Below are 57,671 nucleotides of genomic sequence, written 5' to 3'. Positions count from 1 at the left end.
GGCTTCCAGGCGTACTCGGGCGCTTCGATCGAGCGCGGTACCTGCAGGACCGGCGCGACGACACCTTTCGCCAGGGGCATCCTGGGCTTCCTGGACTTGTTGGTGGTTCCGACAGACATGACCATCAGCCTAACTGCCTACGCTCGTGGGAATAGCGGCCGCGACCTCAGGGTTGACGATTTCGACATCTAGTTGAGTGTTCAACTAGCAATGGCCGACCGAAAGGAAGTCCTGTGGAGTTGGGAATCACGACATTCGCCGAGGCGTACGCGGGCAACGGATCGGCCGCGCCGACCTACGGCGTCCGCTTGCGGCAGGTCGTCGAGGAAGCGGTCGTCGCCGAAGCTGCCGGGTTGGCGGTCTACGGGGTCGGCGAACATCACCGCGCCGACTTCGCTGCCTCCGCTCCGGCGGTCGTACTCGCGGCCGCGGCGGGAAAGACGTCGTCGATCGCGCTGACAAGTGCGGTGACGGTACTGAGCTCCGACGACCCCGTCCGCGTCTACCAGCAGTTCGCGACGCTCGACCTCATCTCGTCCGGTCGCGCCGAGATCATCGCGGGTCGCGGCTCCTTCACGGAATCGTTCCCACTGTTCGGCTACGACCTGGGCGACTACGACGATCTGTTCGTCGAGAAGCTGCAGTTGCTGCTCGAGCTGCGGTCGGGCAATCCCGTCACCTGGAACGGGCAGTTCCGCGCACCGCTGAAGGACCAGATGGTCTATCCGCGGACCGAACGCGAACTTCCCGTCTGGATCGGCGTCGGCGGCAACCCCGAATCCGTCATCCGCGCGGGGCTTCTCGGCTTGCCCTTGGCGATAGCGATCATCGGCGGTGAACCGGCACGTTTCGCACCGCTCGCCGACCTCTACCGGCGTGCGCTCGCCGAAGGTGGACACGAACCGAAGCCGATCGCCGTGCACGCACACGGTTACATCGCCGAGTCCGAAGAACGTGCGGTCGAAGACTTCTATCCGTCCTACGCGATGGCGATGACCAAGCTGGGCCGCGAACGCGGCTGGGGACCCATGACGCGCGCTCAGTTCGACGGTTTGCGATCGCCCCACGGTTCGCTGCTGGTCGGCACGCCGGAGCAGGTCGCGGACAAGATCTCGGCGATGCAAACCTCGCTCGGCATCGACCGATTCATGCTGCACGTGAGCGTCGGGACCATGCCCCACGATCAGGTGCTCGGCAGCATCGAACTGCTGGGCAACAAGGTCGCGCCGCTGGCCGGGTAGGGCGCTACGCGCCTCGTGAGTCTTTTCGGCGGGCGGAACCTCCGAAAAGACTCACGAGGCCGAAGGCCATTACTGCGACGCGGCGACCGCCGCCTTCCTGGCGGCGACCCAGCCTCCGAATGCGGAGATATCGCGCGCTGCCGTTGCGGCCTCGAAATCGCAGCCGAAGCCCGTTATCCACGAGCCGTCCTGGAGTTCGACGGATCCAAGCAGCATCGGGGTGGGGAGTTCGGCGAGGAAGTCGCCGAGCGCGCTCGCGGACAACACCCACTTCTCCCCCACGATCGACACCCCGCCCTGCGCTACCCGCAACAGTCCGGGTTTCGGTGGCACCGTGTCGAGTTCGGTGAGTCGGTAGTTCGCCGCGGTGGCGATCGGTCCAGCCCATCTCGCACCGCGGCTGGAGAGTTCGTGGTCGAGCGGTTGACCACGCAGGTGCGCGCCGAACACGGCGAGCTCGCGGACGGGTGCTGCGATCTGTTCGAGCCACGAGTGCGTCGACGACCCGGCCCCGAGGATCCGACCGGCTAGATCGGCAAGAACGCCATCGTGAAAGCTCTTCGACAGCAACGTGATACCGAACTGAGCAACACCACGCTCACCTTCGTCCACCTCGCCAACCGGAATCGCGATCGCCGACATGTCGAAGAGGTTGCAGAAGTTCGTGTAGCGACCCATTGCGGAATTGACGCCGATCGGATCGGCAGCGACCTCGTCGATGGTCGGGTGCATCGGCGCGGTCGGCACCATCAGCGCGTCGCAGCCCGCCAACTCGGCGAACGCAGCCGCGCGCAGTTCCTGCACTCGCGCGCGGTCCCGCAGCAGCTGCGACGCGGTCACGTCCCTGCCCGACGCGGCGATCGACGCGACGGTCACATCGACGCCGGCCGCAGCGTCGGCGCCGGACACGAACTCTCCGAACGCATTCCACCGCTCAGCGACCAGGGCGCCGTCGTAGAGCAACCGCGCAGCCTCGAGGAACGACGTCATGTCGATCGACACGATCTCGATGCCGGCAGCACGAGCACGGTCGGCGGCGTCGGCGAATGCGGCTTTCCAGTTGTCGGCGAGCGCAGACAAGTCCTTCGGCACAGCGACTTTCGCGCGTGGCGGCGCCGCGAGCGGTAGGTCGTTCGGCCAGGCTCGCGCGGAACGCTCACCCGCCATCGCTGCCATCGCTTGCTGTGCCGTCGCAAGATCTTTGGCGAGAATCGAAACGCAATCGTAGGACGCGCACGCCGGCACGACACCCTCGGTCGACACGATGCCGATCGTCGGCTTGATCCCGACGATGCCCTGAAGACCGGCCGGAACCCGACCCGACCCTGCTGTGTCCGTCCCGATCGCGATGTCGGCGAAACCGAGGGCTACCGCGACTGCCGAACCCGAACTCGAACCACCCGATATGTGTCCTGGCCGACGCGAATCATGCACCGCGCCATAGGGACTACGAGTTCCGACGAGTCCGGTCGCGAACTGATCGAGGTTCGTTTTGCCAAGAACGACAGCGCCCGACCGGACCAGATTGGCAACTGCCGGTGCGTCACAGGTCGGCGTGTACGCGAATCCAGGGCATCCGGCCGTCGTCGGCAATCCTGCGACATCGACGTTGTCCTTGACCGCCAACAGCAGACCCGCAAGCGGACCACCGGCAGCCAACGCTGCGGCGTAATCCGCCTCGACGGACTCCCTGTCCCGCAGGTGCACAAAGACTTCCGGCCGATCAGCGTCGGCGATCCGGCGGAATATGTCGGACACCCTGCTCATGCGATCTCTTCCCCTCGTGATTCTTCGGGCGTTGCCGCGAACTCTCCCGCGGCAGCCCATCGTTGCCGCTCTTCCGCTCGAGCAGTCTCCATCAGTGTGCGCTTGGTCGCGATGTCGGCAGCATTCTCCGACAGAAAGGCCTGGTGTTGCGCGAGCGAGAAGCTGCCGTCGACGACCTCGACCTGCCCTCGCCCCGCCGCCATGTCGGCACGCAGGTCCAACAGCTCGTCCGACGAGACCGGGTACCAGCTGATCCTGTCGAAGAATCTGAGCAACCACGGATGGTCCGGCTCGAACCCGGCGGACTCCAACGGATGGCGGTGATTCCAGATCTGTGTTGTGCGGCCGACGAATTGGTAGCCACCAGGGCCTTCCATGCCGTAGATGCATAGGTACGCGCCACCGATCCCGACAGCATTCTCCGGTGTCCAGGTACGGGCCGGGTTGTACTTCGTCGTAACCAACCGGTGTCGCGGATCCAACGGTGTCGCAACCGGAGCACCGAGGTACACGTCGCCGAGTCCGAGCACAAGGTATTCGGCGTCGTAGACGGTGCGATACACGTCGTCGACGCTGTCGAGCCCGTTCATCCGACGAATGAACTCGATGTTCCACGGGCACCACGGCGCGTCGGCGCGAACGCCGTGCATGTAGCGCAGTGTTGCCTCGCGAGTCGACGGATCGTCCCAGCACAGCGGCAGTCGAACGGTTCGACTCGGAACGACGAGTTCCGACGCCGACGGCAACTGCTGCTCGATCTCCTGCAGTGCGGCGAGCGCTGACGGCAACCCGCGAACGGACGGATCCAGCTTGACCTGCAGCGACCTGATGCCGGGCGTGAGATCGACGATGCCCGAAAGTTGTTGTTCCGCAACTGCGGTATGCAATGCGTGGACGCGGGCACGTAGCGCGAGATCGAGTCGCATCGTCCCGTATTCGACGAGGATGTTGTCGTCGCCACTGCGTCGGTAGGTGACGATCGTGGACTGATCAGACGTCACCGAACGACCGAGTATGCCGTGGTCGGCATCGCCGCCGCGCGAGAACACCGCCGGTGACGAGGCGCGACGTGAGCGTCCGAGCGCCTTGTGCGACGCCGCTTCCGACGCCCGAACAGGCACGAACCTGACCGTGTTTCCCGGGGCGAGTTGCCCGAGCTTCCAGCGGTCGGCGCTGGTCACCGTCACCGGGCACACGAAGCCACCCAGGCTCGGCCCGTCCGGTCCGAGCAGGATCGGGGTGTCGCCCGTGAAGTCGAGGGAGCCGACGGAATAGGCGTTGTCGTGAATATTCGACGGGTGCAATCCCGCCTCGCCGCCGTCCGGTCGCGCCCAGTCAGGACGCGGACCGACCAGCCGGACCCCTGTGCGATCGGAGTTGAAGTGGACCTCGTAGTCGAAGGTGTAGAGCGTGTGGATGTCGTTGTCGGTGAAGAACTCCGGCGCCGAATGCGGACCGACGGTGACGGCGATCTGCCAATGCCGAGCGAGCGCGGGTTGTTCTTCGACGAGGATGCGACGACGAATTCCGGTCGCTTCGTCGTCGACCTTCAGCACATCGCCGACCGTCAGGGCCCTGCCGTTGTGCCCACCGAATCGTCCGAGCGTGAACGTCGACGCGCTGCCGAGGTACGGCTGCGCCGAAATGCCACCTGCGACAGCAAGATAGGCCCGGACTCCGGGTCCCGTCACCATGCCGATGTCGAGTAACTCACCCGCACCTACCAGCACAGGTTGCCATGGCGAAACGGTTCGTCCCGCAACGGTGATCGGAACTTGTGCGCCGGTGACGCTCACCCAGGTGTCGGTATCGAAGCGCAACGCCGGACCCGCCATCGTGATTTCGAGGCCGGGCGCACCCTCCTCGTTACCGACGGCGACGTTGGCGAGCCGAAACGACAGGTCGTCCATCGGACCGGACGGCGGTACGCCGATCTGCCAGTAGCCGACCCGACCCGGCCAGTCCTGCACGGTCGTCATCATGCCGGCGCGAATCACCTCCATGATGGTCATGTCCTTGCGAACGTGTCGTCGCGAGTCACGATCATGCGCACCGTCGTCGGGTCGAATCCGTTGCAGGGGTTGTTGATTTGCGGGCAATTAGAAACCAGGACGAGGGTGTCGATCTCGGCACGTACAGCAAGCCTCTTACCCGGTGCGGACAGTCCGTCGACGATGCCGAGCGACCCGTCGGCGTCCACCGGCACGTTCATGAAGAAGTTGATGTTGCCGACGATGTCGGCTTTGCCGAGTCCCCACCGCGCACCCTCACGGACGAAGTTCTCTACACACGCGTGCTGATGTTTGGTGTGATGCCCGTACCGCAGGGTGTTCGATTCCTGCGAGCACGCACCGCCGACCGTGTCGTGATTGCCGACCTCGTCGGCAACGATCGTGAGCATCGGAGCGCCGTCGGAGTCGCGTAGTACGGTGTCCACCGACAGGTAGATGTTCTGTTGTGCAGCAACGGTTGTCGCCGCCGAATAGCGAACTGCATGGTCGTTCGCACCGTAGAACAGGGTATCGACGGCCTGGTTGCCGAACAGGTCGACGATGGTCAGCACCTCGCCTTTGCGCACGATCGCCGACCACGGACCACGGGCCGGTGCGATCTCGTCGAGCACTACGTCACCCGGCGCCAACGCGAGAGTGGTTGCGGGCGCGGTGGTGAGGTCGTTGGCTGGATTATCGATTGACGTACTCATCGGACTCCCCCGATCGTGGTGCCGGGATGTAGTGCGTTCCAGGCGTCTTCGGTGTTTGCGTGAGCGCGTTGGTACTCGGGGTCTCTGTCGTCGAGCGTCGATCCGATCTCGCGGAGGTCGCTCTCGGCCTCCCAGGCAAGAACTTCCAACGCCGTCGTTGCGAACTCCGTCGCCGGGTCGAGCGGGTGCGCGGTGTTGGCGATCGCGACTATCAGCGGAAGATGAAGCAGCAGTTCGACGGCCGCGCCTGCTCCGGCCGACCCGATCGACCGCAGCCCGCCGTCGGCGCCGACCCGAATTCCGTGGAAGAACGACAGATTCGGCGCTACGTCACGTGGGCGCAGTCCGTTCTTGAGTGCGGCGAGGGTCAGCAGTTCCCGACCGGCAGGAGCACCGGACTCGACCTCACCCGAGCCGTACTTCTCGATGTTGCCCGCCAAGGTCGTTGTGCCGCAGAGCGCGTCGTGGTGCTGTGAGGAATCGGCGACGATGGTGGCAAGTACTCTTCCTTGATCGCTGAGCAACGGATGCCCGCTGGTCAGGTAGGCCTGCCACGGAACCTTCACCGTGTCGGCAACATTGAGCCGCTCCCACGGTGCATCGGCCCGCCACAGGAGCAGGTGTGCGCAGGCTGCTCCGTCGAGGTCTCGCAGTCGCAACCGGGTACCGCGCGCGAGCACCTTCGTCGCGTAGCGCCCGCCGGGAATCGTCTCCGCCCAGGTCAGTCGTCCTGCATCGACGCCGGCAGGAGGGTCGGACCATGCCGTGGCCGGTACGACCGGCATTGCGTCGGTGCTGATTCCGGCTTGCGAGCGAGCGTGCTCCCGCGCGCCGGATGTTGTTGCGGTACTCATTCTCCAACTCCAGTCTTGACAGGGTTCGGATGTGCCTTCTTGTGCGGGAAGCAGGCGATACCGAGCAGCAGGGCGATCGCGATGCTGATCGGTCCTGCCCACACCATCAAGGGGTATTCGCCTGTCGGATCGAAGATTTCAGCGCGCGGCCAACCCAGGTTGACGATCATCACGACGCCGTAGACGACTGCGGCCGCATTCACGACGATGCCGAATTTACCGAGGGTGAACAGCGGTCGACCTTCGGCGTCGACGCTTCGGGCGGCGGTCGACTGTGACGGCCAGCCGCGGAGGCGTCGGTACAGCAGCGGCGCGGTCACAAGCAGGTAGGCGAGGTAGATCAGGATGATGCACACGCTGGCAAGAGTCGCGAAGATCGCCGAGTTGCCGACGTTGACGAGCAGCACGCCGATGCACAGCAGCCCGATCAGGATCGACGGCCAGATCGGAGTACCGGTGCGCGGATTTACTCGCGAGAGCACCGACGAGGCCGGCAGTCGACCGTCACGTGCCATGGAGAACATCAACCGAGACGCGGCTGTCTGAATTGCCAAGGTGCAGATGGTGATTGCGATGCACACATCGATCAGCAGGATGGTTCCCCAAGGCGAGGACAACACGGTGTCCAGCACGTACGGAAGTCCTTCGGCAGCGAGCCTGCCATCGGTGAGGCTCGGTGCGGCCATCAGCGCGCCGATGATCATCAGCCCACCACCGAGTGCGGACACTGACAGTGCGAGCCGAATCGTTCGGGGTGCGACCCGACGCGGATTGCGGGTCTCTTCCGCGAGTTCGCCCGCCGAGCCGAAGCCGACCATCACGTACGCAGCCATCAACCCGGACACGATCCAGGCCCACAGATAACCCGGCTGATCCGACGCGCCGGTATCGAGGACGACGTCGGGGCCACGTTGTGCATGCGTGAAAAAGACTGCGACAACGGCAATCACACCGACGATCTCGCACACGACACCGATGCTGTTGACCCGTGACATCCATTTGACGCCGATGCAGTTGATGGTCGTGGTGACAGCGAGCAGTATCGATCCGAGTACAACTGCGTTGGCTGCGCCGCTGCTCGAGGTGAGGTCGGGGTCGTCTCCGACGAGTTGGAATCCGGTCCAGATTGCGGGCATGACAACCTGCAGTGCGATCGCGGCTGCCGAGGCCGTCACGATCTGGGCGAGGATCATGAACCAGCCACCGAACCAGCCGACGACCTCGCCGCCCATTCGACGGGACCATTGATAGATCGCGCCCGAGATCGGGTACCGCGCAGCGAGTTCGGCGAAGCAGAGTGCAACGAGGAACTGGCCGGCGAAGACCAGCGGCCAGGTCCAGAAGAAGGCCGGTCCGGCGAATCCGAAACCGAGCCCGAACAATTGGAAGATGGTGGTGAGGATCGATACGAACGAGAAACCGGCGGCGAAGGATTCGAACTTTCCGAGCGAACGATGAAGCTGTTGCTGGTAGCCGAACTCTGCCAGATCGTCATTGTCCTCGACGGTTTTCAATGTCATCGTGACCTACTCGTGAAAGGGGTGCCGCTTGTTACCTGTCAGATGACAGTTAAGCCCGACGCGATGTCGTCCGCGTTACACACGAGTTTCTTTTTTGTTCGATTCTGTCCCCTTTGCCGTACCGCTTGCCGAGCCTCCTTCACCACACTGCACACCCAACGCCCAACCTGATGCCACAATTTCGGACATGACCGTGCCTGCCAACGTCGTCGAGTTGTGCAACCTCATCGAGGACACAACCGACGAGGCAGCACTGGTGCAGGCCGCGCGTGGCGCACGTCGCATCGTCGCCGAAGCGCAGCGCGACGGTATGCCCGCGACGAAACTCGCCGAATCGTGGTCGACGCTGGTCCGCAGCACCGTCGCCTCCGCAGCACGGTTCGGAATACCCCCGTCGAGCGCGGGCTGGTCCTGGTACGTCTCGGGGAGCACTGCACGCAACGAGGCACTGCCGGGTTCGGACGTCGAATCGATACTGGTGCTCGACGATCCCCGGGCCGACCTACGCGCTGCGATGGACAGCGCCGGTTACGTCCACTCGGTCCTCGACCGTTGCGGGCTGCGCGGCGACGACAAGGGTGCGGTCGCGTCGCGGGCCCGCTTCTGTCGAACGGCGGTGCAGTGGACCGAGGGAATCGATGCGTGGACCAACGATCCGCAACTCGACCGCGGCGTCGTGATGTCAGGGCTGCTGGCCGACGCACGATCGGTCACGGGCGACAGCGATGCCCTCCGACATTCTCTGGCCGAGGTGATCAAGACGCGCGAGCGGGCTCTCGCTGCGATGCTCAGCGATTCTCTGTTCGTTCGTGCAGCGTTGCCGTCACGGCTGCGGCTCTTCGCGACGCGAGACGACGTCGTCGATCTCAAGGCCGCCGCGATCGAGCCTGTTGTATCGATCGCCCGCTGGGCTGCGCTGAGCTCGGGATCGCCGACGCTCGCCACCCTCGATCGACTTCGTGACGCGGCGGGTACGAAGTTTCTCAGCACCGACGACGCGCAGGTGCTGCGGGAGTGCTACACGATCTCGACGCGGATGCGTTGGCATCATCGCGCGCGGCTGTGGCTCGATGCGGGGCCGAACGACAGCCGAGTCACCGATGAGGTGACGCTGTCGGACCTGCCCCCGCAGGACCGGGCGCTGCTGCGCGGCGTCGGTAGGGAGATCAGCGGAATCAGGCGAAAGCTCGCCTATCTGGCGTCGACGTCGACCTTCACCGGACGGTGACTACCAAAAATTCTTCGGACGATCTTCCGGACGCCGTCGCTCAGGCGATCGCCGCGGAAGCCCTCGAAGGCTGGCGACCGACCGACGAGAACATCGCCGACCTCGTCGCCGTCTTCGATGCGCGAATGTCGTTCGGCGAATACCTCGGCAGGTATCTGACGTCGATCCGCGAACCGCACACCCTCGTCAGGCGACGTATCGTCGCACGTCGCAGACCGTATTTGATCCCGGGGACAACGGTGCTGCGCAACAACTTCGGCATCGAAGAGGCGGCCGCGCTGCAACAGCTGGAATACCTGTGCACGGCAGCGCGGATCGTTCGTCTCGATGTCTCGAACCCGTTCTCGGTCCCGGATCCACACGAGCTACACCAGCAGATCTTCGGTGATGTGTACGCCTGGGCCGGGCAGAACCGGATCACCGACCTACGCCGCGGCGACTCCGCATTCGCAACTGTCGACACCCTCGATGCACGGATGCAGCTGATCGCTGCAACTGCCGCCGAGCTGGTTGCGACGTGCGACGCCGTGTCGGACAGCGAGTTCGCGTATCTGCTCGCACGCCTGTACGCCCTCTACAACCACACCCATCCGTTCCGCGAGGGCAACGGTCGCACAGGGACGCTGTATCTGCGACTGCTCGCCCGCCGGTGCGGCCGGAGACTCGATCTCACGGGTATCGGGAGAGCCGAATGGATTCAGGCCTCGCGTGACTCGATGCCTTTTCGTCGTGACGGCGATCCCCAACATCGCCCGTTCCTTGGGTTGTTCGGAAAAGCCATAGGCCCTTCGGGCTCGTGAGTCCTTTTGGTGGGCCCGCCCGCCGAAAGTGCTCACGAGCCCGAAGGGCCCGCGTGTGTATCGTGCGAATGTGAGCACTCGAATACATGCGTTCGGCGACGATGCCCTGAGCGACCACGACGCTACGGCGATCGCGGAACTGATTCGGACACGCAAGATCAGCCCGCTCGACGCGGTCGACGCGGCGATCGAACGCGCCGAACGGGTGGAACCGGCCCTGGACGCAATCGTGGTTCGCGACTTCGAGAACGCTCGAAAGGCCGCCGCCGCAACGCCGATCGGCGCCGGCTTCGCCGGCGTGCCGACCTTCGTCAAGGACAACATCGACATCGCCGGCTTGCCGACGAATCATGGCACCCGAGCATTCGTCGCCCGACCTGCCAAGGCCGACGGTGTCTTCGCGAAACAGTTTCTCGCGCAAGGTGTCGTCAATCTGGGGAAGAGCGCACTGCCCGAGTTCGGCTTCAACGCCAGCACGGAGTTCAGGGAGGGTGTGCCTACCCGAAATCCATGGAACCCAACGTTTTCCGCAGGAGCATCGTCGGGCGGTGCTGCCGCGTTGGTTGCCGCAGGCGTCGTTCCACTCGCTCACGGCAACGACGGCGGCGGATCCATCCGCATTCCGGCAGCGGTCTGCGGTCTGGTCGGGTTGAAGGCAACGCGTGGGCGGTTGCGCGAGGAGAAGTTGAGCCACGCCATGCCGATCAAACTCGTCATGGAGGGCGTGCTCACCCGCAGCGTCCGCGACACTGCCAACTTCTTCGCCAATGCCGAAGAGCACTATCGCAATTCGGCGCTACGCCCGATCGGCCGAGTGCTCGCCCCAGGTTCCCTGCGCCTTCGCATCGGGGTGCTGCCCGACACGGTTGTCGGCAACCCGGCGGACTCGGAAACCCGTGCCACAGTGACTGCGGCGGCAACACTGCTCGCCGAGTCGGGCCACCACGTCGAGGAACTGTCCGTGCCACCGGCCGGCGAACAGTTCGCCCAGGATTTCGCGGTCTACTGGGGATTGTTGTCTTTCTTCGTCGCGACGACGGGCCGGTTGTCCGTCGCTCGTGATTTCGATTCCGCGAAGCTGGACAATCTCACGATCGGATTGCGAGATCACTACCGCGCCAATCTGCTTCGCACCCCCGCCGTGCTGTACCGCCTGCGACGATCTGCCGCGGAATACAGCCGATTCTTCGACAACTACGACGTGGTGTTGTCGCCGGTGCTCGCCCACACCACACCCGAGATCGGCTACCTGTCGCCGTTGCAGTCGTTCGACGAACTGTTCGAGAAGCTACGCAACTACGTGTCGTTCACACCGTTGAACAACGCGAGCGGTGGACCCGCGATTTCCTTGCCTTTCGGCGAGTCGGGCCTCGGTTTGCCTATCGGAGTGCACCTTTCGGCCAATCACGGCGACGAGGCGACGCTGTTGGAACTGGCGTACGAGATCGAGCAGGCGACGCCGTGGCGCCGCATCGATGCCGTGCCCGAACGCGCCGACTTCCGGCTCAGCGAGTGAGCGTTGCGACGAACGCGATGCGATCACCGCGGTAGAGCGACCTGATGCATTCGATCGGAACACCGTTGGTGTCCAGCGTTTTTCGATGCATCAGCAGCATCGGCATAGCCGTGGTCGACTCGAGCAGCGCTGCCTCGCGCGGTGACGCGAGCACAGTCTCGATCCGCTCGGTCGCCTCGCCGAACTCGACTCCCGATGCGCGGATCGCGGCATAGAGCGAGGTTGTCGGATCGAACGTCTGCCGGAAGTCACCGAAGCGGGACTTCGGTAGGTACGTGCTTTCCAGCCCGATCCGCTCACCATCGGCGAGCAGAACCCGCTCGAGATGCATGACCGGCGACTCGAGAGGTAGCGCGAGATCGGTCGCGAGTGTGTCGTCGGCGACGAGGTCTTCCCAGGTGACGACGACGCGACTCGGCACTCTGCCGTAGAGCAGGGCTCCTTCGGTATAGGAGCGAAGCGACAGCGGCTGCGTCAGCTTGGGCCGCGATACGACGGTCCCCCTGCCGCGTCGCTCGATGCGTCCTTCGACCAGAAGTTCGTGCAACGCTTGCCGAACCGTCTCTCGCGATACTTCGAAACGCGCGGCCAGTTCGCGTTCGGGTGGCACAGTGTCGCCGACCTCGAGTTCGAGGAGGATGTGTTCGAGCCCCTGACGTACGACGTAGGACTTCGGCTCTCGATCGAGCGACGTCATGCCACCGTCGTCCTACGTTCGAGTAACCGTCCTGCGACCTCTAGCACCTCTGCTATCGACGCACCTTGCGCGCCAGGGACTTTGGCCGCATCATCGTAACGTCGCAGCCGTAGCGCGTCTGGCCACCAGGGATGCTCGACATAGGCGCGGTCGACCCCCGAACCGCCCTGCGCCTGCATCGACAGGACCGATACATCGGAAAGCATTGCCGCATAACCGGGTTCGGTCTCGGCCAAAAACTTCTTTGCGGCGACGTGCGCGCCTGCGAGCCAACCGACCCGGTCACCGAAGCGCGGCGTCAACCATTCGCGTGCCACGTGATCGTGCTTCGCGGTCGGCGATCCGTCGACGAGTGGGCTGTGTCCGATGTCGTGCAATGCGGCGGCGACAACCAGTTCGTCGTCGGCATCGTCGTCGAGGGCGTGCCGTGCACTTTGGAGTGCGTGCTGGAGTTCGTCGACGAGCTCCTCGTCCCACACACCTTCCAGTGACCGCAACAAACGACCCACCTCGTCCAGCACATCCATGGCCGTGATGGTACCCCCGGATTGGTCTATACCAATTGTTAACGTGTTGTTCGCACGGCGATCACCCATTGGTCTAGACCAATGGGCCATGCTTCTCTGCATGCGTTTGGTAATCATCGGCGGCGGAATCCTCGGAACCGCGCACGCCCTGGCAGCAATCCGTCGCGGACACGAAGTTGTCCACCTCGAACGAGAGACCGAAGCGCGCGGCGCGACCGTTCGCAACTTCGGACTCGTGTGGGTATCCGGCCGTGCGAGTCACGAACTCGACGCCGCGTTGCAATCGAGGGACCTGTGGGAAGAGATCGGCGGACGCATCGCAGGCGTCGGATTCCGACCGACAGGATCGATCACACTGCTCCGCACTCCCGACGAGGTAGCCGTCGCCGAGGAGATGCTCACCCGCGTCGATGCCGTCGATCGTGGTTTCGAACTGCTCGATCCCACAGAGGTCCGCGCCCTTAACCCGGCACTTCGCGGCAAATTCCTTGGTGGCCTGCATTGTTCGCGTGACGCAGCGGTCGAATCACGAGTCGCGCTACCTGCGATTCGCGCCTACCTTGCCGCGACGGGACGCTACGACTTCCACGCAGGTACCGAGGCACGCTCGGTCACCTCCAGCACCTCGGGCGCGTCCGTTCGCGACGACCTCGGCAACACCTACGACGCCGACCTCGTCGTCTTCTGCCCCGGCGCCAACCACACCGGGCTGACACGTGAACTCGCGGGCGAACTCCCCGTCCGAAGAGTACGACTGCAAATGATGCAGACGGCACCGCTCGGCGAACCGTTCCCGACCGCCATCGCCGACGGCGACAGCTTTCGGTACTATCCGGCGTTCGCAGGTACCGCGCTGGATGCGCTGGCAAGCAATCAAGCCCAGGACTTCACCGCCGCCGAGCACAAGATGCAACTCCTCTGTGTGCAGCGACTGCACGGCGGCCTCACCATCGGCGACACCCACGAATACGCCGAACCGTTCGCATTCGACGTCGACGAAAGCCCGTACGAGTACCTGACCGGCGTCGTCGAAGAACTGCTCGGCCGCAAGCTCCCCGAGGTAGTTCGTCGCTGGGCGGGGGTCTACAGCCAGTCGCTCGACCCCGGCGAACTCGTGCACCGCAAACAGGTCGACGACCACACCTGGGTCGTCACCGGCGTCGGCGGACGCGGAATGACGTTGAGCCCGTTCCTCGGCGAGCAGTCGGCCGATCTTTTCGATCTCTGATCCGACAACAACTTTCGAGCTAGGAGTTCCCTTGAGCAACAACCAGTCCGACAATCTGCCCACAACGTCGATACAACTCGCCGTCCTCGACATGGCCGGAACGACCGTCGCCGACGGCGGCCTCGTACTGCAGGCTTTCGACATCGCCGCGACGTCGGCAGGAATTGCGGAATCCGGCGCCGAGCGTGATGTCGCACGCAAGTACGTCGTCGACACCATGGGCCAGTCGAAGATCGCCGTGTTTCGCGCGTTGCTCGACGACGAACAACGTGCTCAGGCAGCCAATCTCGCGTTCGAGCAGGCCTACGACGCACTGATCGAGGCAGGCAACGCCGCAGCGCTGCCCGGTGCCGAACTGGCGATCGACAAGCTTCGCAGCGCAGGCATCAAGGTTGCGCTGACGACCGGCTTCAGCAGCTCGACACAATCGAAACTCCTTACCGCTCTTGGCTGGGACCACATCGCCGACCTGGCTATCGCGCCGCCGGACGCCGGCCGCGGTCGACCCTACCCCGACCTGATCCTGACCGCGATTCTGCGCCTCGGCATCGACGACGTCAAAAGCGTTGCGGTGCTTGGCGATACGACGAGCGACATCGCAAGCGGACTCGCTGCGGGGTCGGCCATCGTCGCGGGCACCCTGACCGGCGCGCACGACGAGGCGCAGTTCCGCGCAGCGGGTGCGACGCACGTCGTCGCGACAGTCGGCGACTTCGCCGACCTCCTGCTCTCCGACTGACCGCTTTCGGACTGACCGCTTCCGGACTGACTGCATCCCGACCGACCGCTTTCCGACCCACCGTCCACTTTCGACAAACACCCCCTGCACGTCGCATCGCAATCCACACCGACCCGACCCCCGAAAGGGCTCAGTTCCATGCGCATTCGTAGAAATTCGACACATCGGCGCCGCCTCGGCGCAGGCAAGATCGCGATGCTTGCCGTGGCCGCGACCGCTATCTCGTTCACCGCGGCCTGCGGTGGCACCGGGACAAGCAGTTCCGACGGCAAGACTCTCACCGTCTACAGTGCCGATGGCCTTGCGGGCTGGTACAAGACGCAGTTCGCCAAGTTCGAAGCCGACACCGGCATCGCCGTCAACCTCGTCGAAGCCGGATCGGGTGAAGTCGTTTCACGGCTCGAGAAGGAGCAGTCGAACGCGCAGGCAGACGTCGTCGTCACACTCCCCCCGTTCATCCAGCGCGCTGAACAGCAGGGCCTGTTGCAGCCGAGCGGTGTCGACACTACGGCCATCGCGGACGCCGACAAGGATCCCGACGGCAACTACGTCACGCTCGCCTCGAACTTCCTGTGCTTCATCGCAAATCCGGGTGCCAACCCGGCTCCGGTCACGTGGGACGACCTGCTGAGCGAACAGTTCAAGGGCAAATTGCAGTATTCGACGCCAGGGCAAGCCGGTGACGGCACCGCAGTACTTCTGCTGCTGCAAAACCTGCTTGGCAAGCAGGGTGCGCTCGACTACCTCGGCAAGCTGCAGGCCAACAACGTCGGTCCGTCGTCGTCTACGGGCAAGCTGCAGCCGAAGGTCAGCAACGGCGAACTCCTCGTCGCCAACGGGGACATCCAGATGAACCTGACGTCCATCAGGGACGACGGGTCGAAGTTCAACGTCTTCTTCCCCGCTTCCGCGGACGGTAAGCGCACCACGATCGCAGTCCCCTACGTCATGGGCCTCGCGAAAGGCGCACCGAACACCGAAAACGCAAAGAAGCTGATGGAGTTCATGTTGAGTTCCGACGTCCAGAAGACCTTGGGCACAGAGGCTCTCGCCGTGCCTGCCCGCTCGGACGCCGTAGCTGCCGATACCGCACCGGGTTCCCCGGCCGCGTTGCTGAACGACGTCGAGGTGTACCACCCCGACTGGAACACCGTCATCACCGAACTCGACGCCGACGTCGCCGCGTATCAGAAAGCAACCGGGAGCTGATCATGTCCGACCTCGGGACGACGGGTGCAACTGTCAACACGACAAAGTCGACCAACGTCGCTGGAGCTGTCGACTATTCGGCACCCGCGATCGTGTTCGACCGCGTATCGGTCGCGTACGGCCGCGGCAAGAATGTCACCAACGCTCTAGTCGACTTCAATCTGCGTGTCGCACAGGGCGAGACGGTTGCCCTGCTCGGTCCGAGCGGGTCGGGCAAGTCGACGGCGCTCAAAGCGCTCGCCGGCTTCGCCCGTCCCACGTCGGGAACGGTGAACCTCGGCGGTCGCGACGTCACCGATCTGCCGCCTGCCAAGCGTGGCATCGGTGTGGTCGTGCAGTCCTACGCACTGTTCCCGCACATGCGGGTCAGCGAGAACGTCGCATTCGGCCTCAAAGCCAACAAGGTGCCGAGGTCACAGATCGCAGGCCGCGTTGCCGACGCGCTCGCAATGGTCGGCATGTCGGCCTACGGCAAACGCCTACCGCGCGAGTTGTCGGGTGGCCAGCAACAGCGTGTGGCCATCGCGAGAGCGCTTGCCATTCGTCCCAAGGTGCTACTGCTCGACGAACCACTCGCCGCACTGGATGCCGCACTACGCCAGTCGATGCTCGCCGAGTTGCAGTTGCTGCGAAAAGCGCTGCCTGACACCGCAATGCTGTACGTCACCCACGATCAGTCCGAGGCGTTGGCACTCGCCGATCGGATCGTCGTCATGCGGGACGCACGTCTCGTGGACGTCGATACCGCTGCCAATCTGTGGCAGCGGCCGCCGACCAGTTTCACGGCGGCCTTCCTCGGCGGTGCGAATCTGATCCCGTGCACCGTTGGTCGCGTGATCGGTACGTCGGCACTGATCAGCGTCGCGGATTCGACACTCAATGCGGAGGCGCCGCAGCCGGAGGTCGGCAAAATCGATTGGGCGCCTGGGTCACCCGCTCTACTGTGTGTCCGCCCGCACGCCATCACGGTCGGGTCCGCGGGCGACAAGGGTGCACTGCGTGCGACTGTCACAGCGAGTGTCTGGCGGGGTTCCTCGACCCGGCTCAGCCTCGCCGTGCACGGCCTACCGGACCTGATCCTGCAGGCCGACGTGCCTGGACAGGCGCGGTACGACCTGGATGCCGTTGTCGGAGTCAAGCTTCCGGAGCCCGCAGGGGTGCTGGTGCAGGCACCGGGCGGTACTCCATGACCGCGGCACTGCTCGAACGGCCGAATCCCGCACCACCCGAGGTCCGCAAGGAGCCGATCAGGTGGGTCGGCGCACTGTGGGCGCTGCCGCCGCTGCTCATCGTGCTCGGCGTCGCGGTCTATCCGGTCGCGCGGGTGCTGGAACAGTCGACGACAGGCGAGGACACCAGCAGTTGGTCGGGCGTGCTCTCGTCGTCGCTGTTTCGAAACGCGCTGTGGCGCACCGTCGAGATCGCGGTGCTGTCGACGCTCGGGTGTTTGGTTCTCGGCACCTTCATCGCGCTCGTGCTGGCGTTCGTGCCTTTCCCCGGATCGCGTGTGGTCGGCAGACTGATCGACACCGTCCTCGCGTTGCCGTCGTTTCTCATCACACTGGCTTTCACCTTCCTCTACGGCACCGCAGGTGCGTTTAACGCGCTGTACAAGGATGTTTCGGGCTCCGACGAACCCCTGCTCAACTTTCTGAACACACCGGCGGGCGTCATCGCTGCCGAGATCACGTTCTTCACACCGTTCGTCGTACGTCCGCTGCTCGCCGCGTTCGCCCAGCTGCCGCGTGAACAACTCGACGTAGCAGCAAGTTTGGGAGCATCGCCGTGGCGAGTGCTGCGTCGCGTGGTCATGCCGGAAGCCTGGCCCGCGCTGATGGCAGGCGGATCACTGGTCCTGCTGCTGACCCTCAACGAGTTCGGCATCGTATTGTTCACCGGCGCAAAGGATGTCATCACCCTCCCCGTACTGATCTACACGCGCGGCATCGTCACCTTCGACCTACCCGGCGCAGCGGTGATCGCGACGGTTCAGGTCCTGCTGTCGCTGGTGCTCTACGGCACCTACCGACTGATCTTCGCTCGCGTCATGGCCAACAAGGGGAAGGGAGCTGTCGATGTTGTTGTGGAGCAAGCAAAGTAGGGCCGTTACCCTCACGGTCTTCGGACTCGTCGTTCTCGTCGTCTTCGTCGCGCCGATTGCCACCGTCGTCGCCGCGGCCCTTGCCGGATCGTGGACGGGGCCATTGCCCTCGGATCTCGGCTTCGGGCACCTCGGGGATGCCTTGTCTGGCGACAATGTCGCGAGCCTGTCGGTCAGTCTGCAGACCGCGATCATCGGCGGCGGGCTTGCGCTGGTCCTGGGAACCTGGGCGGCGCTGGCTGCCCGGGAGGCACCGATGTGGTTGCGCCGCAGCACAGATGCGGTGTTTCACCTGCCGATCGCGGTGCCGTCTGTCGCGATCGGCCTGGGACTGCTGATCGCGTTCAACTCGCGACCGCTGCTGCTCGGCGGTACCAAGTGGATCGTGATCCTCGCCCACTCGGTCCTTGTCCTCGCCTTCGCTTTCAGTGCGGTGTCGGCGGCGCTCGACAGGCTCGATCCGGCCTACCGACAGGCGGCCGAATCGCTCGGCGCCGGACCGCTGCGGGTGCTCGTCCAGGTCACGCTGCCGCTGCTGCTGCCTGCACTCGGAGCAGCCGCCGGCCTTGCGGTCGCGTTGTCGATGGGCGAACTCGGTGCCACCGTGATGGTGTATCCGGCGACATGGAAGACGTTGCCGGTCAGCATCTTCGGTCTGACCGATCGCGGCCAGGTGTTCTTGGCGGCCGCGAATACAACGCTGCTGCTGTTGGTCACCTTGGTCGCACTCCTGGTCCTAGGACGCATCCGCGGCCGCGCAGCGCTGCGCTAGGGCGCTGCGCGCCTCGTGAGTCCTTTTGGAGGTTCGGCCCTCCGAAAGGACGCACGAGCGGCGTAGCCGCCTACTGCCTCAGCAGGAACCGCTGGACCTTCCCGCTCGGCGTCTTGGGCAGCGCATCGACGAAGTGAACCGTCCGCGGATAGGCATGCGCCGCGTACTTCTGCTTGACGATCTGCTGCAGCTCACCTTCCAAGTCCTTGCTCCCGACGAACCCCTCACGCAGTACGACGAACGCTTCGAGGACCTCGCCACGCAGGTCGTCGGGCATCCCCACGACGGCAGCCTCCTGAACCGACTCGTGCAGCACGAGAACACTTTCCACATCGAACGGCCCGATGCGGTAGCCCGCCATGATGATCACGTCGTCGTCGCGGGAGGAGAAGTAGAAGTACCCGTCCTCGTCGATCATTCCGGCATCGCCGGTGAGGTAGAAACGACCGTCGTCGGTGTAGCGCTGCGCGGTCTTCTCCGGTGCATCCAGATAGCCGGTGAACCAGAGCAACGGACTGTGCGCAGTGTCGATGGCAACCCGACCCATCGTTCGAACCGCCGCAGGATCGTCGGAATCATCGGCGAGCACCGCTGCGGACCAACCCGGCAACGGCTTACCCATCGAACCTGCAGGAACGTCGCTGCGCAGATCGTCGTGCCAGGCATTCGAGACGAACATGCCGTGCTCGGTCTGGCCGTAGTGATCGCGAACCGCCACGCCGAGCGTCTGCGTGGACCACCCAACCACGTCCGGGGTCAGGGGCTCCCCCGCCGACGACGCTCTCCGCAACGAGACCCCTGCGGGCACCTCGCCCGCGGCGCGCAAACTGCGGTAGACCGTCGGTGCCGCCGCAAAGTTGGTGACGCCGAAGCGTTCCATCACCCGCCACGTCAGCTCGGCCGAGAAGCCTGCGTGCAAGAGCAAGGTCCGAGTGCCGGATGCGAGCGGTGCCAGCAGTCCGTAGTAGAGCCCATACGCCCAACCAGGGTCCGCGGCGTTCCAGAACACGTCGTCGGCGCGTACGTCGAGGCCGAATTCTTGATAGGCATGGAACGACGCCAACGCCCGAACCGGAATACCGACGCCTTTCGGTGTGCCGGTCGTCCCGCTGGTGAACAACTCGACCAGCAGTCCCCCACCCCCGACCGACGCCGCTGCAGCGCCCGGCTCGGCCGCCGAGTGCGTGGCGAGCAGATCGGCGAACCGTACCCCTGCGCCGTCGCCGACGACTATCACCTGCCACGCCGCGTCAGCTGGCATGTCGTCGCCGGGCGCAAGCTTGCCGACCTGATCTGCGTCGGCGACGACCACCTTCGCTGCGCTGGCACCGAGCCGAAACGCGATGGCCGGCGGCGCGAACGCGGTGAACAGCGGGACGTGTACCGCGCCGCGACGCCAGATCCCGACCAGTGCGATCACCAGTTCCGCGGACTTCCCCATCAGCGTCGCGACTCGATCACCGGCCTCGACGCCTGCCGCAGCCAACGCTGCGGCGAAGCGCGACGACTGTTCGCTCAGCTCGCCGTAGGTCACATCGGTCGAGGTCAGGTCACTCTCGATGATCGTGAACGCCACCGCATCGGCCGGATGGTCGTCGCACAGCAGTGCGGCTGCGCGGGCGTCGGGTGTGTCGTACCGGTCGAGTAGTTCGTGTACTCGGACCTCGAAGTCGGCGGTCATCGGTGCTGCTCCTCCTCTGCGACGGGATGTCGCGGCTGGTGTCAAATAGGATGTAGGTCACACCGAAGTCATCGCTACCCCCGAAAGGGGTGACCCCACCCTGTGACGCGAGTACCGGCTCTACTTCGTCCGCGCGACAGCGACGCGTTGCGTGCAGAACTGCGTCGCGCTGCCGGTGCGTCGACCACTCCGGTCTTCTTCGGTGGCGAGGTGCACGGCCAGGCGCTTGTGTTGTCCGAATTCGTCGGGACCTGGACGAGCGGTCTGCGCGGTCTGGTCATTCCGCCGCGGTCCGGGCTCGGTGGCCGCGTCGTCGATCAGAAGCGTCCCGTGTCGGTCGCGGACTACCAGCGTGCCTCGTCGATCACTCACGACTACGACGGTCCGGTCGGTGGCGAAGGGATCACCTCCGTGCTCGGTGTGCCCGTCGTCGTCGGTGGTGTCGCACGTGCGGTGCTGTACGCGGCGGATCGCGGCACCGGTCCGATCGGCGGGCGGACCGTGGATTGCCTAGTGCAATCGAGTCGACGGTTGGCGAACGAGATCGCGATCCGCGACGAGGTCGATCGCCGGACCCGCATGTGGTCGACGCTGCAGACCGGACAGGTCGATGCGGTGCTCACGGAGGAACTGCGAGACATCCACGCGGACCTGCGAAGCATCACTCGCGCCGCCGGCGATCCGGAGATGCAACGGCAATTACGCGCACTGACCGATCGACTCGCACGCACACTGTCCGGCGAATCCGCGCAGGACGAGACACCGGTCGCGTTGTCGCCGCGGGAACTCGACGTCCTGTCTCACATTGCGCTCGGGTGCACGAACCACGAGGTAGCGCAGCGCCTTTCGGTCGGCCCGGAGTCCGTGAAGAGTTATCTGCGCAGCGCGATGCGAAAACTCGATGCCCATTCCAGACACGAAGCCGTTGTAAAGGCGCGCAAATCGGGCCTCTTGGCCTGACGCCCTCGTGAGTCCTTTCGGAGGGCCGGACCACCAAAAGGACTCACGAGCGGCGGAGCCGCCTAACGCCGACTTGCCTTGTTGTAGCCGAGTGCGGCTGGGATCGCGAACAACGCGATCGCCCCACCCGACCAGAGCAGTGTCCCGATCAACGGACCCTGGACCGGACCCCCCAACGACAGTCCCTTCATCGCTTCGATCGCCAGCGTCAACGGCTGATGCTCGACGACGGGTTGAATCCAGCCGGGGAACGCGAAGAGCGGCACGAAGCCGGTGGAAAAGAACATCATCAGCGAACTGATCAACGAGATCGCCTCGACCAGTGTGGCTTTTGCCGTGAACACCGCAACCGCGGTGACCATCGTCGAGAACGCCAATCCGAACAGCATCGGAACCAACAGGAATGCCAGCGAGGCGAGTAGACCCTGATCGAACCGGAAACCGAGCGCGTAACCGGCGATCAGCAGCACAACAGTTGTCGCAAGAATTCGCACACCCTCGGTCGCGATCCGCGCGATCAAGCCCGATGCGCGATGGACCGGTAGCACCCAGAATCGCGCGAGCAAACCCGCTTCCCGCTCCCGGCCCAGCGAGATCGCCCCTGCCATCGATCCCGACATGACGCCGACCAGAGTCGTCATCGGGACCGACCCGTAGAGGGCGTTGTAATCCGCATACGCCGAAATCTGCCGTCCGAGCACCGTATTGAGCATCACCAGCAACAGCGCTGGAAACACGACGGCCTGCATCAACGTCAGCGGATCTCGCATCGACCGGACCAGCAGCCGCCGCGTCTGAATCAGACTGTGCGGAACCAGTACCGCGAGTGAGCTTTCCGACCGCCGACGGACCTGCTCCGGGAAGCTGTCGTCGGCGAGAGCCTTCGCCGCTGGATCGGCGACGGATCGTGATGCAGCCATCATGGCCTCCTCGACGTGATGATGATCGACAATGGCGCGAACACGACGATCAGACCGATAACCCACGCCAAAGGCGGTCCCATTGTCGACCAATTCACTACGCCCGCACCGCCTGTCGAGTCACCAGCCAGCGCACGCAGCGCGTACGCGAACTGTGACACCGGCTGATTGCGAACGAATCCCTGAATCCAGCCCGGGAACTGACTTGCGGGAGCGAACCCTGCCGACAGCATGCCGAGGATGAGCTGAGGCAGCGTCAACGACTGTGTTGTCGCTTCTGGACTTTTCGACAGCGACCCGAGCACGTCGGCACCGAGCGACAGTGCCGCACCGACCAGCAGTGCGAACAGCAGGAACCCGACCGTGTGAATCGCGCTGAGCGCGAACCGGAATCCGATCACGTACCCGCAGACGACCGCCGCGGATACCGAGATGACGCACCGGAACATGTTGGCCGACATCCGCGCGGCGAGTGGCACTCCGACACCGATCGGCATCGAACCGAACCGCCGGTTGATGCCGTCGACGGTATCGGTCGCCGCGCGCAGCGCCGCAGTGATGGCGGCGAAGGCCAAGGCCTGCAACACGATCATCGGCATAAGAAACTGCGCGTAGCTGGACAGCCCGTGTCCGAACGTGCTCATGACGAGGTTGAGTGGGATATAGAAACCGACGGTGAAAACGACGGGCGTCAGGATCGCCGTCGCGATTTCGCCGTTGCGCAACGACGGCGCAACCTGCCGCAGCGTGAGCACCCACCACTGCCGCAGGACCGACGGCTGCTTCCGTTCCTCCAGAGTTGTGGTCACGACTTCACCACCGAGACCGCATCAGCCGCTTCCGTGTCGTCGGTGACCTCGACTGTCTCCGCCGCATGTCCCGTCAGCGTAAGGAAGACGTCGTCGAGCGATGGGCGTCGCAGCGCGATGTCGACCAGATCGATGTCCGCCTGATCCAATCGACGCAACGCTTCGGCGAGCGTGCGCGCACCGTCCGGAGCGGGCACCGCGATCCGATCCGATTCCGGTGTGAGGGCCAGCCGATAGTCGTCAGGGAGCATCGGACCGAGTGCTGCGACGACAGCCGGGATCGACTTCAGGTCGAGCGGCACTATCTCGCAGTAACTTCCGCCGGTCCGAGCCTTGAGCTCGTCTGCGGTGCCCTCGGCGATGACGGTGCCGTGGTCGATCACGATGATGCGGTCGCTCAGCGCGTCCGCCTCTTCGAGGTACTGGGTGGTGAGCAACGTCGTGATGCCTTTGCTCTTGAAGCTGGACACCAGATCCCACACCGCCTGCCGACTGCGTGGATCGAGGCCGGTGGTCGGCTCGTCGAGAAAGACCACCTCGGGACGGACGACAAGCCCGCACGCGATATCGATACGCCGCCGCATACCACCGGAGTACGTTCCGACGCGCCGGTCTTCGGCTCGGACCAGATCGAACTCTTCGAGCAGTTGCTTGGCCCGAGCACGCGCCGCGGACTTGGTCAGCCCGAGCAGGCGACCGAACATCACCAGATTCTCGTAGCCGGTGAGCATGTCGTCGAGCGAGGCATGCTGACCGGTCAGCATGATCGAGCGGCGCACCCCGGCGGGATCGGTGACGACGTCGTGCCCGGCGACGACCGCTCGTCCGCTGTCGGGTCGCACGAGGGTGGACAGGATGTTCACCGTCGTCGTCTTGCCTGCGCCGTTGGGCCCGAGCACACCGAGCACTTCGCCACGTGCGACCTCGAAGCTGATCCCGCGCAGCGCTTTCACACCGCCGAAGGACTTCTCGATCCCCTCGACGATTACTGCGGATTCCGATTGCGGCATTGGCTTCTCCAACTCGTTCTTGGTGTGTCGCGCGGTGGTCATGATGCTTCGAGGATCGTCGCACCGGAACTGCTGAGATGTCGTTCGAGCACCGCGGCCAACTGAGGCAGCACCTCGGGTGCGGTCATGTCGTCGTGCAACGCGTCGATCGGATGGTTCTCGGTCGCCCCGCTGACATACGGTGCCCAACTCGAAAATGCCCGTGTGCCATCGCCCGCTTCGGCAGCCGCAGTGAAGAAAACGAGATTGCCGTCGAAAACGTTCGGTTCGAACGCAGCGACTATCCGAGCGGACCTGTTGTAGGACGCTGTCATTCGTTCCAAATGGCCGGCGTCGACGAACGCGGCGCCACCGACGCCCGTTCGAACGAGTTCTGCCGCCTGCTCGGCCGTCAGGTCGGTGGGAACGGAATCGAACCCGAACACCTTGCCGAACTCGGCGAAGAACTCGCCGACGCTCAACTGCGGTGGCGCCTCGAAGTGCCGAACGCCGAGGTCTGCGTCGAGCAGGGCGAGTATCGCCACGGTCTCCCCTGCCGCACGCAACCGGGTGGCCACCGCGTGTGCGACGAATCCGCCGAGCGACCAGCCGAGGACGTTGTACGGACCGGCAGGCTGCACGGTGCGAATTGCCGTGACGTAGCGATCAGCGAACTCGTCGATCGACTGCGGGATGGGTTCGGTCCCTTCCAGTTCCGGCGACTGCAAGGCATAGATGGGTCGTTGCGGATCGAGATGCGCGGCAAGGCCGGCGTAGCTCCAGCCGAGCCCGGACGCGGGATGGATGCAGAACAGCGGCGCGGCTGTACCGGTCTCACGGATCGGGAGCAGGACTGCGAGCGGCGATCCCGCCGCCTCTGCCGGTTCGTGTTCGTGCCTGCCGATCCGGCGCGCAAGCGCTTCGACCGTCGGGTCGTTGAAGATCCACATGACGGGAACCGCAAGTCCGAGAGCCGAACCGAGTACGTCGACGACGCGAGTAGCGATCAGCGAGGTACCGCCAAGGTCGAAGAACGATTCGTCGATACCGACCTCGTCGAGCCCGAGCACGTCCGCGAACGCAGCGGCAACCGACTCTTCCAGTGGCGTCCGCGGCGCTCGGATGATCCGTGCTCGGTTCGAGAAGTCGGGCGCCGGAAGCGCTTTGGTATCGAGCTTGCCGACCGGTGTCAGTGGAATCGACTCGAGCACAACGATCGCAGCGGGCACCATGTAACCGGGTAGTACCGCGGCGACCGACTCCCGCAACCTGTCGACGTCGACATCGGCACCTGCGACAGGCAACACATACGACGCCAACACCGTTGCGCCGGTCGGTCCCTCGGTCCCGATCGTCGTCGCGAACTCGACCTCGTCGGAAGCGGTCAGCGCAGCGTCGATCTCACCGAGTTCGATGCGGAACCCACGAATCTTGACCTGGTAGTCGTCGCGGCCGAGGTATTCGAGCTCCGCGACGTCGGAACCACTCCAGCGCACCAGATCACCGGTGCGATACATCCGCTCCGCGTTACCGCCGAACGGATTGGCGACGAAACGCCCACACGTCAGATCGGGCCGATTGTGATACCCGCGCGCCAACGCGGCACCGGCAAGATACAGCTCGCCGACAACACCGACCGGTACCGGACGCAGCCATGAATCCAATACGAGAAGGCTCGCACCGAGCACCGCACTGCCGATCGTGATCGGCGCGCCGGGCTCGAGCCGATCCGAGCCGGTCGCCCAGATCGTGAACTCGGTGGGGCCGTACAGGTTCACCATCTTCCGGCCAGGCGCCCAGCGAGCGACGAGTTCACTACCTACCGCCTCACCCGCAACAGCGAGGACCCGAAGGCAGTCGAGCCCGAGCGGTTCCATCGTCGCGAGAGCGGCAGGGGTGATCACCATGTGCGAGACCTGTTCGGACCTGATCAGCTCGGCCAGCTCGCGCCCACCCAGCACTGTCGGTGACACGGCGACCAGACGCGCGCCCGACCCGAACGCCATCAGCGCCTCGAAGGCCGAGGCGTCGAAACTCGGCGACGCGAAATGCAGCACCGTCGAGTCCGCCGTCAGCTCGAGTGAGTCACGTTGCGCACGAACCAGGTTCGCGAGCCCGGCATGGGTCACCGAAACACCCTTGGGAACACCGGTCGACCCCGAGGTGTAGATGAGCCAGGCCGGACTCTCGACGCGAAGTACCGCAAGCCTGTCCGCATCCGTGATCGCGGCCGACGACAACGCCGCGATCGACGCCGAAACGTCGGGATCGTCGAGCACGAGCCACGTGGTGTCACCCGGCATCCGGTCACGATGGGTGGAGACCGTAACACCAAGCACCGCTTGGGAATCGGTCAGCATGTGCGAAATTCGCTCGGGCGGATGCTTCGGATCGACCGGAACGAACGCCGCACCGGACTTGGCAACTGCCCACATGGCGACTATCGACTCGACCGACCTGGTCAGTGCGAGCGCAACGACGGTGTCGGGTCCAGCACCTGCCGAGATCAGCAACCTGGCAAGCCGATTGGATCGCTCGTCGAGTTCGGCGTAGGACACGTCGACACCGTCCGCGGTCAGCGCGATGGCGGCCGGATCGACTGCGACGGCAGCCGCGAACACCTCCGCCAACGTGGTCGGCGACTCCACACCATCCGACGGCGCTGCCACGATTCGTCGATAGTCGGACGGCGACAGCATCTGCAGTTGCGCACACGGCAGGTCCGGCGTCGCGGTGAACGCCTCGAGTATCCGCACCAGGCGTTGCGCGACAACATCCACCGCGTCCCGATCGAACACCGCGGCAAGCGATTTCAATTCCAGGTGCAACGTCTCGCCCGGCATCGCCAGCAGTGTCAACGGGTAGTGCGTATCGTCGTGCGCGGCCACATCGGCGACGCGCATTCCCGCGATGTCCATGGTCTGCAGCAGCTCGTCCTGATCGATCGGGTACGACTCGAACACCGTCACCGTGTCGAAAAGTGCACCGACACCGACCATCTGCTGAATCTCCGCGAGCCCGACGTACTGATGATCGAGCAGTGCGGTCTGACTCTCCTGCACCCGCTCGAGCAGCTGCACCAGCGTCTCCGCCGGGTCGATCCGAACTCTGATCGGGAGGGTGTTGATGAACAGTCCGATCATCGACTGGACACCGAAGATCTGCGGCGGCCGTCCGGACACCGTTGTGCCGAAGGTGACGTCGGTTCGGCCGGTCAGGTTGGCCAGCAACATCCCCCACGCGGCCTGCACGACCGTATTGAGGGTGATGCCACGCTCCCGAGTGAGGCCGACAAGAGCCTGCGACGCCGCCGCGGACAATTCCACGTTGATCGCAACCGTGTCGGGAGTGTGCGCCTCGTGTGGATCGAGTGCTGGCGCGAGAAGAGTCGGTTCCGCCACTCCGGCAAGCGCATCCGCCCACGCCTCACGTGCTGCAGCCCGATCCTGCGTCGCGAGCCAGGACAGGAATTCGCGATAGGAACGGGCGGGTGCGAGGACCGACACATCGGCGTTCGCCGCGTACAGGACGAACAACTCCTGAATCAGGATCGGCATGGACCAGCCGTCGACCAGGATGTGATGACAGGTGATCACCAAGCGGTAGCGCTCGTCCGCTGTCTTGATCAGCCGGAATCGCAGCAGCGGCGGCGCTGCCATGTCGAACCGCTCGGTGCGATCCACGACGGCAAGATCGTCGACCGCACCGGGTTGCGCTGCGGTGCAATCGTTTTCCTGCATCGGCAACTCGGCGTGTGCTGTGACGACCTGCACGGGTCGACCGCCACGATCCAGGAACGACGTTCGCAGGTTCGGGTGTCGGTCGATCAGGGCCTGCCCGGCCCGCCGCAGCCGACCCGCGTCGACGACACCTTCCAGATCGAGCGTCATCTGGACCGTGTAGACGTCCACCGTCTCCCGGGCGAGCATCGCGTGGAACAGCAGACCGGCCTGCAACGGCGCGAGGGACCACACATCCTGGAAGTCCGGGAAACGCTGCTCCCAGCCTTCGATTTCGTCCTGCGTGGTCGCGATCAACGGCAGATCGGACGGTGTGAGACCACCCGCATCCGGCGCGGCACTGTGGGTCGCGAGTGCCGTCAGCGCAGCAACCCACAACGACGACAGTTCCTCGACGTCGGCGGCAGCGATGACTCCGGTCGGATATCCGAACGATGCGCTCAACTGCGGTCCATCGGGTCCCTCCTCGGTGACGGCGTCGATGGCGAGCACTGCGGTCGCCGGCATATCGTCGTCGTGAGCGCCACCGAGCGCTTTGCCTCCCGAGACCGGCAACCACGGTCCCTCGGGTACCGCACCACCCGTTCGCCCGAGATAGTTGAAACCGATTTGCGGCGAGGGCAGTTCGGCAAGAACCGGCCGGGTTGCGCGGTTGACGTACCGCAGTAGCCCGAACCCGATGCCGTGATCGGGGACGGCAAGCAGTTGTTCCTTGACGCGCTTCACCGCCGCACCCGCCGCGGGTCCACCGGCAAAGGCGTCGTCGAGATCGAGTCCGCCGACGTCGAGTCGCACCGGGAACACGCTCGTGAACCAGCCGACCGTACGCGAAAGATCAGCTCCCACAATCTCTTCCTGGCGGCCGTGGCCCTCCAGATTCACGACCACAGAACCGGCACCCGACGTTTCCGACGACTGCTGCCGCCACTTGCTCACCGCGAGTGCGAGTGCTGCGAGCAAGCCGTCGTTCACGCCACCACGGAACTTCTCGGCGACCGTCGTCAACATCGCGTCGGTGACGTCCACCGGAACGGTGACGCGGACCTCCTCGACGGTGTCAGCGGTGTCGATCTTTCGATCCAGCGCCCTGGTTCCCAGCAACGGATCCGGCCCGCCGAGCACAGAACGCCACAGGTCCAGCTCCGCCACTCGCGCTTCCGAGTTCGCCGCGTCGACCAACCCGTGCGCCCAACGCCGGAAGGAGGTACCTACCGGCGGCAGAACAGGTTTGGCACCTGCCGCCACCTGGGCGCCCGAAGCGACGAGATCGGGGACGATCGTCCGCCACGACACTCCGTCGATCGCGAGGTGATGTACGACCAACCAGAGCCGCGGCTCAACGGTCGCGTCGGTCGCCGGATCGAACCAAACCGCTTGGACGACTCGCCCCTGGTCGGGTTCGAGCTGGTCGGCCGCAGCCGACAGTTCGCGCGCGGCGACAGCATCGAAATCGGTTCTGTCGGTGATCTTGACGCGGTGGATGATGCCGTCTGCGGTGATCGATCCTGGCGCGAGCACCTCCATCGACCACTCGCCGTATTCGCGAACCAGCTTCGCGCGCAACGCGTCGTGGTGGTCGAGCACTGCTTGCAGCGTCGCCGCGATGTCCGGTCGCTTGCTGCCGACCGGCAACGACAACATGATTGCTTGGCTGAATCGCCCGAACTCGGCACCGGGCTCGACGAGCCACTTCACGATGGGGGTCAGCGGCACGGCACCGACACCGCCACCCGGCAGTTCGTCGACCACCTCCATCCTGTGGTCGGCGTCGCCGCGCGCACCGGCGATTTCGGCAAGTCCTGCAACCGTTTTCCGTTCGAACACATCGCGCGGTGTGAAATGCACACCCGCAGATTTCGCACGCGAAACAAGCTGAATCGACATGATGCTGTCGCCACCGAGCGCGAAGAACGAATCGTCGACGCCGACCGAATCGACGCCGAGGGTCTGCGCGAACAGCTCGCACAGCTGCTCTTCGATCTCGTTGTCCGGCGCGCGGGACGGACCACTGCCACGCCCGAACGTCGGCCGGGGCAGTGCCTTTCGATCGAGCTTGCCGACCGGGGTCAGCGGAATGGACGCGAGAAACTCGATGGCCGTCGGCACCATGTAGGAGGGCAGCGACTTACCGACCACTTCCTGCAATTCCTCTGCCGACACGTTCGCCTCGGTCCCTGCGAGGACGTACGACACGAGAACGGTTGCCCCGGTGGGACCTTCGACACCGATCGTCGTCGCGAACTCGATTCGAGGGTCCGCGGTCAGTGCAGCGTCGATTTCGCCGAGTTCGATTCGGAAGCCGCGGACCTTCACCTGGAAGTCCGACCGACCGAGATACTCGAGGGCGTGACCGGAAGCGTCGTCGGTCGATCCCCCGGCACCCGCGGTCCACCGGACGAGGTCGCCTGTTCGGTACATGCGCGCGCCCGGGCCGCCGAACGGGTTTGCGACGAAACGAGATGCGGTCAGCTCCGAGCGCCGGTGATAGCCGCGAGCGAGGCTTGGTCCCGACAGATACAGCTCACCGACGACACCCGCCGGAACGGGCCGCAGCCAGGTATCGAGCACCAACGCGGTGGCGCCGCGAATCGGGCCGCCGATCGTGATCGTCTTGTCCGGCGCCAGCGCATCCGATCCGGTTGCCCAGATGGTGAATTCGGTGGGGCCGTAGTGGTTGAGCATCGTACGACCGGGACTCCATCGCTCGATCACCTCTTGACCGACCGCCTCGCCCGCGACGGCGAGCACCCGAACACACTCGAGTTCGGCCGGGCTCAGCGTGGCAAGGGCCGCAGGTGTGATCACCATGTGCGACACCTGTTCGGCAGCAATCAATTCGGCCAGGTCGTCGCCACCGAGCACGGTCGGCGGAACGACCACAAGACGTGCGCCGGACCCGAACGCGAACAAAGCCTCCGACACCGACGCGTCGAAACTCGGCGACGCGAAGTGCAGGAACCGTGATTCGGCCGTCACCGCCATCTCGTCGTGTTGTGCGCGAACAAGATTCGCGAGGCCGCGGTGGGTGACGGCGACCCCCTTCGGCACACCCGTCGACCCCGAGGTGTAGATCAGGTAGGCGGTGTTGTCGATCATCGGCTCTGCCAACAATTCGGCAGCCTCGACCGGCATGCCGTCCGCGTTGGCAACAATCCGGGACGTCCACGGATCGTCCAGTTCGAGCCAATCGAGTTCACCCGGCAGACCGGCCCGGATCTCGGCGGTCGTCACACCGACGATGGCACCGGAGTCGGTGAGCATGTGGACAATTCGGTCCTCGGGGTGCTTCGGGTCGATCGGCACGAACGCCGCACCCGTCTTCGCGACGGCCCAGACCGTCGACACCGATTCGATCGACCGGGTCAGTGCGACCGCGACGAACGTTTCCGGCCGTGCGCCCGACCTGATGAGCACACGTGCAAGACGATTCGACCGCTCGTCGAGTTCGCGATAGGTCACCGACTGACCGTCGAAGCGGATTGCGACCGCGTCCGGGTCGAGCGCGGCGGCGCTGGTGAGGATCTCGGGTAGCGAACGAACGTCGAGGGCGTCGGGACCCGTGATCGCAACCATCGTCGATCGGGTGTTCTCGTCGCAGGGCTCGACAGCGGCGACCTTGGTTGCGGGCGCCGACGCCATCACGTGGAGATAGCGGACGCACCGCGCGACAAGCTCTTTCGCGCCGGCATCACCGATAGCGTCGGTCAGGTACTTCAACGTGACCTGCAACGACTGTGCGCCGGTCGCATTTTTGATCGGAATGACCATAAGGCTCAACGGATATGGCGTCGCGTCGGAGCCGTCGGCATCGAGCACCCGCATACCCGCGATGTCGAGCGACGCGGCGAGTGCCTTTCTGTCCACGGGGTAGGACTCGAACACGGTCAGCGTGTCGAACAACTCGTGCAGACCGACCGCCGAATGGATATCGGACAGCCCGACGTGCTGATGATCGAGCAACGCGCTCTGCTCCGCCTGGATCCGAGTCAGCAACGCCACCAACGACTCCGCCGGATCAAGCTCGACCCGCACCGGCAGGGTGTTGATGAACAAGCCGAGCATTTCCTCGACGCCGGGTAGTTGCGGCGGGCGACCCGACACCGTGCCGCCGAACACGACATCGGTGCGGCCGGTCAGCGTACCGAGCACCATCGCCCATGCCGCCTGCACGGCCGTGTTCAAGGTGAAGCCGTGCTCGCGTGCAGTCGCGGTCAGGGCTGCGGTCGCGTCGGGTCCGAGTGTCAGACTCGTCGAGCCGGCTTCGGACTCGGCAACGAGGTGGTCCGTGGACATGACTCGGGTGGCCGAATCTATACCGGCGAGTGCCTGTTTCCACGCCGCGACCGAGGCTGCCCGGTCCTGTTGGGCAAGCCACGCCAGGTACGCCTTGTACGACCGCGGCGGTGCCAACTGACCGCGACCGTCGAAGGCCGCGTACAAGCCGAGTAGTTCGCGGACCAGCAACGGTGTCGACCAACCGTCGAGCAGGATGTGGTGGCCGGTCATCACCAGCTTGTAGCGGTCCTCCGCGATGCGGATCAGCAGGAACCGCAGCAATGGCGGGCTCGCCGTATCGAACTTCGTGAGTCGGTCCGCAGCAAGCAATCGGTCGATCTCGGCACTCGATGCCGCCTCGTCGAGAGCACTGAGGTCGACCGAGCGCCACAACACCGCCACGTCGCCGAGCACGATCTGCCGCGGACCCGAATTCGTTTCCAGGAAAGCGACTCTCAAGTTCTCGTGACGATCGAGGAGCGCCTGCGCTGCCTCACGAAGACGCTCGTCGTCGACGGTTCCGGCGAGGGTCAGCACGGATTGATCGGTGTACTCGTCGGTCGATTCCGCCGCGAAGACGGCGTGGAACAACATGCCGGACTGCAGCGGCGAGAGCGGCCAGACATCCGTCAGCGAGGGATAGGCACGCTCCCACAGTTCGATCTCGGCTTGGGTCGTCGACACCAACTCGAAGTCCGACGGGGTGTGGCCGCCTGCGTGGCGCGTTCTCGCATGGGCAGCCAGCCCCTCGAGCGCCGAAAGCCACTGTTGCGAAAGCTCTTCGATGTCGATCGGGTCGAACACACCGCTCGGGAAGGTCCACGACACGGCAAGTTCCGCGCCATCGGGTCCGTCCTCGACGATGACATCCAGGTCCAATGCCGCTTCCAGCGGCAGCATCCGATCACGGATCCGCTCGAATGCAGCGGGTCGCCACTCGCCGGCCGTGCCGATACCCGTGCGCGCGAGGTAGCTGAACCGGATCTGCGGCTCCGCGCGGTCCACGATCGTGGCGACCCGAGCATCGTTGGAATACCGCAGCAGTCCGTAACCGACCCCATCGTTGCCGACGACACGCAACTGCTCTTTGACGGTCTTGAGCACAAGACCGGCACCACGTCCGCCCGCATAGGCGTCAGCGAGATCGATACCCGCAACGTCCATCGCAAGTGGATGCGGCGTCGCGAAAGCGCCTACGGTACGCCGCAAGTCGGCTTCGGCGATGGCGGTACGGCCGCTGCCTGCCACCGACACCAGCATCGAGTCGCAGACAACGCCGCGCTCACGTCGCCACCGACTCACAGCCATCGCGAGCGCGACGAGCAGACCGTGTTCGGCATCGCTGTGGAACCGCTCGGGCAGGGTGTGCAACAACTCCTGGGTGAGTCGAGCCGGCACCCGCAACCGAACTCGCCCAGCGGTTTCGGTGAGGTCGACCGCAGGATCCAACGCACGCGAACCGAGCAGCGGATCGGGGGTATCCAGGATGGCTTGCCAGGTCGGTACCTCGGAGAAACGTTGTGCGACAGCGTCGGCGGCACCTACGGCATGAGACCACGCTCGCAGGGAAGTAGCGACCGGCGCGAGTTCGGGCACGTCGCCCGCATGCACTGCCCGCCACGCCACAGCAAGGTCGGGAACGATGATCCGCCACGACTCGCCGTCGACGACCAGACGATGCGCGACCAGCCACAGCAGACCGTTTCGGTCGTCGACGGGCGCAAGCCACACGGCCCGAACGACAAGCCCGGCGGTCGGATCGAGTTGGGCTGTAGCGATGGCCAGTTCGCGATCCGCTGCGGCCCGGAGATCTACGTCGGCCGCGACGTCGACTCGGTGCACGATGTCGTCGGCAACAACCGACCCCGCCGGCGAGACATCGAGCACCCAACCCGATTCCGTTGTCTCGGCGGCACTCTCGAGATCGCCACCGTCGAGGTCCGGCACAACCACCCGCAGTACAGCGCGAAGGACATCGTGTCGATCGAGCACCGCCTGTAGCGATGCAGTCAGTTCGGCACCGTCGATGCCTGCGGGCAGTTGGACCAGAACGGCCTGAGCATTTCCGTCGAACGAGGCTTCCTGCTCCAACAGCGCATTCGCGACCGGGGTGAGCTGGATACGCCCGACTCCCCTGCCGGGCAGTTCGCGCAACAGCCCCGCCGAAGCACCGAGATCCTTCGCGACGGCAGCCAAGCCCGCAATGGTTTTGCGCTCGAACACGTCTCGTGCGGTGAAGCCGAGGCCGGCAGTCTTGGCGCGGGAGACGAGTTGGATGGACACGATGCTGTCGCCACCGAGTGCGAAGAAGCTCTCGTCGACGCCGACCGACTCGAGACCGAGCACTTCGGCGAACAGCTTGGCAAGTGCGTGTTCCCGCGGGGCCGACGGTGCGCGACCGAGGCCCGCAGCGGATTCGAACACCGGTTCCGGCAGCGCTTTCCGATCCACCTTGCCCGATGCACTCAACGGAACACTATCGAGCACCATGATCACCGATGGCACCATGTACGACGGCAGGATCTCTTCGACGAACGACTTCAACACCGCTGCATCGATTTTCGCGTCCTGAGCCGCCTTGACGTAGGACACGAGGACCGTCGCGCCGGCCGGCGTCGACGCACCGACGGTCACGGCGAAGTCGACGGAGTCGTGATTGGTCAACGCCGCATCGATTTCGCCGAGTTCGATTCGGAAGCCGCGGATCTTGACCTGGAAATCGGACCGCCCGAGGTATTCGAGCTCGAGCTTCTCCCCTGCCTGCACCCAGCGAACGACGTCGCCGGTCCGATACATCCTCGTTCCTGGCTCACCGTAGGGGTCGGCAACGAAGCGAGAGGCAGTGGTGCCGAACAGGTTTGCGTATCCACGTGCCACACCGGTGCCCGCAAGATAAAGCTCACCCGAGGCTCCGACCGGTACAGGTTGCAGCCACCGATCGAGGACGACGGCGGTCGCACCGCGCAGGGGTCCGCCGATGGTCACCGGCCGATCCGGCAACAGCACAGCGGATGTCGCGGTGATCGTCGTCTCCGTCGGCCCGTACCCGTTGGTCATCCTGACCCTGGTTGCCCAGCGCGCCACCAACTCCGGCGGACACACGTCGCCGCCGACCACAACCGCTGCCAGGCTCGGCAGCGCCGTCGGGTCCAACGAGGACAACATGGCCGGGGCGACGTCGAGGTGCGTCACGCGGGCCGCATCGAGTACGGCTGTCAGTTCGTCGCCGCCGATGATGCCGGGTGGAATGATCACCAGCGTCGCGCCGACGCCGAACGTGACGAGCAACTGCTCGACGGAGGCATCGAAACTCGGGGAATACGCATAGGAGATCCGAGAAGCGGCGGTCACCCGCAGGTCCGCGCTTCTGTCGTCGATCAGGTTCGAGATACCGGAATGACCGACGAACACACCTTTGGGTAGTCCCGTGGAACCCGATGTATAGATGACGTAGGCGGGGTTGAGCAGCCGAATCGGAGCCGAGCGATCCGCGTCGGTGATCGGCTCGGCACCTGCTGCCTCGCAGCGCTGTTGGACATCGGGATCGTCCAGAACGATCCAGTCGACCTCGTCCGGGACTGCGCTACGTGCGGCCTGGTCGGTGACCCCGATGCGCACGCCGGAATCGTTCACCATGTGCGCGATGCGGTCGGCCGGATAGGTCGGATCGACGGGTACGAAGGCGGCGCCGGTCTTCGCAACGGCCCACACCGATACAACGGATTCGATAGAGCGTGGAAGTGCTATCGCGACAGTACGTTCCGGCCCCGCGCCGCCCGCGATCAGCACGCGAGCAAGTTGGGTAGACCGCTCGTCCAACTCCCGGTAGGTGAGCGAGCGGTCGCCGAGCACCAAAGCGACCGCATCCGGATTCGTCTGCGCACCAGCGGCGAATATCTCCGGCAGCGTTCGAGCCGCTATCGGGTCCGGGCCGCGCACGGGTGCAAGCGCGGCGCGTTCGGCGTCGTCGAGAAGTTCCAGAGTCGACAGCAGGCAGTCGGGACCACCCGCGAGGAACCGCTCCAGGTAGGAGAGGAAGCGGCCGTGGTGGCGGCGCAGGTCGTCGTCGGTGTACAGGCTCGGATTCGCCTGGAAGTCGATGTGCGTACTCGAATCACCCGCCGCCGGATACACATTGACGAAGAGGTCTTCCATCAGCCCCGAGGTCAGCACATGCAGCAGGCCGACCTGATCGCCGAGGGTGATGGTCGAGTCGAACATCATGATGTTCACCGACGGACCGAACGACGCTGCTTCGTCCGGCGCGTAGCCGAGGTCGCGGAAGATGTCCTCCTGCCGGTAGCGCTGGCGTCGCAGGGCACCGGTCAGTTCCAACTGCGCGGTTCGGATCAGTTCGCCGACAGTCGATTGCGCGCCGATCGTCAGGCGCAGTGGCACCACGTTTGCGACCATGCCGCCCGACCGCCGCAGGACGGCCGTCGTCCGCGCCGAGACCGGCAGGCTCAACATCACGTCGTCGGTTCCGGTCATCCGCGCGAGGAAGGCACCGAAGGCCGCAACGATGACCGGCGCAACACTCGCGCCGCCACCGGTCGCGACCGAATCGAGCAGTCTCCCGGTACGTTCGGGCAACGGTGCGCTGAACAGCCGCGGGTGCGCGTTTGGTGGTGCGGTACGCCCGGCAAGGCTCACCGCCTGCGGCGCGCCCGACAGATGCTGCGCCCAGTATTCGCGGTCGTTGGTGAAGCGATCCGACCCGCGATACTGCAGATCCGACGAGACGATCGCAGCAAGATCCTCCGCTTTCGATTGCGGCGGTTCGACATCGGCGACGAATGCCGAATACAGAGCCGCGGTGCGCTGCACGAGCGTCATCGCCGCGAAACCGTCCAGGGCAATGTGGTGGATGCGGGTGTACCAGAGGTAGTGGTCGTCGGCGATCTGCAGGACGGTCGAGTTCACCAGCCGGTCACGCAGGATGTGCAGTGGGGCGTTGAACTCGGTGCGCATCCACGCGAGCGCGACCTGCTCGGCGTCCTGCTCGTCCCGAAGATCGACGAAAACCGGTGCGGCGTCGAGGGAGTCGTCGATGAGCTGAAACGGGATGCCGTCTACTTCGATCAGGCGCAGGAAGCCCGACCCGAATTCTCGGCCCGTCGCGACACACGCACGCCCGAGCGCGTCGACGTCGAGCTGACCGCGGATCTCGACGTACTGGGCGATCGAGATAGGCGCCGAGCCTGCGAGGTGCTGCGCGAACCAGATACCACGTTGCGCTGCGGACAACGGAAACGCGCCCGGCGGCACACCCGGAACGGCCTCGGAGGGACTCGGGCTCGATCGCTGCTGCATCTCTTCTCTCATTCACACTTCACGCCGGTCTCCGCCGATGGTTGTGGTGATCGGAGACAGTCGACACTGTTGTCAACGAATCTCGTCGTCTCCGGCCTGTTTCGACACCAACCCCGCGGTAAGGGTTCCGACCCCGAGGGTGCACTTTCGGTCACCCTCGGGTATGCCGTCACCGTCGCACGGTTGGAAGATAACTTTGCTCCGAATAGCCCGAGTTGTCATCGGATTGCCGTGCTTTGCTCCGCACCGGACATCCGTCGTTCTTGTTGCGAGTTGCGCGGATTTTCTACCGCGCGAACCTGGCACGGCGTGCATATGATCTAGATCACATGGCCGGGCGATTTGTCGGACCCCAGAGTCTTACTCGGAGGCGCGCGATGACGGATACGGGTAGCGAGCACACCAAAACCGAAGAACCGACTCTGAAGAGAGTGATGGGGCCCGGGTTGCTCCTGCTCTTCATCGTCGGCGACATCCTCGGCACAGGCATCTATTCGCTGACAGGCAAAGTCGCCAACGAAGTCGGCGGCGTGGTGTGGTTGCCGTTTCTCGTTGCCTTCACCGTCGCGCTGATCACGGCCTTCAGCTATCTGGAACTGGTCACCAAGTACCCGCAGGCAGCCGGCGCAGCGCTCTACACCCACAAGGCGTTCGGAATTCAGTTCGTCACGTTCATGGTCGCGTTCGCGGTCATGAGTTCCGGCATCACGTCGGCGTCGACGGCGTCGCGCGCGTTCGCCGCGAACTTCTCCAGCGCGTTCGAACTGGATCTCAAGACCGGCGTCTGGATCACGGTCATCGGACTGCTGTTCATGAGTGCGGTTGCCGCCATCAACTTCCGCGGTGTCGGCGAGAGCGTCAAGCTCAACGTGCTGCTCACCTGCGTGGAGTTGTCCGGCCTGCTGATCATCGTCTTCATCGGCATGTGGGCACTCGGTGTCGGCGACGGCGACTTCGGTCGCGTCACCGAATTCGACACGGGCGACCGCACCGCATTGGGCGGCGTCATCGCCGCAACGACACTGGCGTTCTTTGCAATGGTGGGTTTCGAGGATTCGGTCAACATGGCCGAGGAGTGCAAGCACCCGTCGAAGATCTTCCCGAAAGTGCTGCTGATCGGGCTGATATCGACCGGCATCATCTACATCCTGGTCTCGATCACGGCCGTCGCGCTCGTTCCTCCGGATCAGCTCGGCGAAGGCGACACCCCGCTGATCAAGGTCGTCGAGGCAGGGGCTCCCAGCTTCCCGACCGACATCTTCGCCTACATCTCGATGTTCGCAGTCGCCAACTCGGCGCTGATCAACATGCTCATGGCAAGCCGTCTGCTCTACGGCATGGCACGGCAGGGCGTGATCCCGAAGGCACTCGGCAAGGTCCACCCGACGCGCCGAACCCCTTACGTCGCCATCGTTTTCACGACGCTGCTCGCGTTCGGCCTGATCACGTTCGTCGGCGAAGTACCCGCGCTCGGCGGCACGACCGCCCTGCTGCTGCTGGGTGTATTCACCGTCGTCAACGTCGCCGTACTCGTCCTGCGAAAAGACCCTGTCGAGCACAGTCACTTCAAGACTCCGACGTTTCTCCCGATCCTCGGCGCTGTGAGCTGCGGGTTCTTGACCACGCCGTTCACCGACCGCCCCAACGAGGAATACAAGGTCGCCGGCATCCTGCTCGCCATCGGCGTCGTGCTGTGGGCGATCACGTGGTACCTCAACAAGAAGACCGGCGCCGAGCCTGCGAAGCTGAATCCGGAGGAGCTGACCGGCGACGGTCCGGTGAACTGAGCTGCCCCCGGATCAAGCCCGTACCCTGATCCGATGCCCGAACTACACCCGTCCCTTGCGCCCGTCGCAGTCCTGCTCGGCACCTGGGTCGGCGAGGGCGCAGGTGAGTATCCGACGATCGACTCGTTCGGCTATCGCGAAGAGATCACCTTCGCTCACGTCGGCAAGCCGTTTCTGATCTACAACCAGAAAACCCGGGCACTCGACGACGGGCGACCGCTACACGCTGAGACGGGCTACGTCCGGGTCCCCGAGCCCGGTCGAATCGAACTTGTCCTCGCCCATCCAACCGGCGTCACAGAGATTGCGGAAGGCACGATCGCGGTGGCCGACGACGTTGTCGACATCGAACTGTCGGCAACCACGATCGGTCTCACGTCGTCAGCCAAATCGGTTACTGCCCTTGGTCGTTCGTTTCACATCGCGGGAGACGAGTTGACCTATACGTTGCGGCTCGGCGCCGTCGGACTGCCGCTGCAGCATCACCTCGCCGCGACACTGCGACGGTCGGTCTAACTGCCAGGCAGGTTCCAGCTCGCCGGTAGTTGGAAGTCGGCCTTGATCCGCGGGCCGGGCGGGAGTCCACGCAGCACCGCACTGATCCATGCCACCGCCGGTGGCCAGCCCGCAAACGCATTCACGACATGTTCGGGTAGCGGGATGGTGACGAAGCGTAGGTCGGCGCCGCGGTTCCAGTAGTCGTTGACCGTCGGCAACACCACGGCCGGCGGAATCAACTCGTCCCACATGCCGTGGAACCAGAACAGCGGGGTGTCGGGAATGTGCTTGCCGAGACTCTGCGCTTCGAGAACGTCGACGACGCCAGGTGCGGTTTCGAGGGTCTTACCCGGCTGGAAGTAGTCGGATATCGGTCGGTACATGCCGGAAAGGGCAATCGTGTAGACGCAGCGACTTTCCATGTCCCGCAGGATCGTCCGACCTTCGGGAGTCAGCAGTTCCTCGGCATCGAACACGTCGGGGAACTCGCGTGACAACGACGCAAAACCCAGCCACATCGTGAAGTTGCTGATGCCGGTCAAACCTGGCTGCTGCAGCACCGCATACCGCGCTTGCGCTCGCAGATCGGCGGGAGTTCCGCCGAATGCGGTGCCGAGCAAGTTGACGTCCGGCGCATAGGTTGCTCGCTGCTCTGCCGCGCGAATCGAGCCCGAACCACCGCCCGAGTAGCCGTAGAGCGCGATTCCGGAGTTCGTAAGACCAAGCGTCGTATCGTTTTTCATGGCGCGAAGGCTGTCGAGCACCATCTTGCCTTCGTCTTGGGTGTTGAACGTGTTGAACTGACCGTCGAAGTCGGGGATGTTGATCGCGAAACCCTGCGCGAGCCACCCGACGACCAGCGCGGCTTCCTTCATCGTGCCGGTCTGCAACGTGTACGACGGGTTGCACGCCGAATTCGTCGCATCGATCGCTTCCTGGAACGACACCACCGGGCGCGGACTCCCCTGCCACGGAATGCCGGGAGTGATCACCGACGTCGCCGTGGCAATGGGGTTGTCGCGCACGTCGTTGGTGCGGTAGAGCAACTGCTTCGTGTCGACCGGGAAAGGTATGCCGAGAACGCGGGTCTGCACATTGCGCGTGCGAATGATCTGCCCCGGAACGTAGGACCCGATATCCGAAGGCGTGTCGTACCAGGGGTCTTCGGACGGCGTCGGGATGGGCAGCAGATCGTAGAGATCGGGCTCTGTAGGCAGCTGCGGCAGTTGATTCTGATCCGGCGGGAAAGGTGGGTACGGCTCGGCGGCTGCGACCCCGACTCCCGACACCACGACAGCTACTGCCATGGGCAGCAGTGCCCACTTCGAAGCCCACTTCGAAGCCCACTTGGGAGCCAACGTCACCCGATTCCGAACCCCCAACGTGTGCCCTCTTCTCGCGGCGTTCCATTCGGTCCAGACCGACCGACGGCAAGTACATCAGGTCGACGCAAGGGCGGCCATCTGCATTTTTACAGAGTTTCCAGGCGAGACTTGTGCACATTGCCATCCGCCCGACTCGGGGGTGGTCAGTTCTCCACCGGCCTGCTAGGTTCGCGGTACCGGCGGTACCGTTCGCGCCCGTCGGAGACGAATTCGACAACGGTGTTGGAAGGTCTCGTGACGGAAACAAGACGGAGCGCAGGGGTCACGGCCGAGCTACTCGATCGACACTCGGCGGTGGTCGGCTTGGCCGCGCGAGCACGCGCGCTTGTCGACGACTTCACGACCGAAGCCGCGCCGTACGACAGCGTGCCACGCGCCCTGCTGGACGCCGATTTCGTCCCCGCGGCTCACCTGAACGTGACGCTGTTCTTCCGGAGTTGGCTCGACGGGTGCGAGCCGTCCGACATCGACACCCGCCCACTGGTCGACCGTGCGGTGTCCCTCATGCGCGACGGCATGCCCCTGCACGACGTACTCGAAAACTATCGGGTCGGCGTCTACTTCCTCTGGTCCCAGTTGGCAAGCAGCGCTTCGCAGTCGGAACAACCGCTGCTTGCCGAAGTGGGTCTGCCGCTGACCAGGTACCTCTCCCTCGTGATGGCCCGCATCGCCAGTGCGTGTGTTGAGGAAGCTCGAACGCGGCCGTGGGACGAGTTGGAGCGTCGTCGCGGCATCCTCGACGCGCTGCTCGCAGGCCGTGATCCCGGTGCGTGGACAAGTGGGGAGGCCACGACAGTCGCGGAGGCGTTTCTCGTCGCCGTCGTACGGCTCGGGGAACCGAGCCCGGGCACAGTCACCGAATTGCGGCACCGGATTCACGACCTACCCGGTTCGCTACTGCGACGCGATGTGGGCGGCTGGACAGCGCTGATCCCCGTCGAGCCGGACGCCGACAGTGCCGCTGCGACAGCTGATCTCGCTGCTCGACTAGGACACCGAACAGCGGACGGCACACCTGCGTCCATGTGGGTCGGGGTCTCGCACGCATCGACACACAGCGCAGTGCCCGCATCCTTCGCCGAGGCGAAAGTCGTCGCAGAACTCGGCCGGTGCCTGGCGCTGGACGACATGGTGTGCCGCAGGCAAGACCTGCGCTTCGAGTACGCGGTTGCGGTCGACAGTTCGGCCCGTCACGAACTCGCCTCGGTGCTGCAACCACTCGCCGACCAACCCGTTCTCGCCCAGACCCTCGACGTGTTCTTCACCAACGACTGCAACCAGAACGCAGCGGCACGGGTGCTGTGCGTCCACCGGAACACCGTCACCTATCGCTTGCTCAGGATCGGCGAACTCACCGGTTACGACCCCCAGCATCCAGGCGAGGCGATGACGCTGTCCGCCGCCCGAATTGCGGCATTGCTGGAATCCAAATCGTTCGCTGCCTGACCGTGCGACCGCTGCCGCCGCGGTTCAGTACTCCTCGGGCAGCACCGAGAACATGTCGCGGGTGACTGCAACCGCATTGTCGGAGCTACCGCCCTTCACAACCAGCGTCGCGAACGCGATGTCACCTCGGTAACCGACGAACCAGGCATGGGATCCGCCTTCGACCTCGGCTTCCCCGGTCTTGCCGTACACCTCACCCTGATCGGCGATCCGGGTCGCAGTGCCGCTCGTGACGACCAGGCGCATCATTCCGCGTAGCCCGTCCACCATCGCAGGGGTGATCACCGGGCGGTCCCCCTCGACCTTCGTGTCGAAGCCCGAGATGAGCTGCGGCACCGGCGTCGAACCACGGGCGACCGTTGCGGCAGCAAGTGCCATGCCGAACGGGCTCACGACAACCTTGCCCTGCCCGAACCCGTCTTCGGTTCGCTGCACGAGGTCGTCCGCGGGTGGAACCGACCCGGAATCGGTCGGCAAACCCTCGACGTCGTAGGTCGGGCCGATGCCGAGTTCCGCTGCAGCCACGTTCAGAGCGTCTGGCTGCATCTCGCTGGCCAATTTCGCGAAGGAGGTGTTGCACGAGCGCGCGAACGCCGTCGCCATCGGTACGGAGCCCAAGGCGAATTCGTTGTAGTTGGGGATGCTGCGTTCGCCGATCACAATGCGACCGGGACACGGCACCGAGGTGTCCGGCGTGGCGAGACCACCGTCGATCGCGGCGCCTGCAGTGATGATCTTGAACGTCGATCCCGGCGGATACAGGCCGGTCGTCGCAACAGGGCCATCTCGGTCCGCAGCCTTGTTCTGCGCGACCGCGAGCAGGGCACCCGTCGACGGCTGCACCACGACCATCATCGTCTGCTCGACGCGCCGATCGACAGCCTCCTGGGCTGCCCGCTGGATCGGGCGATCGAGGCTGATCGAAAACGACCCGACCGGCTGCGGCGCCGTTTCGGTCAGCACGTCGGTGTCCACGCCGTTCGCGTTGATCGTGACGACACTCCACCCGGCCTTGCCGTCGACGTCGTCGATGATCGTCTTCTTGACCTGGCTGATGAGGTCGGGCGCAAAATCGCGTTCGGTCGCAACCAGATCCGCTTCGTCGCTCGTCGTCACGCCTGGCATGGTGGAAAGGACCATCGAGACTTGATCGAAGTCGTCCTGCTTGAGCGTCGCGACCTGATAGTCGCCCTTCACCGCCGTTGCGGATTCGACGATCGACTGAGCGGTGATGGTCGAATCGAAGCGGCCGAGTGCCGCCGCGAGCGAATTGGCGACCGCAACGACGTTCCCCGACTTCGCCGCATTCAACCTGATGCGATGAACGACGCCGGGCACAAGCACGTCGGATCCGGAATGCTCGTTGACCCGCGCCCGCGGTGCCGCCGTCGAGCGCAAAGCCATCCGCTGGGTGTCCCCTAGCTCGGGATGGACGTCGGTCGAACTCCACCGCACCGCCCACTCGCCGTCGCGCCTGCCCATCTGCAACTGCCCCGAGTAGGTCCAGACCCGATTCTTCGGCAGGTGCCACTCGTAGGTGTAGTCGACGGTCGCCGTGTCGCCGTTGATCCGAGCCGACCCGGTCGTCGCGGTCATGGACTCGGCCTGCAGGTCGTTCCACGTTGCCGTGAGCACCTCGAATGCCTTCTGTGGCTGGTCGGTGGCGCCGGCAGCTGCCGCTACGTCGCGCTCGGCGAATGCGTCGACGAAGCTGTCCGCAGCGGGTGAGGGACCGGCCGGCTTCGGGGTGCACGAGGCGACCCCGACAGCCAGTGCGGACACCGCGACAGTCACGACAACGCGCGCGACGAGCGACGTACGAAACCGGCGGATAGTCATCGGACACATCGTAATTCGCTCGTAGGCCACAGCCGGGGAGGCTGGCCGTCGATCAGTCGAGCAGTACGGTCGAAAAGGTGCCGACCTGTGTGAAGCCGATACGTTCGTAGGCACGGCGGGCGGGCCGGTTGTAGTCGTTGACGTAGAGGCTCGCCGTTCTGCCCGACGCAACGATCATGTTGGCGACAGCTGCGGTACCGGCCGCGCCGAGTCCACGGCCGCGGCGCGCGGGATGCACCCACACTCCCTGGATCTGTCCGACCGAGCGGGACAGCGCCCCGACCTCTGCCTTGAACACGACTTCGCCGTCCTCGAACCGTGCCCATGCGCGGCCCGTCGCGATCAGATTTGCGACGCGACGCCGGTAACTCGTGCCGCCGTCGGTGGATCGTGGATCGACGCCGACCTCTTCGATGAACATGTCGATCGCGGCCGTCAGGTAGCGGTCGAGTTCACCGAGGGTCGCTGCTCGTACGTGCGGATCGGCGTCGATCACCGCGGGTTGCGCGATGGCGAGCAGAGGTTGGTCGGGACGCAGTTCCCTGGCTGGGCCCCACTCTCCGACGAGCATGTCCCACAGCGGAAGCGCGAGTTCGCGGCGTCCGACGATCGAGGAACACATCCGCGGGCTACGGCTGGCACGGTCGGCAAATGCCCGAAGGTCTTCCGAATTGCCCAGCAGTGGAACAAGATTGGCACCGGTGTAGCACAGCGATTCGGCGGGTCCGCCGCGACTCCACAGCTCACCCGGAAATGCTCCAGGGTTGAGCCCGAACTCCTGGATGCGAGCGGCAACCATGCAGGACGCGACGGGATCACCATCGAGCACCCGCAGGACATGAGCGACATCGCGACTGCCCAGTTGCCGCGCACCGAGCACTTTCAACACGGCGGGCATCCCCGGCACGGATCGGACACATGTCCAGCGTGCCACGAACCAGCCGTATTGGGAACGATCAGGTGACGCTGACTACCGGCGCGCCGGATTCGGTGAGCTCGCCGTTCTCGCCGTACTCCTCGGCAATCCGCATCGCCTCTTCGATCAGCGTCTCGACGATCAACGCCTCCGGCACGGTCTTGATGACCTGCCCCTTCACGAAGATCTGGCCTTTGCCGTTGCCTGAAGCGACGCCGAGGTCGGCCTCACGAGCTTCGCCGGGACCGTTCACGACGCACCCCATCACCGCGACCCGCAACGGGATCTCCATGCCCTCCAAGCCTGCGGACACTTCGTTGGCGAGGGTGTAGACGTCGACCTGCGCACGACCGCACGACGGGCAGGACACGATCTCCAGTTTGCGCGGACGCAGATTCAGCGACTGCAGGATCTGCGCGCCGACCTTCACCTCTTCGACAGGCGGTGCAGAAAGCGAGACACGAATGGTGTCGCCGATTCCTTCCGACAGCAGCGCACCGAACGCGACGGCCGACTTGATGGTCCCCTGAAACGCCGGACCCGCCTCCGTGACCCCGAGATGCAACGGGTAGTCGCACTGAGCGGCCAACTGCCGGTAGGCCTCGACCATGATCACAGGGTCGTTGTGCTTGACCGAGATCTTGATGTCGCCGAACCCGTACTGCTCGAACAGACTTGCTTCCCACAGCGCCGACTCGACGAGCGCCTCCGGCGTCGCCTTGCCGTACTTCAGCATCAAACGTGGATCCAACGACCCGGCGTTGACGCCGATCCGAATCGGAGTGCCCGCGGCCAGCGCAGCCTTCGCCACTTCTTCCACGCGGCCGTCGAATTCTTTGATGTTTCCCGGGTTGACGCGCACTGCGGCGCAACCGGCATCGATGGCCGCGAAGATGTAGCGCGGCTGGAAGTGGATGTCCGCGATGACCGGGATCTGGCTCTTCTTCGCGATCGTCGCCAGCGCATCGGCATCTTCCTGCCGCGGACACGCGACCCGGACGATGTCGCAGCCGGACGCGGTCAGTTCGGCGATCTGCTGCAGGGTCGCATTGATGTCGTGGGTCTTGGTCGTCGTCATCGATTGAACCGAGATCGGGCTCTCGCTACCGACACTTACCGAGCCGACCTGCAACTGCCGGGTCTTGCGGCGCGGAGCAAGGACCGCTGCGGGTCCGGTCGGCATGCCCAATCCAACAGGGCTGGTCACTATGTGCCTACTTTCGAAGCTGATGGGCCGAGCTACTCCCCGATTCTATCCGTCAGGGAAAGAGCTGAATCGGGTTCACGATGTCTGCCGTCAAGGTGAGCAGCATGTATGCACCGCCTATGACGATCACCACATAGGTCGCAGGAAGCAATTTGAGGTAGTCGACAGGCGGCCCCGCGGGCAGACCCCGTCGCGACCGCAGGCTGTTGCGAATCTTCTCGTAGATCGTCACAGCCATGTGTCCACCGTCGAGCGGCAACAGCGGCAGCAGGTTGAAGGCGCCGAGGAAGAAGTTGAGGCTCGCGAGCAGGATGATGAAGGTGTCCCAGTAGCCACGTTCGGCGGCTTGACCGCCGATCGCGCTCGCCCCGACGACGCTGATCGGCGTCTCGGGATCGCGCTCACCACCGGTGACGGCGTGCCACAGATCGACGACCTTGCTCGGCATCTGCGCAAGGCCGTGCAACGTCTTGACGAACATGTCGCCGGTGAAGGCGACCGAGGCGGGAATTGCGGAGAGCGGGTTGTACTGCGTCGGCGCCGGACCCGCTGTATTCAGGCCGACTCCGATCGCGCCGACCGTCTCGGACCGCTTCTCCTTGGTCTCGTTGTCGATCACCCAGCGCTGTACGCGCTCGACCTGCACGGGGATGGTCAGCGTCTCGTCGCCACGTTCGACGGTGAACTGCACGATGCCGGTCGCCGATTGCGTTTCCTTCACGACGTCCGTCGACGTATGAGTCGTGACGTCGTTGACCTTGACGATGACGTCAGAAGGAAGCAGCCCGGCACGTTGGCCGGGACCCGTGCCGGAACATTCGGCGAGCGTGCCGTCCTCGGCCTGGGTCGGGGCGACACAGCTGGCGCTGGTAACGGAGACGGTCGGATCACCGTTGAGGTTGGGCAATCCCCAGCCGACCGCAAGAACCATGATGAGGATGAAGCCGAGGACGAAGTTCATAGCGATACCGGACGACATGACGACAAGGCGTTTCCACGTCTTCTGCCGGTACATCGCACGATCGAGCTCTTCGGGTTCGATCTCGTCGAGCGCGGTCATACCTGCGATATCGCAGAAGCCACCGAACGGCAGCGCCTTGAGCCCGTACTCGGTCTCGCCACGCTGCACCGAGAACACTTTCGGACCGAAGCCGACGAAGTATCGCCGCACCTTCATGCCGAGGCGTTGAGCCGCCCACATGTGGCCGCACTCGTGCAGCGCCACCGAGGCTGCGATACCGAGGGCGAAGAGCACAACCCCCAAAACGAACACCATCCGGCTCTAGCCCTCCTGTTTCACGCGCTCACGCGCACGTTCACGCGCCCAACTGTCCGCGGCGAGCACATCGTCCAAGGTAGCGGGTTCGGCCGACCACTCGTCCGCGTCACCGAGCACACGCTGCACGGTTCGTACGATCGCCGGGAACCGAATGACGCCATCGAGGAAGGCCTGCGCAGCGACCTCGTTCGCGGCGTTGTAGACCGCAGTGAGGCAACCACCGCGCTCCCCTGCTGCTCGCGCCAGTTCGACCGCTGGAAACACAGTACTGTCCAGCGGCTCGAACTCCCAGGTCGCTGCCTTCGTGAAATCGCACGCCGACGCAACGCCCGCGACGCGGTTCGGCCAGCCGAGGGCCAAACCGATCGGCAACTTCATATCGGGTGGACTCGCCTGCGCAAGTGTCGAGCCGTCGGTGAACGTCACCATCGAGTGCACGATCGACTGCGGATGAACTGTCACGTCGATGCGGTCGTAGGGGATTTCGAACAGCAGGTGCGTCTCGATCAGTTCAAGGCCCTTGTTGACGAGGGTCGCCGAGTTCAGCGTGTTCATCGGACCCATCGACCAGGTCGGATGAGCCTTCGCCTCTTCGGGATTCACGTCTTCCAGCATGTCGGCGGTCCACCCGCGGAACGGTCCGCCCGACGCGGTCAGCACAAGGCGCGCAACCTCGTCGGCCGTGCCGCCACGCAGGCATTGCGCCAACGCGGAATGCTCCGAGTCGACGGGAACGATCTGGCCCGGCGCCGCCGCACGGGTGACGAGCGAGCCACCCGCGACGAGCGACTCCTTGTTGGCAAGGGCAAGCGTGGCACCGGATTCGAGGGCGGCGAGGGTCGGTTCGAGACCGAGCGAACCGACAAGTGCATTGAGGACGACGTCTGCTTCGGTACTGCGCACCAACTCGGTGACGGCACCGAGTCCGGAGTACGTCGCATCGATCCGGGCGCCTGCCTCGGCATCGGCCACCGCGACGTTCGTTACGCCGGTCTGCTTCATCTGCTCGGCGAGCAGATCGAGCTTGCCACCGCCCGCAGCGAGACCGACCACCTCGAACTTGTCGGGGTTGGCGGCGATGACATCGAGGGCCTGCGTTCCGATCGAACCGGTGCTGCCGAGGAGAAGTACGCGAACAGTGTCGGACACAGGACCATTGTTCACTATCCGGAACGGTGAGCCCTACTAGCTACGACGAACGGTCGTATGTCACGATATGGCGAGCGAGAATTCGTCAGTTGGTACGCAAAGACTAAGGAGCGACCGTGGCCGGTACGGAGTTGGATCCAGCCGAGAACGATCCAGTAGTCGCAAATCACGTCGATACCGCCGAAGTTCCGTCCGCCGCATGGGGTTGGAGCGGCGAAGCGCCGCGTGCATCCCAGATCGCCGGATTCGTCGTCGCACTGATGCTGCTCGCCATGACCATCGGCAACCACACCGGCAGGATCGAGGACCTCTTCCTCGTCGGATTCGCCGTTGCGATCTTCGGAATTCTCATCCGCCACGCGATCATCAGCCGCCAAGACCGCTAGTTCTCTGCGGCCAACTGTCCGCAGGCTGCTGCAATTTCCTGGCCGCGGGTGTCACGAACCGTGCAGGACACACCCTGGGCAAGTACCCGGCGGACGAACTCGCGTTCCACCGGCTTCGGGCTGGCGTCCCATTTGCTTCCCGGAGTCGGATTCAATGGAATCAGATTCACGTGCACACGTGAGCCGAGTGCCTTGCGCAGCTTGGTCGCGAGCATGTCGGCACGCCACGGCTGGTCGTTGATCTCCTTGATGAGGGCGTACTCGATCGACACGCGTCGCCCGGTCTGGTCCGCGTAGTACTTCGCAGCGTCAAGCACCTCCTTCACCGACCACCGATTGTTCACCGGTACGAGGGTGTCGCGGAGTTCGTCGTCCGGCGTGTGCAGGGAGACCGCCAACGTCACCGACAGACCCTCGTCGGCAAGTTTGCGGATCGCAGGCGCCAGGCCGACGGTCGACACCGTCACCGACCGCTGTGAGATACCCAGACCGTCCGGAGCGGGCGAGGTGATACGACGGACCGCCGCAAGCACCCGCTTGTAATTGGCGAGCGGCTCGCCCATACCCATGAAGACGACGTTCGACAGTCGACCAGGACCACCCGCGATGTCGCCGTCGCGCAACGCGGCTGCGGCCGCACGTACCTGATCGACGATCTCTGCCGTCGACAGGTTGCGGGTCAGCCCAGCCTGGCCGGTCGCGCAGAACGGACAGGCCATACCGCAACCGGCCTGGCTGGAGATGCACAGCGTCGCCCGGTCGGGATAGCGCATCAGCACGCTCTCCAGGAGCGTGCCGTCACCCGCCTTCCACAACGTCTTTCGCGTCTCGCCCCCATCGCACGCAACGTGCTTGACCGGGGTGAGCAACGGCGGAAACAGCGCGGCACCAACCTTTTCGCGCACGGCAGCAGGCAAATCCGTCATCTTCTCCGGATCGGCTTCGAGCCGCCCGTAGTACTGCCGCGCAAGCTGATCCGCCCGGAAACCAGGCAGCCCCAACTCTTGGACAGCTGCGCGCATCTCGGTGGAATCGAGGTCGGCCAGGTGTCGCGGCGGCATGCCGCGGCGGGGTGCATCGAAGACGAGAGGGAGCGAAACAGCCATAGTGACAACCATTGTCCCACCGCAGGCACGTGTAATCCGAATCGAGACAATCCGACCCACCTCGAAGCGCGTGCATTCGACCTGGCGCTCGGTCATGATCGAACAATGTCGACGCCATACGAGCCACTCCCCCCGCACGAGCAGGACCCGCTGCTCACGACTCCACCCGCGTCGGACCTGCCAACGAAATCCTCGCGAAAGATCCAGCAGACCAGAGTCGGCTACACGTGGGTCGGCCTGGTGGTCAGCGCACTCGTCGGCATCGTGCTGCTCATCTTCATTCTGCAGAACCTCGATCCTGCGCAGATCGACATCCTGTTCTGGCAGATGAACCTTCCCATCGGAATCGCAGTCCTCCTCGCATCGATCCTCGGCGCCCTCATCATGGCGATGGTCGGCGGAGCGCGGATCTTCCAGATCAGGAAACAAGCCAAACGGATGTAGTCGGATTGCACCAAGCGCACTCGAGACGTCACAAGCGGCGCAATGATTTGCAGAGGCCTGATTGAATAGGCCCGATTCGAACAGGCCGGATTCGAACAAGCAGGGACACGCGCCGGATCTACCTGGCCTGAGAAGACGAGGAGCTTGATGTGACCACTACCCAGCCGAGTCAAGAAGCCCACAGCACCAGGGCTGCCGCGACGGCGGGCGTCGCGGTCGTCCCACCGAAGCTTGCTCGTTCGTGGCTCCTCGTTCCGGCTACCGCACCGGACGCGTTCACACCCGATCCCGCGGCCGAGATCGATGCGGTGATCATCGATCTGGAGGACGCCGTCGCGGCAAGCGGAAAGAAGGCGGCACGCGAACGGGTCGTCGAGTGGTTCGCGAACGGCGGCAACGCTTGGGTCCGCATCAACGACGCGACAACCGAGTACTGGGCCGACGACCTTGCTGCACTGTCGTCGGTTCCCGGTGTCTCCGGAATCATGCTCGCCAAGACCGAGAGCGGCTTCCAGGTCGACGCAACCGAAGACCGCCTGCCCGACGGCACCCCGATCGTCGCCCTCATCGAATCTGCCATGGGACTGGAAGCCGCTCCGGAGATCGCCCGATCCGACAGCACGTTCCGGCTCGCCTTCGGCAGCGGCGACTTCCGCCGCGACACCGGTATGAGCGACGACCCGATGGCCATGGCCTTCCCGAGGGCGCGGCTCGTGATCACCAGTCGCGCAGCCAAATTGCCTGGTCCGATCGACGGGCCGACCGTCTCCGCCAACGAGAGCATCCTGGAGCGCGATTCGGCGATCTCGTTCTCGATGGGTATGGCAGGGCGCCTCTGCCTGCATGCGTCGCAGGCGATACCCGTCAACCGCGCCCTGAGTCCGAGCCCGGCCGACATCGTGTGGGCCCGCGAGGTCCTCGCCGAGCTGGGTGAAAACGGGGAGAACGTCAAGGACGGCAGCGACCGGCCGCGACTCGCGAAAGCACTGAAGGTGACCGCCTTCGCCGCGACGCTCGGCTTGTCCTAGCGGGGTTCGTCCTAGCGGGGTTGGTCCTAGCCGAGCAGCAGCCCGCTCGGTTTGCTCCTCGTGTGGATGCGATAGCGCACGTCGAGTGCAAGTCCGGGTGTGCTCGCGTAGGCGAATGCTGCTGTTGCTGCGGTGAACTCGATGCCGAGCACCGACCGCAGCGACTCACGATCCGGAAACGACCACCTGGTGTCGACCCGTGCTGTATCGAAACCTGCTCGGGTGAAGAAGGTCTCGATGGCGTCGGGGTCGTAGTCGGGCAGGTCCCTGCGCATCCACCTGCCGTACGGATGGGCGGTTGCGTCGAGGTCGACGATCATCAGCACCCCGCCCGGACGCAGCACTCGAAACGCTTCGGCTATCCCGGGTGCGGATTTGGGGCCGAAGAAGTAGGCGGTGCGGGCGTGGGCGATGTCGACACAGCTGTCGGAGAGCGGCAACGACTCCGCACTCCCCCGGCGGACCTGCACATCGGCAAGGTGCCCGACGCGTTGCGCTGCCGCTGCCACCAACTGCCGGTGTGGTTCGACTCCGATCACCGACGCGGCATCGGCCGCGAACAGCGGCAGGTGAAAACCCGAACCGCAACCGATGTCGAGCACATCGCGACCCGTCCAGTCCGCCCGGCGTCGTAGCGCGGAGAAGACCGCACCGTCGACGTCCTGGCACTTGTTCTCCAGCTCGTAGACCTGCGGCCAATGCCAGATGTTCGGACTGGGTATGACGGAACGCGTCGGCTTCACGGAGCCCTCATTCACCCAGCCCTCAGACGAAGGCGGTAAGCACTGCCCACGATACGAACGCCGACGGAAGCATCGAATCGAGTCGGTCCATGATGCCGCCGTGGCCGGGCAACATCGTTCCCATGTCCTTGATGCCGAGTTCGCGCTTGACCTGGGACTCGATCAGGTCGCCGAGGGTGGCGACCACAACGAGCGAGACACCGAGCAGCACGCCTATCAACGAGTTCGCGTCCAGGATCAAGGTGACGGTAAGCAGGCCACCGATGACGGAGAACACGAGTGATCCGACGAAGCCCTCCCACGACTTCTTGGGACTGATGGCGGGAACCATCGGATGTTTGCCGAACAACACACCTGCCGCGTAGCCACCCACGTCGGAGCAGACGACGCCGATCATGAAACACAACACCTTGCCTGCGCCGTCTTCCTGCAACAGGAGCAGGATCGCGAATGCGGCGAGCAACGGCAGCCACGCCGCGACGAACACAGTGATGGACGTATCGCGGAGGAAATTCTGGGGCGCGACCCGAAGACCGTGATCGAAAAGGCGCCAGACCATGCAGACGAGCACCGTGCCCGCGAACGCGGCCAGAACGCCGACCGGACCGTGCGGCCACGCGAACCACATGATGGCTTGCCCACCGAGAATCAGCGGAATTCGCGGGACGAGCACATCGGCTTCGCGCAGGCGACGCGCGACCTCCCACGTCGCTATGGCCAACGCAACGGCGATAACGCCGACGAGCACCTTCGGCACGAACACGAGGATCAGAACGAGGGAAATACCGAGGCTGCCACCGACAGCCACAGCCGCAGGCAAATTGCGGCCGGCCTTGGACTTCGCTGCATCCTGCGCCGCGGCGGACTTGCCTGGGTCCGCGGCAGGCTCCGGGCCCGCGATGGGGGCGGATTGTGTTGCGGTGTTCACGGGGGTGTCGTGCGTCGCCGCATCGACCGAACTCGGCTCGGCGAATGTCACTTCGCCGGGAGCGCCGCTGCTCGCCTTGCCGTCGTCAGTCGTCACCGTCATATACCCCGTCGCTTTACCCGTCGTTTCGATCGCAACCCTGCGCCTTACACTTCGAGCAGCTCGGTTTCCTTGTGCTTGACCAGGTCGTCGACCATTGCGACGTACCGCGCGGTTGTCTTGTCGAGTTCTTTCTCCGCACGACTCACGTCGTCTTCGCCGGCTTCGCCGTCTTTCTGGATGCGCGAGAGCTCGTCCATTGCTTTCCGGCGGACGTTGCGTAGCGAAATCTTACTGTCTTCGCCTTTCGACTTTGCCTGTTTGACGAGGTCGCGTCGACGCTCTTCCGTCAGCTGCGGCACCGAGATGCGGATGATGTCGCCGTTGTTGGTCGGATTCACACCGAGATCGGAGTTTCGGATCGCGGTTTCGATCGGCCCGAGCTGCGACTGCTCGTACGGCTTGATGACGACCATTCTCGGCTCGGGCACGTTGATGCTGGAGAGCTGCGTGATTGGCGTCATGCTGCCGTAGTAGTCGATGACGATGCGCGTGAACATTCCGGCGTTCGCTCGACCTGTTCTGATGGAGCCGAGCTCGTCCTTCACCACGGAGACGGCCTTCTCCATCTTTTCCTCGGCGTCGAAGAGCGCTTCGTCTATCACGGCAGTTCCTCCAATATCGTGCGCCGAGGGTCCTGTTCGGAACCGCTACGGTCGCGGATCAAGATCTGACCAGTGTTCCGATCTTCTCACCGGACACCGCTCGTGCGATATTCCCGTCGGTGAGCAGATTGAACACAAGCATCGGCATCTGGTTGTCCATACACAGGCTGAACGCAGTCGCGTCGGCGACCTTCAAGCCCTTTTCGATGACCTCACGGTGGGTGATCTCGGTATAAAGCGTCGCGTTGGGGTCGACTCGCGGGTCGGCCGAATACACGCCGTCGACACCTTTGGCCATCAAAACGACCTCGGCACCGATCTCGAGAGCACGCTGCGCCGCCGTTGTATCCGTCGAGAAGTACGGCATACCCATGCCGGCCCCGAAGATGACGACGCGGCCCTTCTCGAGGTGTCTGCGAGCGCGCAACGGCAGGTAAGGTTCGGCGACCTGACCCATCGTGATTGCGGTCTGAACTCGGGTCTGCACGCCCTGCTTCTCCAGGAAGTCCTGCAGTGCCAGGCAATTCATCACGGTTCCGAGCATGCCCATGTAATCGGAGCGCGCGCGGACCAAGCCGCGCTCTTCGAGTTCGGCGCCCCGAAAGAAGTTGCCGCCACCGATCACGACTGCGACCTGAACGCCGGAGCGAACGACCGCCGCGATCTGCTCGGCAACCTTTTGGACAACGTCGGGATCGAGCCCGACCTGGCCACCGCCGAACATCTCGCCGCCGAGCTTGAGGACAACGCGACGGAAGCCTGCTCTGTCGTCGTTCGGCGTTGTCCCGTCAGCCGTTAGGGTCATCGTCTCCTCGATCTCCGTGGGCGAAAGTCGCTGCATCGTCACAGTGCTGTGCCGAAAACTGCTGTGTCGATAAAAGTGCCGTTTCACAAAAGGGCCGACCCGAGGGCAAATCCCGTGGACGGCACCCAACATCTTGCCTCACGCGGCCGACAAACCGGCAGCAGGGCTGGAAAAGCACGAACCCCGCGCCACAGAAATCGTGGCGCGGGGTTCGTGAACTCGATCGTGGGTCGTCGAGCCGGCTCAGCTCTGGCCGACCTCGAAACGAGCGAAACGAGTGATCGTCACGCCTGCTTCTTCGAGCAGCGCCTTGACGCTCTTCTTCGAGTCCTGGACCGAGGACTGATCGAGCAACACGACGTCCTTGTAGTAGCCGTTGACGCGACCCTCGACGATCTTGGGAAGCGCCTGTTCGGGCTTGCCTTCTTCGCGGGCGGTCTGCTCGGCGATACGACGCTCGTTCTCGACGACGTCCGCGGGGACCTCGTCACGGGTGACGTATTTCGCCTTGAGCGCTGCGATCTGCATCGCGGCACCGCGAGCGGCCTCTGCCGCTGCTTCGCCTTCGCCGGTGTACTCGACGAGCACGCCGACTGCGGGCGGCAGATCGGCACTGCGCTTGTGCAGGTAGGTGGCAACGGGTCCGTCGAAGGAGACGACGCGACGAAGCTCGAGCTTCTCGCCGATCTTCGCCGACAGTTCCTGCACAGCGGTGTCGACGGTCTTGCCACCGAGATCGAGTGCCTTGAGGGCGTCGAGGTCGGCAGGCTTGCCTTCGGCTGCCGTCGCGACTACCGAATCGGCGAATTCCTGGAACTCGGCGTTCTTCGCGACGAAGTCGGTCTCACTGTTGATCTCGAGGAGCACGCCACCCTTTGCGGTGACGAGGCCTTCGGCGGTCGTACGCTCGGCACGCTTGCCGACGTCCTTCGCACCCTTGATGCGCAGTTCCTCGACGGCCTTGTCGAAATCGCCGTCGTTGTCGGCGAGTGCGTTCTTGCAGGCCAGCATTCCTGCGCCGGTGAGCTCGCGGAGCCGCTTGACGTCAGCGGCGGTGTAATTCGCCATCTGTGGCGAGCCTCCTTGTACTTGTTCTTCAGTACTAGCTTCTAGGTAACTTGCTTCTAGGTACTTGATTTTGCGAGAAGTCCTGGACCCACCTTTGCCGACCATTCCAGCGTGGAATGGTCGGCAAGGTGAATACTGCGCACTGGTCATCCGATCGTGATCGGCCGATCAGGGCGGTGTCGATCAGGCTTCTGCGGCTGCTTCTGCAGGCGCTTCGGCCGCGGGTGCTTCGACTGCCGGTGCATCGGCAGCGGCCGTAACCGCTTCCGCTGCAGGCGCTTCGGCTACCGCGGGGGTTGCGCCGGCCAACTGCTCCAGCTCCCACTCGGCGAGGGGCTCGCCCGCTCCGACCTCAGGCTTGGCGTCGTCCGCGGTGTTGAGTCCGGCACGAGCCTGCACGCCCTCGGCGACCGCAGACGCGACGACCTTGGTGAGCAGTGCGGCCGAGCGGATCGCGTCGTCGTTACCCGGGATCGGGTAGTCGACGAGGTCGGGATCGCAGTTGGTGTCGAGGATCGCGATGACCGGGATGTTCAACTTGCGAGCTTCGCCGACGGCGATGTGCTCCTTGTTGGTGTCGACGACCCAGATCGCCGACGGCACCTTGGCCATGTCACGGATACCGCCGAGGGTGCGGTCCAACTTCGTCATCTCACGCGTGAGCATGAGGATTTCCTTCTTGGTGCGTCCCTCGAAGCCACCGGTCTGCTCCATCGCCTCGAGTTCCTTGAGGCGCTGCAGGCGCTTGTGCACGGTGGAGAAGTTGGTGAGCATGCCGCCGAGCCAGCGCTGGTTCACGTAAGGCATCCCGACACGGGTCGCCTCGGCCGCGATGGACTCCTGGGCCTGCTTCTTGGTACCGACGAAGAGGACGGTGCCGCCGTGGGCAACGGTCTCCTTGACGAATTCGTACGCCTTGTCGATGTACGTCAGCGTCTGCTGCAAGTCGATGATGTAGATGCCGTTGCGATCGGTGAAGATGAATCGCTTCATCTTCGGATTCCAACGACGGGTCTGATGCCCGAAGTGAGCGCCGCTGTCAAGCAGCTGCTTCATGGTTACGACAGCCATGGCTGTGTATCTCTTTCCTGTTGCCGGTTGTCGCAGGATGTCGGTGGACTCCTGCCCTGGCACCCGCTACCCGACGGACATGCAAGAAATCGAGCGAAAGCTCGGAATCGAACAGGACCAGCCGTCGGCGCAATATTGCGGGCGCGCGAAGTCGATCTGCACGTGCACAGACCGCGGTAACAGCATACGGTCTTCTTTGCGCCCGGCCTAACCGGCATATCGGCAGCTTCGCTGCTCGTGAGACATCCCTAGGCTTTAAGAGTCAAGCGGCGAGTGTTTTCGGCGTTGTTCG

At 64.5% G+C, this 57,671-nt stretch carries 43 protein-coding genes (1 of these 43 running past the window's edge); 17 read left to right on the top strand and 26 right to left on the bottom strand.

Annotation, left to right across the window (positions count from 1 at the left end):
* Positions 1-80: the 5' portion of a type I methionyl aminopeptidase gene (gene map, locus ACHIRB_RS24165; protein WP_395118119.1), read on the bottom strand. Its footprint begins 766 nt before the window's first position; only the first 80 of its 846 coding nucleotides appear in the window; it begins with the start codon at positions 78-80; its stop codon lies off the left edge, out of view.
* A 153-nt stretch (positions 81-233) separates the two neighbouring features.
* Between map and ACHIRB_RS24160 the strand changes: the two genes are divergently transcribed.
* The gene (locus ACHIRB_RS24160; protein WP_395118697.1) at positions 234-1,241 is read left to right on the top strand and encodes an LLM class flavin-dependent oxidoreductase; all 1,008 of its coding nucleotides are present in this window, start codon (positions 234-236) and stop codon (positions 1,239-1,241) included.
* Positions 1,242-1,310: 69 nt separating this feature from the next.
* On the opposite strand, the gene atzF is transcribed toward ACHIRB_RS24160, so the two are convergent.
* The 5 genes from atzF to ACHIRB_RS24135 are packed head-to-tail and all read right to left on the bottom strand — an operon-like array spanning position 1,311 to position 8,086.
* Positions 1,311-3,008 carry an allophanate hydrolase gene (gene atzF / locus ACHIRB_RS24155; RefSeq protein WP_395125008.1) on the bottom strand — a complete coding sequence of 566 codons (1,698 nt, stop codon included), beginning with the start codon at positions 3,006-3,008 and terminating at the stop codon, positions 1,311-1,313.
* Positions 3,005-5,020 carry a 5-oxoprolinase/urea amidolyase family protein gene (locus tag ACHIRB_RS24150; RefSeq protein ID WP_395125007.1) on the bottom strand — a complete coding sequence of 672 codons (2,016 nt, stop codon included), beginning with the start codon at positions 5,018-5,020 and terminating at the stop codon, positions 3,005-3,007. Before ACHIRB_RS24150 ends, atzF begins: the two co-directional genes overlap by 4 nt.
* Positions 5,017-5,712, bottom strand: coding sequence for an urea amidolyase associated protein UAAP2 (locus ACHIRB_RS24145; RefSeq protein WP_395127788.1), 696 nt, complete (start codon positions 5,710-5,712; stop codon positions 5,017-5,019). The genes ACHIRB_RS24150 and ACHIRB_RS24145 overlap by 4 nt, the downstream gene beginning before the upstream one ends.
* A complete protein-coding gene (locus ACHIRB_RS24140) occupies positions 5,709-6,566 on the bottom strand; it encodes an urea amidolyase associated protein UAAP1 (protein ID WP_395125005.1) in 858 nt (285 codons plus the stop codon). Before ACHIRB_RS24140 ends, ACHIRB_RS24145 begins: the two co-directional genes overlap by 4 nt.
* Complete coding sequence (locus ACHIRB_RS24135; RefSeq protein ID WP_395125004.1) at positions 6,563-8,086, bottom strand: amino acid permease; 1,524 nt, start codon at positions 8,084-8,086, stop codon at positions 6,563-6,565. The genes ACHIRB_RS24140 and ACHIRB_RS24135 overlap by 4 nt, the downstream gene beginning before the upstream one ends.
* Positions 8,087-8,273: 187 nt before the next feature.
* Between ACHIRB_RS24135 and ACHIRB_RS24130 the strand changes: the two genes are divergently transcribed.
* The 3 genes from ACHIRB_RS24130 to ACHIRB_RS24120 all read left to right on the top strand — a co-directional run bounded on the left by ACHIRB_RS24130 (position 8,274) and on the right by ACHIRB_RS24120 (position 11,630).
* Positions 8,274-9,314, top strand: coding sequence for a putative nucleotidyltransferase substrate binding domain-containing protein (locus ACHIRB_RS24130; protein WP_395125003.1), 1,041 nt, complete (start codon positions 8,274-8,276; stop codon positions 9,312-9,314).
* Positions 9,311-10,114, top strand: coding sequence for a Fic/DOC family protein (locus tag ACHIRB_RS24125; protein WP_395125002.1), 804 nt, complete (start codon positions 9,311-9,313; stop codon positions 10,112-10,114). Before ACHIRB_RS24130 ends, ACHIRB_RS24125 begins: the two co-directional genes overlap by 4 nt.
* A 70-nt stretch (positions 10,115-10,184) precedes the next feature.
* Positions 10,185-11,630, top strand: coding sequence for an amidase (locus ACHIRB_RS24120; RefSeq protein ID WP_395125001.1), 1,446 nt, complete (start codon positions 10,185-10,187; stop codon positions 11,628-11,630).
* On the opposite strand, the gene ACHIRB_RS24115 is transcribed toward ACHIRB_RS24120, so the two are convergent.
* Both ACHIRB_RS24115 and ACHIRB_RS24110 read right to left on the bottom strand, forming a co-directional pair.
* Entirely contained in the window at positions 11,620-12,327 is a 708-nt protein-coding gene (locus tag ACHIRB_RS24115) for a GntR family transcriptional regulator (protein ID WP_395125000.1), read from the bottom strand. The genes ACHIRB_RS24120 and ACHIRB_RS24115 overlap by 11 nt on opposite strands.
* Complete coding sequence (locus ACHIRB_RS24110; protein WP_395124999.1) at positions 12,324-12,854, bottom strand: HD domain-containing protein; 531 nt, start codon at positions 12,852-12,854, stop codon at positions 12,324-12,326. The genes ACHIRB_RS24115 and ACHIRB_RS24110 overlap by 4 nt, the downstream gene beginning before the upstream one ends.
* Before the next feature lie 100 nt (positions 12,855-12,954).
* Between ACHIRB_RS24110 and ACHIRB_RS24105 the strand changes: the two genes are divergently transcribed.
* The 6 genes from ACHIRB_RS24105 (at position 12,955) to ACHIRB_RS24080 (ending at position 18,903) form a co-directional block, all read left to right on the top strand.
* The gene (locus tag ACHIRB_RS24105) at positions 12,955-14,082 is read left to right on the top strand and encodes a TIGR03364 family FAD-dependent oxidoreductase (protein ID WP_395124998.1); all 1,128 of its coding nucleotides are present in this window, start codon (positions 12,955-12,957) and stop codon (positions 14,080-14,082) included.
* A 31-nt stretch (positions 14,083-14,113) separates the two neighbouring features.
* Positions 14,114-14,821 carry a phosphonatase-like hydrolase gene (locus ACHIRB_RS24100; RefSeq protein ID WP_395124997.1) on the top strand — a complete coding sequence of 236 codons (708 nt, stop codon included), beginning with the start codon at positions 14,114-14,116 and terminating at the stop codon, positions 14,819-14,821.
* 138 nt (positions 14,822-14,959) lie between these two features.
* Positions 14,960-16,030: a 2-aminoethylphosphonate ABC transporter substrate-binding protein gene (locus tag ACHIRB_RS24095; RefSeq protein WP_395124996.1), complete on the top strand. Its 1,071-nt coding sequence runs from the start codon at positions 14,960-14,962 to the stop codon at positions 16,028-16,030.
* A 2-nt stretch (positions 16,031-16,032) separates the two neighbouring features.
* Positions 16,033-17,220: an ABC transporter ATP-binding protein gene (locus ACHIRB_RS24090; RefSeq protein ID WP_395124995.1), complete on the top strand. Its 1,188-nt coding sequence runs from the start codon at positions 16,033-16,035 to the stop codon at positions 17,218-17,220.
* Positions 17,217-18,131 (top strand): 2-aminoethylphosphonate ABC transporter permease subunit, encoded by a 915-nt coding sequence (locus ACHIRB_RS24085; RefSeq protein WP_395124994.1) that lies wholly within the window; start codon positions 17,217-17,219, stop codon positions 18,129-18,131. Before ACHIRB_RS24090 ends, ACHIRB_RS24085 begins: the two co-directional genes overlap by 4 nt.
* On the top strand, positions 18,106-18,903 hold the full coding sequence (locus ACHIRB_RS24080) for an ABC transporter permease (protein ID WP_395124993.1): 798 nt from the start codon (positions 18,106-18,108) through the stop codon (positions 18,901-18,903). The genes ACHIRB_RS24085 and ACHIRB_RS24080 overlap by 26 nt, the downstream gene beginning before the upstream one ends.
* A gap of 70 nt (positions 18,904-18,973) precedes the next feature.
* On the opposite strand, the gene ACHIRB_RS24075 is transcribed toward ACHIRB_RS24080, so the two are convergent.
* Positions 18,974-20,584 carry an AMP-binding protein gene (locus ACHIRB_RS24075; protein WP_395124991.1) on the bottom strand — a complete coding sequence of 537 codons (1,611 nt, stop codon included), beginning with the start codon at positions 20,582-20,584 and terminating at the stop codon, positions 18,974-18,976.
* A gap of 102 nt (positions 20,585-20,686) precedes the next feature.
* On the opposite strand from ACHIRB_RS24075, the gene ACHIRB_RS24070 reads away from it, so the two are divergent.
* A complete protein-coding gene (locus tag ACHIRB_RS24070; RefSeq protein ID WP_395124990.1) occupies positions 20,687-21,544 on the top strand; it encodes a response regulator transcription factor in 858 nt (285 codons plus the stop codon).
* Between the two features lie 62 nt (positions 21,545-21,606).
* Here the strand turns inward: ACHIRB_RS24070 and ACHIRB_RS24065 are convergent, their stop codons facing one another.
* Genes ACHIRB_RS24065 through ACHIRB_RS24050 form a run of 4 tightly spaced genes read right to left on the bottom strand, consistent with a single transcriptional unit; the run spans position 21,607 to position 37,590 of the window.
* Positions 21,607-22,464, bottom strand: a complete 858-nt coding sequence (locus tag ACHIRB_RS24065) for an ABC transporter permease (protein WP_395118661.1) — start codon at positions 22,462-22,464, stop codon at positions 21,607-21,609.
* A complete protein-coding gene (locus ACHIRB_RS24060; RefSeq protein ID WP_395124989.1) occupies positions 22,464-23,273 on the bottom strand; it encodes an ABC transporter permease in 810 nt (269 codons plus the stop codon). Before ACHIRB_RS24060 ends, ACHIRB_RS24065 begins: the two co-directional genes overlap by 1 nt.
* Complete coding sequence (locus tag ACHIRB_RS24055; protein WP_199707659.1) at positions 23,270-24,283, bottom strand: ATP-binding cassette domain-containing protein; 1,014 nt, start codon at positions 24,281-24,283, stop codon at positions 23,270-23,272. Before ACHIRB_RS24055 ends, ACHIRB_RS24060 begins: the two co-directional genes overlap by 4 nt.
* Before the next feature lie 38 nt (positions 24,284-24,321).
* A complete protein-coding gene (locus ACHIRB_RS24050) occupies positions 24,322-37,590 on the bottom strand; it encodes an amino acid adenylation domain-containing protein (RefSeq protein ID WP_395124988.1) in 13,269 nt (4,422 codons plus the stop codon).
* A 377-nt stretch (positions 37,591-37,967) separates the two neighbouring features.
* Here ACHIRB_RS24050 and ACHIRB_RS24045 point away from each other — a divergent pair, with 377 nt between their 5' ends.
* The gene (locus ACHIRB_RS24045) at positions 37,968-39,377 is read left to right on the top strand and encodes an APC family permease (protein ID WP_395124987.1); all 1,410 of its coding nucleotides are present in this window, start codon (positions 37,968-37,970) and stop codon (positions 39,375-39,377) included.
* Between the two features lie 33 nt (positions 39,378-39,410).
* On the top strand, positions 39,411-39,893 hold the full coding sequence (locus ACHIRB_RS24040) for a peroxynitrite isomerase (protein ID WP_395124986.1): 483 nt from the start codon (positions 39,411-39,413) through the stop codon (positions 39,891-39,893).
* On the opposite strand, the gene ACHIRB_RS24035 is transcribed toward ACHIRB_RS24040, so the two are convergent.
* Positions 39,890-41,182: a lipase family protein gene (locus ACHIRB_RS24035; RefSeq protein ID WP_395124985.1), complete on the bottom strand. Its 1,293-nt coding sequence runs from the start codon at positions 41,180-41,182 to the stop codon at positions 39,890-39,892. The two genes, ACHIRB_RS24040 and ACHIRB_RS24035, sit on opposite strands and share 4 nt — an antisense overlap.
* Before the next feature lie 312 nt (positions 41,183-41,494).
* Here ACHIRB_RS24035 and ACHIRB_RS24030 point away from each other — a divergent pair, with 312 nt between their 5' ends.
* Positions 41,495-42,706 carry a PucR family transcriptional regulator gene (locus ACHIRB_RS24030; RefSeq protein ID WP_395124984.1) on the top strand — a complete coding sequence of 404 codons (1,212 nt, stop codon included), beginning with the start codon at positions 41,495-41,497 and terminating at the stop codon, positions 42,704-42,706.
* A gap of 24 nt (positions 42,707-42,730) precedes the next feature.
* Here the strand turns inward: ACHIRB_RS24030 and ACHIRB_RS24025 are convergent, their stop codons facing one another.
* The 5 genes from ACHIRB_RS24025 to dxr form a co-directional block, all read right to left on the bottom strand.
* Positions 42,731-44,545 carry a penicillin-binding transpeptidase domain-containing protein gene (locus tag ACHIRB_RS24025; RefSeq protein ID WP_395124983.1) on the bottom strand — a complete coding sequence of 605 codons (1,815 nt, stop codon included), beginning with the start codon at positions 44,543-44,545 and terminating at the stop codon, positions 42,731-42,733.
* Between the two features lie 52 nt (positions 44,546-44,597).
* Positions 44,598-45,434, bottom strand: a complete 837-nt coding sequence (locus ACHIRB_RS24020; protein ID WP_395124982.1) for a GNAT family N-acetyltransferase — start codon at positions 45,432-45,434, stop codon at positions 44,598-44,600.
* A 67-nt stretch (positions 45,435-45,501) separates the two neighbouring features.
* Positions 45,502-46,668, bottom strand: a complete 1,167-nt coding sequence (ispG, locus tag ACHIRB_RS24015) for a flavodoxin-dependent (E)-4-hydroxy-3-methylbut-2-enyl-diphosphate synthase (protein ID WP_199707474.1) — start codon at positions 46,666-46,668, stop codon at positions 45,502-45,504.
* A gap of 52 nt (positions 46,669-46,720) precedes the next feature.
* On the bottom strand, positions 46,721-47,944 hold the full coding sequence (locus ACHIRB_RS24010) for a M50 family metallopeptidase (protein WP_395118643.1): 1,224 nt from the start codon (positions 47,942-47,944) through the stop codon (positions 46,721-46,723).
* Positions 47,945-47,950: 6 nt separating this feature from the next.
* Positions 47,951-49,096 carry a 1-deoxy-D-xylulose-5-phosphate reductoisomerase gene (gene dxr, locus ACHIRB_RS24005; protein ID WP_395118641.1) on the bottom strand — a complete coding sequence of 382 codons (1,146 nt, stop codon included), beginning with the start codon at positions 49,094-49,096 and terminating at the stop codon, positions 47,951-47,953.
* A 116-nt stretch (positions 49,097-49,212) separates the two neighbouring features.
* On the opposite strand from dxr, the gene ACHIRB_RS24000 reads away from it, so the two are divergent.
* Positions 49,213-49,482: a DUF2631 domain-containing protein gene (locus ACHIRB_RS24000; protein ID WP_395124981.1), complete on the top strand. Its 270-nt coding sequence runs from the start codon at positions 49,213-49,215 to the stop codon at positions 49,480-49,482.
* Here the strand turns inward: ACHIRB_RS24000 and rlmN are convergent.
* Positions 49,479-50,588, bottom strand: coding sequence for a dual-specificity RNA methyltransferase RlmN (gene rlmN / locus ACHIRB_RS23995; protein WP_395124980.1), 1,110 nt, complete (start codon positions 50,586-50,588; stop codon positions 49,479-49,481). The genes ACHIRB_RS24000 and rlmN overlap by 4 nt on opposite strands.
* A 105-nt stretch (positions 50,589-50,693) precedes the next feature.
* On the opposite strand from rlmN, the gene ACHIRB_RS23990 reads away from it, so the two are divergent.
* Both ACHIRB_RS23990 and ACHIRB_RS23985 read left to right on the top strand, forming a co-directional pair.
* Complete coding sequence (locus ACHIRB_RS23990) at positions 50,694-51,032, top strand: LapA family protein (RefSeq protein WP_395118635.1); 339 nt, start codon at positions 50,694-50,696, stop codon at positions 51,030-51,032.
* A gap of 149 nt (positions 51,033-51,181) precedes the next feature.
* Positions 51,182-52,060: an HpcH/HpaI aldolase/citrate lyase family protein gene (locus ACHIRB_RS23985; protein WP_395124979.1), complete on the top strand. Its 879-nt coding sequence runs from the start codon at positions 51,182-51,184 to the stop codon at positions 52,058-52,060.
* A 26-nt stretch (positions 52,061-52,086) separates the two neighbouring features.
* Here ACHIRB_RS23985 and ACHIRB_RS23980 read toward each other — a convergent pair whose 3' ends face one another.
* The 6 genes from ACHIRB_RS23980 to rpsB all read right to left on the bottom strand — a co-directional run bounded on the left by ACHIRB_RS23980 (position 52,087) and on the right by rpsB (position 57,379).
* Positions 52,087-52,803 carry a class I SAM-dependent methyltransferase gene (locus ACHIRB_RS23980; RefSeq protein ID WP_395124978.1) on the bottom strand — a complete coding sequence of 239 codons (717 nt, stop codon included), beginning with the start codon at positions 52,801-52,803 and terminating at the stop codon, positions 52,087-52,089.
* 22 nt (positions 52,804-52,825) lie between these two features.
* Positions 52,826-53,827 (bottom strand): phosphatidate cytidylyltransferase, encoded by a 1,002-nt coding sequence (locus tag ACHIRB_RS23975; protein ID WP_395124977.1) that lies wholly within the window; start codon positions 53,825-53,827, stop codon positions 52,826-52,828.
* 50 nt (positions 53,828-53,877) lie between these two features.
* Positions 53,878-54,435 (bottom strand): ribosome recycling factor, encoded by a 558-nt coding sequence (gene frr / locus ACHIRB_RS23970; RefSeq protein ID WP_199707494.1) that lies wholly within the window; start codon positions 54,433-54,435, stop codon positions 53,878-53,880.
* 58 nt (positions 54,436-54,493) lie between these two features.
* Positions 54,494-55,240 carry a UMP kinase gene (gene pyrH / locus ACHIRB_RS23965; protein WP_395124976.1) on the bottom strand — a complete coding sequence of 249 codons (747 nt, stop codon included), beginning with the start codon at positions 55,238-55,240 and terminating at the stop codon, positions 54,494-54,496.
* A gap of 243 nt (positions 55,241-55,483) precedes the next feature.
* Positions 55,484-56,308, bottom strand: coding sequence for a translation elongation factor Ts (gene tsf / locus ACHIRB_RS23960; RefSeq protein WP_395124975.1), 825 nt, complete (start codon positions 56,306-56,308; stop codon positions 55,484-55,486).
* Between the two features lie 183 nt (positions 56,309-56,491).
* The gene (gene rpsB / locus ACHIRB_RS23955) at positions 56,492-57,379 is read right to left on the bottom strand and encodes a 30S ribosomal protein S2 (protein ID WP_395118623.1); all 888 of its coding nucleotides are present in this window, start codon (positions 57,377-57,379) and stop codon (positions 56,492-56,494) included.
* Positions 57,380-57,671: the final 292 nt, after the last annotated feature.

This window comes from Antrihabitans spumae (assembly GCF_043944905.1).
GTDB classification, from domain to species: Bacteria; Actinomycetota; Actinomycetes; order Mycobacteriales; family Mycobacteriaceae; genus Antrihabitans; species Antrihabitans spumae.
This window is presented reverse-complemented; position numbering and strand designations above follow the sequence as displayed.

Coding starts and splice junctions, on each gene's coding strand:
- ACHIRB_RS24115 (WP_395125000.1), bottom strand. CDS start 12,327: ATGACGTCGCTCGATCGAGAGCCGAAGTCCTACGTCGTACGTCAGGGG.
- ACHIRB_RS24140 (WP_395125005.1), bottom strand. CDS start 6,566: ATGAGTACCGCAACAACATCCGGCGCGCGGGAGCACGCTCGCTCGCAA.
- ACHIRB_RS24055 (WP_199707659.1), bottom strand. CDS start 24,283: ATGCCGCAATCGGAATCCGCAGTAATCGTCGAGGGGATCGAGAAGTCC.
- ACHIRB_RS24065 (WP_395118661.1), bottom strand. CDS start 22,464: ATGGCTGCATCACGATCCGTCGCCGATCCAGCGGCGAAGGCTCTCGCC.
- ACHIRB_RS24040 (WP_395124986.1), top strand. CDS start 39,411: ATGCCCGAACTACACCCGTCCCTTGCGCCCGTCGCAGTCCTGCTCGGC.
- ACHIRB_RS24145 (WP_395127788.1), bottom strand. CDS start 5,712: ATGAGTACGTCAATCGATAATCCAGCCAACGACCTCACCACCGCGCCC.
- ACHIRB_RS24090 (WP_395124995.1), top strand. CDS start 16,033: ATGTCCGACCTCGGGACGACGGGTGCAACTGTCAACACGACAAAGTCG.
- ACHIRB_RS24130 (WP_395125003.1), top strand. CDS start 8,274: ATGACCGTGCCTGCCAACGTCGTCGAGTTGTGCAACCTCATCGAGGAC.
- ACHIRB_RS24135 (WP_395125004.1), bottom strand. CDS start 8,086: ATGACATTGAAAACCGTCGAGGACAATGACGATCTGGCAGAGTTCGGC.
- ACHIRB_RS24110 (WP_395124999.1), bottom strand. CDS start 12,854: ATGGATGTGCTGGACGAGGTGGGTCGTTTGTTGCGGTCACTGGAAGGT.
- ACHIRB_RS24010 (WP_395118643.1), bottom strand. CDS start 47,944: ATGGTGTTCGTTTTGGGGGTTGTGCTCTTCGCCCTCGGTATCGCAGCC.
- atzF (WP_395125008.1), bottom strand. CDS start 3,008: ATGAGCAGGGTGTCCGACATATTCCGCCGGATCGCCGACGCTGATCGG.
- ACHIRB_RS24025 (WP_395124983.1), bottom strand. CDS start 44,545: ATGACTATCCGCCGGTTTCGTACGTCGCTCGTCGCGCGCGTTGTCGTG.
- rpsB (WP_395118623.1), bottom strand. CDS start 57,379: ATGGCTGTCGTAACCATGAAGCAGCTGCTTGACAGCGGCGCTCACTTC.
- ACHIRB_RS24085 (WP_395124994.1), top strand. CDS start 17,217: ATGACCGCGGCACTGCTCGAACGGCCGAATCCCGCACCACCCGAGGTC.
- ACHIRB_RS24150 (WP_395125007.1), bottom strand. CDS start 5,020: ATGACCATCATGGAGGTGATTCGCGCCGGCATGATGACGACCGTGCAG.
- tsf (WP_395124975.1), bottom strand. CDS start 56,308: ATGGCGAATTACACCGCCGCTGACGTCAAGCGGCTCCGCGAGCTCACC.
- ACHIRB_RS24105 (WP_395124998.1), top strand. CDS start 12,955: ATGCGTTTGGTAATCATCGGCGGCGGAATCCTCGGAACCGCGCACGCC.
- pyrH (WP_395124976.1), bottom strand. CDS start 55,240: ATGACCCTAACGGCTGACGGGACAACGCCGAACGACGACAGAGCAGGC.
- ACHIRB_RS24045 (WP_395124987.1), top strand. CDS start 37,968: ATGACGGATACGGGTAGCGAGCACACCAAAACCGAAGAACCGACTCTG.
- ACHIRB_RS24080 (WP_395124993.1), top strand. CDS start 18,106: ATGTTGTTGTGGAGCAAGCAAAGTAGGGCCGTTACCCTCACGGTCTTC.
- ACHIRB_RS24050 (WP_395124988.1), bottom strand. CDS start 37,590: ATGCAGCAGCGATCGAGCCCGAGTCCCTCCGAGGCCGTTCCGGGTGTG.
- ACHIRB_RS24075 (WP_395124991.1), bottom strand. CDS start 20,584: ATGACCGCCGACTTCGAGGTCCGAGTACACGAACTACTCGACCGGTAC.
- rlmN (WP_395124980.1), bottom strand. CDS start 50,588: ATGGCTGTTTCGCTCCCTCTCGTCTTCGATGCACCCCGCCGCGGCATG.
- ACHIRB_RS24095 (WP_395124996.1), top strand. CDS start 14,960: ATGCGCATTCGTAGAAATTCGACACATCGGCGCCGCCTCGGCGCAGGC.
- ACHIRB_RS23990 (WP_395118635.1), top strand. CDS start 50,694: ATGTCGACGCCATACGAGCCACTCCCCCCGCACGAGCAGGACCCGCTG.
- ACHIRB_RS24035 (WP_395124985.1), bottom strand. CDS start 41,182: ATGGCAGTAGCTGTCGTGGTGTCGGGAGTCGGGGTCGCAGCCGCCGAG.